Source organism: Rhodococcus sp. JS3073, assembly GCF_026810085.1.
Lineage (GTDB): Bacteria > Actinomycetota > Actinomycetes > Mycobacteriales > Mycobacteriaceae > Rhodococcus_F > Rhodococcus_F wratislaviensis.
This window is the reverse complement of record NZ_CP113951.1, coordinates 1,827,605-1,885,152: the sequence shown is the minus strand read 5'-3', so window position 1 is coordinate 1,885,152 and position 57,548 is coordinate 1,827,605. Positions and strand designations below refer to the sequence as shown.

General features: G+C 68.8%; 48 protein-coding genes (2 of these 48 running past the window's edge). 22 read left to right on the top strand and 26 right to left on the bottom strand.

All coding sequences use genetic code 11. The annotated features are described in order from the left end of the window. A protein-coding gene (locus tag OYT95_RS08835; protein WP_112299587.1) for a CaiB/BaiF CoA transferase family protein crosses the window boundary here: on the bottom strand, window positions 1-425 show its beginning. Its footprint begins 673 nt before the window's first position; only the first 425 of its 1,098 coding nucleotides appear in the window; it begins with the start codon at window positions 423-425; its stop codon lies beyond the left edge, outside the window. 145 nt (window positions 426-570) lie between these two features. Between OYT95_RS08835 and OYT95_RS08830 the strand changes: the two genes are divergently transcribed. After that, window positions 571-948 (top strand): VOC family protein, encoded by a 378-nt coding sequence (locus OYT95_RS08830; protein ID WP_037243649.1) that lies wholly within the window; start codon window positions 571-573, stop codon window positions 946-948. A 6-nt stretch (window positions 949-954) separates the two neighbouring features. Here the strand turns inward: OYT95_RS08830 and OYT95_RS08825 are convergent, their stop codons facing one another. The 4 genes from OYT95_RS08825 to OYT95_RS08810 form a co-directional block, all read right to left on the bottom strand. Continuing rightward, window positions 955-1,860 (bottom strand): SDR family NAD(P)-dependent oxidoreductase, encoded by a 906-nt coding sequence (locus OYT95_RS08825; RefSeq protein WP_112299589.1) that lies wholly within the window; start codon window positions 1,858-1,860, stop codon window positions 955-957. 98 nt (window positions 1,861-1,958) lie between these two features. Continuing rightward, window positions 1,959-3,428 (bottom strand): carboxylesterase/lipase family protein, encoded by a 1,470-nt coding sequence (locus OYT95_RS08820; RefSeq protein WP_268791196.1) that lies wholly within the window; start codon window positions 3,426-3,428, stop codon window positions 1,959-1,961. Then, the gene (locus OYT95_RS08815; protein ID WP_268791195.1) at window positions 3,425-4,954 is read right to left on the bottom strand and encodes a carboxylesterase/lipase family protein; all 1,530 of its coding nucleotides are present in this window, start codon (window positions 4,952-4,954) and stop codon (window positions 3,425-3,427) included. The genes OYT95_RS08820 and OYT95_RS08815 overlap by 4 nt, the downstream gene beginning before the upstream one ends. A 63-nt stretch (window positions 4,955-5,017) precedes the next feature. After that, window positions 5,018-6,451, bottom strand: a complete 1,434-nt coding sequence (locus tag OYT95_RS08810) for a dihydrolipoyl dehydrogenase family protein (RefSeq protein WP_268791194.1) — start codon at window positions 6,449-6,451, stop codon at window positions 5,018-5,020. An 88-nt stretch (window positions 6,452-6,539) separates the two neighbouring features. Between OYT95_RS08810 and OYT95_RS08805 the strand changes: the two genes are divergently transcribed. Both OYT95_RS08805 and OYT95_RS08800 read left to right on the top strand, forming a co-directional pair. Beyond that, window positions 6,540-7,292, top strand: coding sequence for an SDR family oxidoreductase (locus OYT95_RS08805; RefSeq protein WP_268791193.1), 753 nt, complete (start codon window positions 6,540-6,542; stop codon window positions 7,290-7,292). A gap of 9 nt (window positions 7,293-7,301) precedes the next feature. Continuing rightward, window positions 7,302-8,666 (top strand): NAD(P)/FAD-dependent oxidoreductase, encoded by a 1,365-nt coding sequence (locus OYT95_RS08800; protein WP_037243663.1) that lies wholly within the window; start codon window positions 7,302-7,304, stop codon window positions 8,664-8,666. A 2-nt stretch (window positions 8,667-8,668) separates the two neighbouring features. Here the strand turns inward: OYT95_RS08800 and OYT95_RS08795 are convergent, their stop codons facing one another. Beyond that, window positions 8,669-9,928 carry a hypothetical protein gene (locus tag OYT95_RS08795; RefSeq protein ID WP_112299594.1) on the bottom strand — a complete coding sequence of 420 codons (1,260 nt, stop codon included), beginning with the start codon at window positions 9,926-9,928 and terminating at the stop codon, window positions 8,669-8,671. Window positions 9,929-10,032: 104 nt separating this feature from the next. Here OYT95_RS08795 and OYT95_RS08790 point away from each other — a divergent pair, with 104 nt between their 5' ends. Continuing rightward, a complete protein-coding gene (locus OYT95_RS08790) occupies window positions 10,033-10,812 on the top strand; it encodes an FAD:protein FMN transferase (RefSeq protein ID WP_037243665.1) in 780 nt (259 codons plus the stop codon). Between the two features lies 1 nt (window position 10,813). Here OYT95_RS08790 and pgi read toward each other — a convergent pair whose 3' ends face one another. Further along, on the bottom strand, window positions 10,814-12,466 hold the full coding sequence (pgi, locus tag OYT95_RS08785; protein WP_112299595.1) for a glucose-6-phosphate isomerase: 1,653 nt from the start codon (window positions 12,464-12,466) through the stop codon (window positions 10,814-10,816). Between the two features lie 69 nt (window positions 12,467-12,535). Between pgi and OYT95_RS08780 the strand changes: the two genes are divergently transcribed. After that, window positions 12,536-13,990, top strand: a complete 1,455-nt coding sequence (locus OYT95_RS08780) for an NAD-dependent succinate-semialdehyde dehydrogenase (RefSeq protein WP_174233791.1) — start codon at window positions 12,536-12,538, stop codon at window positions 13,988-13,990. Between the two features lie 38 nt (window positions 13,991-14,028). Here the strand turns inward: OYT95_RS08780 and OYT95_RS08775 are convergent, their stop codons facing one another. Further along, window positions 14,029-14,325 carry a chorismate mutase gene (locus OYT95_RS08775; protein ID WP_005238528.1) on the bottom strand — a complete coding sequence of 99 codons (297 nt, stop codon included), beginning with the start codon at window positions 14,323-14,325 and terminating at the stop codon, window positions 14,029-14,031. Window positions 14,326-14,598: 273 nt separating this feature from the next. On the opposite strand from OYT95_RS08775, the gene pcrA reads away from it, so the two are divergent. Beyond that, entirely contained in the window at window positions 14,599-17,085 is a 2,487-nt protein-coding gene (pcrA, locus tag OYT95_RS08770; RefSeq protein ID WP_268791192.1) for a DNA helicase PcrA, read from the top strand. A gap of 75 nt (window positions 17,086-17,160) precedes the next feature. On the opposite strand, the gene OYT95_RS08765 is transcribed toward pcrA, so the two are convergent. Further along, a complete protein-coding gene (locus OYT95_RS08765) occupies window positions 17,161-18,222 on the bottom strand; it encodes a M23 family metallopeptidase (RefSeq protein WP_268791191.1) in 1,062 nt (353 codons plus the stop codon). 230 nt (window positions 18,223-18,452) lie between these two features. Between OYT95_RS08765 and OYT95_RS08760 the strand changes: the two genes are divergently transcribed. From OYT95_RS08760 to sucD, 3 genes are all read left to right on the top strand, one after another. Next, on the top strand, window positions 18,453-20,405 hold the full coding sequence (locus tag OYT95_RS08760; RefSeq protein ID WP_268791190.1) for a hypothetical protein: 1,953 nt from the start codon (window positions 18,453-18,455) through the stop codon (window positions 20,403-20,405). A 169-nt stretch (window positions 20,406-20,574) separates the two neighbouring features. Then, a complete protein-coding gene (sucC, locus tag OYT95_RS08755; protein ID WP_005238541.1) occupies window positions 20,575-21,744 on the top strand; it encodes an ADP-forming succinate--CoA ligase subunit beta in 1,170 nt (389 codons plus the stop codon). Window positions 21,745-21,759: 15 nt separating this feature from the next. Further along, window positions 21,760-22,662, top strand: coding sequence for a succinate--CoA ligase subunit alpha (gene sucD, locus OYT95_RS08750; protein ID WP_005238543.1), 903 nt, complete (start codon window positions 21,760-21,762; stop codon window positions 22,660-22,662). A gap of 60 nt (window positions 22,663-22,722) precedes the next feature. Here the strand turns inward: sucD and OYT95_RS08745 are convergent, their stop codons facing one another. Continuing rightward, window positions 22,723-23,349, bottom strand: coding sequence for an IMPACT family protein (locus tag OYT95_RS08745; RefSeq protein WP_037243675.1), 627 nt, complete (start codon window positions 23,347-23,349; stop codon window positions 22,723-22,725). Between the two features lie 126 nt (window positions 23,350-23,475). On the opposite strand from OYT95_RS08745, the gene OYT95_RS08740 reads away from it, so the two are divergent. The 4 genes from OYT95_RS08740 to purH all read left to right on the top strand — a co-directional run bounded on the left by OYT95_RS08740 (window position 23,476) and on the right by purH (window position 28,461). Beyond that, window positions 23,476-24,543 (top strand): DUF5336 domain-containing protein, encoded by a 1,068-nt coding sequence (locus tag OYT95_RS08740; RefSeq protein WP_268791189.1) that lies wholly within the window; start codon window positions 23,476-23,478, stop codon window positions 24,541-24,543. 111 nt (window positions 24,544-24,654) lie between these two features. Further along, window positions 24,655-26,178 (top strand): cell division protein PerM, encoded by a 1,524-nt coding sequence (locus tag OYT95_RS08735; protein ID WP_442972562.1) that lies wholly within the window; start codon window positions 24,655-24,657, stop codon window positions 26,176-26,178. A 68-nt stretch (window positions 26,179-26,246) separates the two neighbouring features. Then, window positions 26,247-26,912, top strand: a complete 666-nt coding sequence (gene purN / locus OYT95_RS08730; RefSeq protein ID WP_037243678.1) for a phosphoribosylglycinamide formyltransferase — start codon at window positions 26,247-26,249, stop codon at window positions 26,910-26,912. After that, window positions 26,905-28,461: a bifunctional phosphoribosylaminoimidazolecarboxamide formyltransferase/IMP cyclohydrolase gene (gene purH / locus OYT95_RS08725; RefSeq protein WP_005238563.1), complete on the top strand. Its 1,557-nt coding sequence runs from the start codon at window positions 26,905-26,907 to the stop codon at window positions 28,459-28,461. The genes purN and purH overlap by 8 nt, the downstream gene beginning before the upstream one ends. 55 nt (window positions 28,462-28,516) lie before the next feature. Here purH and OYT95_RS08720 read toward each other — a convergent pair whose 3' ends face one another. Further along, window positions 28,517-28,750, bottom strand: coding sequence for a hypothetical protein (locus tag OYT95_RS08720; RefSeq protein WP_005238564.1), 234 nt, complete (start codon window positions 28,748-28,750; stop codon window positions 28,517-28,519). Window positions 28,751-29,296: 546 nt separating this feature from the next. Here OYT95_RS08720 and OYT95_RS08715 point away from each other — a divergent pair. Continuing rightward, window positions 29,297-30,388: an N-acetylmuramoyl-L-alanine amidase gene (locus OYT95_RS08715; protein ID WP_037243682.1), complete on the top strand. Its 1,092-nt coding sequence runs from the start codon at window positions 29,297-29,299 to the stop codon at window positions 30,386-30,388. On the opposite strand, the gene OYT95_RS08710 is transcribed toward OYT95_RS08715, so the two are convergent. Both OYT95_RS08710 and OYT95_RS08705 read right to left on the bottom strand, forming a co-directional pair. Continuing rightward, window positions 30,389-31,354, bottom strand: a complete 966-nt coding sequence (locus tag OYT95_RS08710; RefSeq protein ID WP_128639468.1) for an alpha/beta hydrolase family protein — start codon at window positions 31,352-31,354, stop codon at window positions 30,389-30,391. A 17-nt stretch (window positions 31,355-31,371) separates the two neighbouring features. Beyond that, entirely contained in the window at window positions 31,372-31,944 is a 573-nt protein-coding gene (locus OYT95_RS08705; protein ID WP_011597743.1) for a DUF4126 domain-containing protein, read from the bottom strand. A 163-nt stretch (window positions 31,945-32,107) separates the two neighbouring features. Here OYT95_RS08705 and OYT95_RS08700 point away from each other — a divergent pair, with 163 nt between their 5' ends. Continuing rightward, window positions 32,108-32,419, top strand: a complete 312-nt coding sequence (locus OYT95_RS08700; RefSeq protein WP_037243687.1) for a hypothetical protein — start codon at window positions 32,108-32,110, stop codon at window positions 32,417-32,419. Window positions 32,420-32,427: 8 nt separating this feature from the next. Here the strand turns inward: OYT95_RS08700 and OYT95_RS08695 are convergent, their stop codons facing one another. Further along, window positions 32,428-33,072, bottom strand: coding sequence for a winged helix-turn-helix transcriptional regulator (locus OYT95_RS08695; RefSeq protein ID WP_037243689.1), 645 nt, complete (start codon window positions 33,070-33,072; stop codon window positions 32,428-32,430). A 136-nt stretch (window positions 33,073-33,208) separates the two neighbouring features. Here OYT95_RS08695 and OYT95_RS08690 point away from each other — a divergent pair, with 136 nt between their 5' ends. From OYT95_RS08690 to OYT95_RS08675, 4 genes are all read left to right on the top strand, one after another. After that, window positions 33,209-33,622: a VOC family protein gene (locus OYT95_RS08690; RefSeq protein ID WP_037243691.1), complete on the top strand. Its 414-nt coding sequence runs from the start codon at window positions 33,209-33,211 to the stop codon at window positions 33,620-33,622. Further along, window positions 33,619-34,035 carry a DoxX family protein gene (locus tag OYT95_RS08685; protein WP_037243693.1) on the top strand — a complete coding sequence of 139 codons (417 nt, stop codon included), beginning with the start codon at window positions 33,619-33,621 and terminating at the stop codon, window positions 34,033-34,035. The genes OYT95_RS08690 and OYT95_RS08685 overlap by 4 nt, the downstream gene beginning before the upstream one ends. Window positions 34,036-34,098: 63 nt before the next feature. Then, window positions 34,099-35,484, top strand: a complete 1,386-nt coding sequence (locus OYT95_RS08680) for a sigma 54-interacting transcriptional regulator (RefSeq protein WP_005238585.1) — start codon at window positions 34,099-34,101, stop codon at window positions 35,482-35,484. Further along, the gene (locus OYT95_RS08675; RefSeq protein ID WP_037243695.1) at window positions 35,484-37,457 is read left to right on the top strand and encodes a vWA domain-containing protein; all 1,974 of its coding nucleotides are present in this window, start codon (window positions 35,484-35,486) and stop codon (window positions 37,455-37,457) included. Before OYT95_RS08680 ends, OYT95_RS08675 begins: the two co-directional genes overlap by 1 nt. A 50-nt stretch (window positions 37,458-37,507) precedes the next feature. Here the strand turns inward: OYT95_RS08675 and OYT95_RS08670 are convergent, their stop codons facing one another. Then, window positions 37,508-38,530, bottom strand: a complete 1,023-nt coding sequence (locus OYT95_RS08670) for an agmatine deiminase family protein (RefSeq protein ID WP_037243697.1) — start codon at window positions 38,528-38,530, stop codon at window positions 37,508-37,510. After that, window positions 38,530-39,510 carry a nitrilase-related carbon-nitrogen hydrolase gene (locus OYT95_RS08665; protein WP_037243699.1) on the bottom strand — a complete coding sequence of 327 codons (981 nt, stop codon included), beginning with the start codon at window positions 39,508-39,510 and terminating at the stop codon, window positions 38,530-38,532. Before OYT95_RS08665 ends, OYT95_RS08670 begins: the two co-directional genes overlap by 1 nt. Window positions 39,511-39,671: 161 nt before the next feature. Here OYT95_RS08665 and OYT95_RS08660 point away from each other — a divergent pair, with 161 nt between their 5' ends. Beyond that, window positions 39,672-40,283: a TetR/AcrR family transcriptional regulator gene (locus tag OYT95_RS08660; protein ID WP_005238594.1), complete on the top strand. Its 612-nt coding sequence runs from the start codon at window positions 39,672-39,674 to the stop codon at window positions 40,281-40,283. Here OYT95_RS08660 and OYT95_RS08655 read toward each other — a convergent pair. From OYT95_RS08655 to OYT95_RS08620, 8 genes are all read right to left on the bottom strand, one after another. Continuing rightward, window positions 40,243-41,823, bottom strand: coding sequence for an APC family permease (locus OYT95_RS08655; RefSeq protein WP_037243701.1), 1,581 nt, complete (start codon window positions 41,821-41,823; stop codon window positions 40,243-40,245). The genes OYT95_RS08660 and OYT95_RS08655 overlap by 41 nt on opposite strands. 55 nt (window positions 41,824-41,878) lie before the next feature. Then, window positions 41,879-42,769, bottom strand: a complete 891-nt coding sequence (locus tag OYT95_RS08650; RefSeq protein ID WP_112300791.1) for a universal stress protein — start codon at window positions 42,767-42,769, stop codon at window positions 41,879-41,881. Window positions 42,770-42,803: 34 nt separating this feature from the next. Further along, complete coding sequence (locus OYT95_RS08645) at window positions 42,804-44,258, bottom strand: NAD-dependent succinate-semialdehyde dehydrogenase (protein WP_037243705.1); 1,455 nt, start codon at window positions 44,256-44,258, stop codon at window positions 42,804-42,806. Further along, on the bottom strand, window positions 44,251-46,212 hold the full coding sequence (locus tag OYT95_RS08640) for a primary-amine oxidase (RefSeq protein WP_268791187.1): 1,962 nt from the start codon (window positions 46,210-46,212) through the stop codon (window positions 44,251-44,253). Before OYT95_RS08640 ends, OYT95_RS08645 begins: the two co-directional genes overlap by 8 nt. 81 nt (window positions 46,213-46,293) lie before the next feature. Beyond that, window positions 46,294-47,634, bottom strand: coding sequence for a 4-aminobutyrate--2-oxoglutarate transaminase (gabT, locus tag OYT95_RS08635; protein WP_037243709.1), 1,341 nt, complete (start codon window positions 47,632-47,634; stop codon window positions 46,294-46,296). A gap of 51 nt (window positions 47,635-47,685) precedes the next feature. Further along, the gene (locus OYT95_RS08630) at window positions 47,686-49,116 is read right to left on the bottom strand and encodes a gamma-aminobutyraldehyde dehydrogenase (RefSeq protein WP_037243711.1); all 1,431 of its coding nucleotides are present in this window, start codon (window positions 49,114-49,116) and stop codon (window positions 47,686-47,688) included. A gap of 201 nt (window positions 49,117-49,317) precedes the next feature. Then, the gene (locus OYT95_RS08625; RefSeq protein WP_268791186.1) at window positions 49,318-50,991 is read right to left on the bottom strand and encodes an amidohydrolase; all 1,674 of its coding nucleotides are present in this window, start codon (window positions 50,989-50,991) and stop codon (window positions 49,318-49,320) included. Beyond that, entirely contained in the window at window positions 50,991-52,421 is a 1,431-nt protein-coding gene (locus tag OYT95_RS08620) for an APC family permease (RefSeq protein WP_268791185.1), read from the bottom strand. The genes OYT95_RS08625 and OYT95_RS08620 overlap by 1 nt, the downstream gene beginning before the upstream one ends. A gap of 101 nt (window positions 52,422-52,522) precedes the next feature. On the opposite strand from OYT95_RS08620, the gene OYT95_RS08615 reads away from it, so the two are divergent. Then, window positions 52,523-53,146: a TetR/AcrR family transcriptional regulator gene (locus tag OYT95_RS08615; RefSeq protein ID WP_174233837.1), complete on the top strand. Its 624-nt coding sequence runs from the start codon at window positions 52,523-52,525 to the stop codon at window positions 53,144-53,146. Window positions 53,147-53,155: 9 nt separating this feature from the next. Here the strand turns inward: OYT95_RS08615 and OYT95_RS08610 are convergent, their stop codons facing one another. After that, window positions 53,156-54,805, bottom strand: a complete 1,650-nt coding sequence (locus OYT95_RS08610) for an amidohydrolase (protein WP_268791184.1) — start codon at window positions 54,803-54,805, stop codon at window positions 53,156-53,158. 17 nt (window positions 54,806-54,822) lie between these two features. Beyond that, on the bottom strand, window positions 54,823-56,061 hold the full coding sequence (locus OYT95_RS08605; RefSeq protein ID WP_268791183.1) for an MFS transporter: 1,239 nt from the start codon (window positions 56,059-56,061) through the stop codon (window positions 54,823-54,825). Window positions 56,062-56,349: 288 nt separating this feature from the next. Between OYT95_RS08605 and OYT95_RS08600 the strand changes: the two genes are divergently transcribed. Continuing rightward, on the top strand, window positions 56,350-57,548 hold the 5' portion of the coding sequence (locus tag OYT95_RS08600; RefSeq protein WP_268791182.1) for a PucR family transcriptional regulator. Its footprint extends 328 nt past the window's final position; only the first 1,199 of its 1,527 coding nucleotides appear in the window; it begins with the start codon at window positions 56,350-56,352; the stop codon falls past the right edge of the window.

The following is a 57,548-nucleotide window of genomic DNA, read 5'->3' as shown; positions in this document are numbered from 1 at the left end:
GTCAGCGAGATGTAGTTGATGTCGTGTCCGGCGGCGCTGGCCAGCGGACCCTCCTGGCCCCAGCCCGTCATCCGTCCGTACACGAGACGCTCGTTGCGCCCGAGGCAGACGTCGGGGCCCAGGCCCATGCGCTCGGTGACACCGGGACGGAAGCCCTCGATCACGACGTCCGCCCGCTCGATCAGCCCGAGGACCTTCTCGACCTGCTCGGGGTCCTTCAGATTGGCCTCGACGACGCGACGACCACGCTGGATCTGGTCGTACGGGCCGTCGGGCGGAATTACTCCGGGACGCTGGACGCACACCACGTCGGCGCCGAGATCGGCCAGGAGTGTGGCGGCGTGCGGGCCCGGTCCGAGGCCTGCGAATTCGACGACGCGAATGCCCGCGAGGGGGCCCTTCTTCTCTGTAACTGGAGCAGACACGCGAGTTCCTCATTCCGGTGCGAGACGACCTGTCGAATCGACGTTAACTTGCGCCCCTCCGTCCGTGTGCCCCGGGTCACGGGATACCGCCGTGGGTGACCCCGCGCTCTTGCCTGCCCACGGGTGCGCGGGGCACAGTTGATTCATGAGTCTTCAGGGTGAGCTCGTGAGTTTCGTGGCCAGCACCGATCTGGACGTCTCGGAGATGTTCTACGTGGAGACCCTGGGGCTGACGCTCGTCTCACGGGACGAGTTCGCATTGGCCCTCGATTGCAACGGGTCACTGCTCCGGGTCACGCTGGTGCAGGCGAAGGCCGACACGGGGTACACGGTGCTGGGGTGGAAGGTCGCCGATCTGAACAAGGTCGTCGAATCGCTGCGCAGCAAGGGCATCGAGTTCACCGAGTATCCGGGGATGGATCAGGACGAGCACGCGGCCTGGCGCGCCCCGGACGGCATCCGCGTCGCGTGGTTCCGGGATCCGCACGGCAACGTGCTGTCGCTCTTCGAGGATCCGAACTGACCGGCGTCAGGGGCGGGCCGCACCGCGGTCGGCGAGCAGTGCCTCGGTAGCGGCCCACAACCGCGCGGCGAGGTCGGCGTCGCGTGCGTCCTTGCTCGGGTGAACCACCTTGCAGCCCTTGACGTATGCGCCGGTGAACTTGCCGGTCTCGGTCGCGGTGGCGGTCCAGACCACCGTTTCCGCCCCCTTCTGCACCTCGGCCATGAACGGCGTCAGAAGCGTCCCCACCACCTGGTAGCCGAACGGCAGACCCCGGCCGAGGGTGGTGCCGCGGACGAATCCGGGATCGGCGCAATTGACGACCAGCCTCGCCGGATCGGACCGGCGCGCCAACTCGCGGGTGAACAGGGTCAGGGCGAGTTTGGAATTGTTGTACGCACGCTGGCCGTGGAACGTGTCCTTCGTGCCGTCGAGGTCGTCGAAGTCGAGGTGCCCGCCGCGATGACCGGACGAACTGATGTTCACGATGCGTGCCGGATGCCGGTACCCGGCGGCGTCGGCGGTCGACGCCCGCGCCATCGCCGCAGCCAGCGTCGTCGCCAGCACGAACGGCGCGAGGTAGTTCACGGCGAACGTCTCTTCGATGCCGTCGACCGTCAGCTGCCGATGGCCCACGTCGATGCCTGCGTCGTTCACCAGCACATCGATCCGCGGGAACCGGTGCAGCAGTTCCTCGGACAGCTTGCGTACCCGGTCGAGCGAGGACAGGTCGGCGAGCGCCGAGTTCAACCGGTCGCGGTCGGTGCTCTCGGACAGTTCGGCGATCGCCGCGTCGATCTTGTCCTGGTCCCGGCCGACCAGAACGACGGTGGCGCCGCGGCGTGCGAGTTGGCGGCAGGTCTCCAGGCCGAGCCCCGAGGTGGCACCGGTGACCACCATGGTGCGGCCTGCGAGATCGTTCGACTCGGTCATCCTCGCCTCCCGAATGCAGGTCCCTACGAGAGTAGGGCAACCGGGTGGGTCGCACCGTGGAACGAAAACACCGCGAATCCGCCCGCGACGGCCGCCGACTAGCGCCGGTGCTCGTACCCCAGCCAGGCGCGTCGACGTTCACCGAGCGGATCGTTCTCCACTCGGCTCGTGTCGTCGATGATGAGCGTCTCCCGGCGCTCCGGCGAGTACCGGGGCCAGCCGGGTGCGGGGGTCCCGTGCCGGGCGAAATGCAGCCAGTGCGACTGGACGGTGTCGGTGACGGCCCGCAACCCGCGGCGACCCCCGAGTGCGGTGAGCAGCCGCGCCCACGGCCCGGTCAACCCGAACACCGCGTACATCTCCGTCGCGTGGGTCGCGCCCAACCCCAGGACATGGAGCAACCGGGGTGCGAAGTCGTACCGGTAGCTGTAGGTCGGTGCGACGGTCGTGTGGCCCTGCGCGCACAGGACGGACGGTTCCCAGAACGTCACGTCGCCGCCGAGGTCCGCGGCCGCACGCCGACGGGGATAGCCGGGGTAGGCGGCGATGGCCCGTTCCTTCACCGACGCGTCCACGTGCGAGAACATCTTGTCGATCCGGGTGGGATCGGTGGGCAGGATGTTCAGGAACCGGGGAAAGACCCTGCCCTCGTGGCGGTTCGTGCCGATGATGAGCGGAACCGGGTGCCCGGAACCGGAAGCGAAACAGTCGAGCGGGTGCGTGGGAAGGAAGAAACCGTCGACGACGGGCGCGAACGCGCGGGTTCCGGGTTCCTCGTCGGCCCCCCGGTGCGCCAGTGTCGTCCCCGCTTCGACGAAGTCGGTCGGGTCGGCGGTCTCGAGCCATGTCGCGGCCTCGGAGAGCGGGACCCCGGCGATCTCGAGGAATTCGCGCGACCACCGCGCCGCACGCTCGGGGTGGTATGCGGACGCCACCGGAGGGCTCTCCGCGATGGCTCGCGCGAACAGGCCTTTCGCGGCGGGGGTGGTCATGAGTGTGGTGACGGCGTTGGCGCCGGCGGATTCGCCGAAGATGGTGACGTTGTCGGGGTCGCCGCCGAATTCGGCGATGTTGCGTTGCACCCATTCGAGTGCGGCGACTTGGTCGCGGAGTCCGAGATTGGAGTCGAAAGGTCGTTCGGGGGTGGAGAACTGGGTGAAGTCGAGGTAGCCGAGCGATCCGAGGCGGTAGTTGATCGAGACGTACACGATGTCGCCGCGGCGGACCAGCGACTCGCCGCCGTAGAGCGACGAGGACGAGGACCCGCCCGAGTAGGCGCCGCCGTGGATGAACACCATCACGGGTCGCGGCGTTCCGGGGGCGGACCCGGGTGCCAGCACGTTCAGGGTGAGACAGTCCTCGTCGGTCCCACCACCCTGCGGGGCGGGGGACCCGAAGTGGAAGGCCCGCCGGACACCCGACCACGGCTCGACCGGGTGCGGGGCCCGCAACCGCAGAGGCCCGACGGGGGGCGCGGCGTAGGGGATACCCCGCCAGGCAGCCAGGTCGTCGTCGATCCGGCGCCCTCCGACGGCGCCGGCTTCGGTGTGGACCTCGAGAACGCTCACAGGCCCTGCCCGTGATAACCCTGGTACCCCTCCCAGGCCAGCCTGCGCTCCCGGCGCGGATCGTCCTGAACGGTGGTGACGGTGTCGAACACGAGTGTTGCCCTCCTGTCGGTGTCGTACTTCGGCCACGACGCCAACGGTGTTCCCTGCGAAGCGAAGTGCAGCCAGTGCCGCTGCACGGTGTCCGTCACGTCCTTCAGCCCGCGACGACCACCCGGCAGGGTGAGGCCGCGGCCGATCAGGGTGTCGGCGATGTCGAACACCGCGAACAACTCGAACCCGTGTGTGGCGTCCAGTCCGAGCCATTTCATGGCGCGCGGAGCGAAGTCGAAACGATAGCTGAAGGTGGGGGCGTACGCGGAGTGGGCCTCGGCCAGTTCGATCGACGGCATCCAGAACGTGAGATCGCCGCCCAGGTCGACGGCCGCGTCCGGCGCCGGGTAGCCGGGATACGCGGCGGTCACGCGGGCCTCGGCGCCGGGGTCGGTGAGTGCGAACATCCGCCCGATCCGGTCGGGGTCGGTCGGCAGCCCGTCCAGGAGTTTCGGGAACAGGGTGCCCTCGCGGGCGTTGGTGCCGATGATCAGCGGAACCCGGTGCGCCGAGCCGTCGGCGAACGCGTCGAGCGGCGGCGTCGGCAGGAAGTCGCCGTCGATCACGGGTCCGAACGGGTGCAGTCCCGGCGTCTCCGACAGCACCTTCGCGCCGAGACGATTTCCGGCCCGGCCCAGTGCGCCGACCGGTGACGAGGCGAGCGCCTCTGCGGCAGTGTCCGGTTCGGCCCCGAGCAGCGTCACGTAGTCGGACGCCCACTGGGCCGCGCGGTCGGCGGTGGTGACGAGTCCTGGGGCGGAACTCTCCGAGATCGCCCGCGCGAAAAGGCCTTTCGCGGCGGGGGTGGTCATGAGTGTGGTGACGGCGTTGGCGCCGGCGGATTCGCCGAAGACGGTGACGTTGTCGGGGTCGCCGCCGAATTCGGCGATGTTGCGTTGCACCCATTCGAGTGCGGCGACTTGGTCGCGGAGTCCGAGATTGGAGTCGAAAGGTCGTTCGGGGGTGGAGAACTGGGTGAAGTCGAGGTAGCCGAGCGATCCGAGGCGGTAGTTGATGGACACGTACACGATGTCGCCGCGGCGGACCAGCGACTGGCCGCCGTAGAGCGCGGTGGCCGACATACCCAGCGTGTAGGCGCCGCCGTGGATGAAGACCATCACCGGCCGTGCCCCGGACGTACCGGGCGTGGCGAGCACGTTGAGCGTCAGGCAGTTCTCGCTGCTCGGCTGATACTTGCCCGGCCGGAGTGCGGTGAACTTCTTGTGCTGCACGGCGGCGTCGCCGAATTCGGTGGCGTCGAACTCGCCGGACCACGGCGTGACCGGCTGGGGCGCGCGCAACCGCAGCGGCCCGACCGGGGGAGCCGCGTAGGGAATTCCGCGCCACGCGACCAGGTCGCCGACGCGCCGGCCACGGACCACCCCTGCGGTCGTCCTCACCAGCGTGTCGGTTGCGAGAGTGTCTGACGCCATGTCGGAAACTATACGGAGACCGACGGAGGGGCCTTCTCCTCCGCCGCCTGTGGTCCGTCCGGCTCAGCGCCGCGCCTCCAGCAGTCGCAGCCACACTTCGCTCACGGTCGGGTACGACGGGACCGCGTGCCACAGCGCGTCGAGTGGCACCTTCCCGACCACCGCGATGGTGGCGGCATGGATGAGCTCACCGACATCCGTGCCCGCGAACGTCGCCCCGACCAGGGTGTCGGTGGCCCGGTCGACCACGAGCTTGGCGTGACCGCTGAAATCGTCGCGGGCCAGTGACGAGCCGGCGACGGCGATGTCGACCTCCACGGTCTCGACGTCGACGCCGGCGTCCCGCGCCTCCTTCTCGGTGATCCCGACGGCCGAGACCTCCGGATCGGCGAACACCACCTGAGGAACCTGGCCGTGGTCGGCGGTCGCCCGGAATCGGGACCCCTCCAGCGGCCTGCCCTCGGCGCGGGCGGCGATCACGTCGCCGCAGACGCGGCCCTGGTACTTGCCCATGTGGGTGAGCAACGCGCGGCCGTTGGCGTCGCCCACGGCGTACAACCAGTCGTCCGCCGTCGTCAGGTGGTCGTCGGTGGTGAGGTATCCGTGGGAGTTCAGCAGTCGCGCGTCCAGGCCGAGCGCCGACGTCGCCGGTGTGCGCCCGGTCGCGACGACGATCTCGTCGACGACGAGCGGATCCTGTCCCGCCACGTCCAGGGTCACCGGGCCGCCATGGATGCGGCCGATCCCCGTGTCCCGGGCGTCGGCCCGCTCGACGCCGCGAAGGTCCGCGCCGAACAGGATCCGGGCACCCTTCTTCTCCAGCGAGCGGGCCACCCGCTCACCGGCGAACGGTTCGTTCTTCGGGAGCAGTGCCCGGCCGCGCACCACCATCGTCAGTTCCTCGACGCCGAGGTCCAGCAGCCACGTCGCGCTCTCGCATGCCACGACGCCGCCGCCGATCACGGCGACCCGGCGCGGAATCTCCCTCAGGTTGGTGGCGTCCCGCGAGATCCACGGCAACGCCGCCCGCAGGCCCGGGGTGTCGGGGACCGCGGCGGTCGTCCCGGTGGCGACCACGACGGCGTGCCGGGCGCGCAGCTCGCGGGAATCACCGACCGTCACCGTGCGGTCCCCGGTGATGCGTGCGGATCCGCGGATGACGTCGATCCCCTGCGAGTCGGCCCACATCACCTGCGAGGAGTCGTCGTGGTTGCTGGTGAACGAGTCGCGTCGCGCCAACACGGCGTCCACGTCGAGCGGACCGGCCGACACTCCGGGCATGTTGCGCGCCGCCCCGAGAACCTCGCCCGGGCGCAGCAGCGCCTTGCTGGGCATGCAGGCCCAGTAGGAGCATTCACCGCCGACCAGTTCGTGTTCGATCAGTGCCGCGGTGCGGTCGCTGCCCGCGATGGCGTAACTCGCCGCGTTCTCACCCGCGGGACCGCCTCCGATCACGATGACATCGAACTCTTCCGCGCCGCTCCCAGAGTCAGTCATACCTGTAACCGTAAGCCGGTCGGTGCGCGATGTCAGAGGTTCCGGCGGGCCCCTCGCGTTGTTACTCGCGGGTAGATACTGTGGCGGAATGAGACGGCAGAAGATTCTGATCACCGGGGCCAGCTCGGGACTCGGCGAAGAGATGGCTCGTCGGTTCGCGGCACAGAGACGAGACCTCGCGCTGTGCGCGCGCCGCGTCGAACGGCTCGAATCCGTGCGCGACGAATTGCAGGCGGCGCATCCCGGGATCACCGTCGCCGTCCGCGAACTCGACGTCACCGACCACGACGCGGTGATCCGGGTCTTCGGCGAACTGCGTGACGAGCTGGGCGGACTCGACCGCGTCGTCGTCAACGCCGGACTCGGGAAGGGAGCCCGGATCGGAACCGGCCGGGCCGACGCCAATCTCGCCACCGCCCGCACCAACTTCGTCGGCGCCCTGTCGCAGTGCGAGGCGGCTCTCGGGATCTTCCGCGAACAGAACTCCGGGCACCTGGTGCTCGTGTCCTCGATCAGTGCCGATCGGGGTCTGCCCGGCCCGAAGGCGGCGTACTCGGCGAGCAAGGCGGGAGTGTCGGCCCTCGGCGAGGCGCTGACCGCGGAGCTGGCGAAGAGTCCGATCGTGGTGACCACGCTGCTGCCCGGGTACATCGCCACCGACATGTCGGGCAAGGCCGGCGACAGTGCCAAGATGACGGCCACCCTCGACGAGGGCGTCGATGCAATGGTCGCGGCCATCGAGAAGGAGACGAACCGCGCTGCGCTACCCGGAATCACATGGCGAGGAATCGACCTCGCATTGAGATTCCTTCCTCATGCATGGACATCCCGGTTCGTGTAGGACTGACCTATGACGACCGCCCAGGAATCCTCGTCCCTCGGCCTGCAGCGTTCGAGGCCGCGTGTCGTCATCGTCGGGGGAGGGTTCGGCGGAATCCACGCCGCCCGGCGGCTCCGCGACGTCGACGTGGACGTCACCCTGCTGGACCGGGGAACCAGCCACCTCTTCCAGCCGCTGCTCTACCAATGCGCGACGGGGTTGCTCTCCGAGGGCGAGATCAGCAGCCCGCTGCGGCACCTGCTGCGCGGCAACCGCAACGTGCACGTCGCCCTCGGGGAGGCACACGCGATCGACGCCGTCAGCAAGGTCCTGACCGCCAGTCGCTTCGACGGATCCACGTTCGACCTGCCCTACGACTACCTGATCGTCGCCGCGGGCATGCGACAGACGTACCACGGGCACGACGAGTACATCCAATGGGCGCCGGGGATGAAGACCCTCGACGACGCGCTCGCCATTCGCCGGAAGCTGATCTGCGCCTTCGAGATGGCCGAATCGCTACCCACCGCGGAGGAGCGCAGGCCGTGGCTGACCTTCGCCGTCGCGGGCGGCGGCCCCACCGGAGTCGAGCTGGCGGGCCAGATCCGGGAACTCGCCGTGCACGCCCTCGCCAACGAGTTCCAGTCCATCGACCCCTGCGAGGCCCGGGTGCTGCTGTTCCACGGCGGCGACCGCGTTCTCCCGTCGTTCAACCGGAAACTGTCCGCGGCGGCGCAGCGGACCCTCGACAAGGTCGGCGTCGAAACGCACCTCGGTGTGCACGTCACCGACGTCTGCGAGACCAGCATCGAGACGACGGCCAAGAACGCGGCCCGCACCAAGAAGCGCTACGGGGCTCGCACGATCCTCTGGACCGCGGGCGTCGAGGCCGTGCCGTTCGCTGCAGCTCTCGCGAATGCGCTGGGCGTGAAGCAGATTCAGGGTGGGCGCATCGCCGTCGAACCCGATCTCACCGTGCCCGGACACCCGAACGTCTGGGTGATCGGCGACCTGATGTCGCTGAACGACCTCCCCGGTGTGGCCGAGGTCGCGATGCAGGGCGGCAGGCATGTCGGTGGGTGCATCGCCCGCACGGTCGCAGGGGGAACGCCCGACCGCAAGCCCTTCAAGTACCGCGACCTCGGGAGCGCGGCGTACATCGCGCGCAGGCACGCGCTGCTCCAGGCCGGCCCGATCCGGATGTCCGGGTTCATGGGCTGGGTCTCGTGGGGTGCCATCCACATCGCGTTTCTCGCCGGATACCGCAACCGGTTCGGCACCCTGCTCAACTGGGCCGTCACGCTGGCATCGCGGACGCGCCGGGAGCGGGCGATCACCTACGGCGATCCGCAGTCGGCGCGTCAGCCCTACGCCGAACCCGCGTCCGAGTCCTGACGTCACCAGCCGCGGGCGGCGAGACCGTGCCGGGCGAGGACCGTCGTCGCCCGCTCCCGGAGTTCGGCGTGGCCCGGACTGTCCAGCGACTCGAGTGCGAGGGTGTAGCGCCCGCCGAACCGGCTGAGATACGCGGACAGCCGGGTGCGGCTGGTCACGACACCCGGATGGACGGCCCGGGTGGCGATGCCGGTGGCGCGGTGACCGCCGATCGAGACGAGGGCGTCGGGTAGCGGCCCGATGTTGGAACACAGCACGTCCCGCTCGCCGGGGTTACCCGTGAGGGCGTGCGCCACCCGGTCGGGGACCAATTGCAGCATCTCCTCCGGGAACCCTGCCGGGCTCGTCATCGCCGGCGCGGAGAACGCCGCTCGGCTCGCCGCCCGCACATCCGCGACGGTGTCCTGCGGGTGGACGTCCACCTCGACCACGGCGACGGAGTTCGCGGTGCCCGACGAGGTGGACGCGCCGCGCAGGTCCATCGGCACACTGATCGTGAGCGGCCGGGATTCACCGTCGCGTCGCGCCAACTCGGCCACCACGCTCAGGAACAGGCTGTTCGGGGTTCCGCCTGCCTGCTCCGCGGCGGCGTCCCACCGCCCGGCGTCCACGTCCAGCACCGCCGCCGCAGGTGAGTGGCGCAGTGTGTCGGGGGACTCTTTGCCACTCACGTGCAGGAAGCGCCGGAGTTCCGCGCGACGGGTCCCGCTCACCACGAGACCGGCGACCGCACGCGCGGTTCCCGTCGTCACGCGGTGGGCGAGCCGGGTGGCGTCCCACATGTCCGCGACAGCGCCTTCCGAACCGGCCGTGTCCGACGGCGGCAGGCCCTGTAGCGCCGCCGCGATGGCGGCCGCCAGCCCGCGCGCGTCCGCGATCACGTGGGAACACACCAGCGACAGCACCGTGCCCCCGTCGGCCGGTCGCGCGCAGGCCAGACGCCAGGCGGGACCGTGCTCGGGGTCCACCGACAGCGAGCCCTGCTCGTCCGCCCACGCGAGGACCGCCCCTGCCTCGATCTCCGCGTACTCGACGGGAAAGGCGTCGCTACTCGGCTCGAACCTGGGCCGCGCGCCGGGAATCCGCGAACGCACCACGCGCCTGCCCAGCGGGCCCCGCGCGAGGTCGGCGCTCAGGGAATCGAGGGTCGAGGCATCCACCCGCCCGTCGGTACGCCACAGTCCCTGCATCACGATCGGCGTTCCCCACCCCCGATGGGTGCGCAGGAACATCTCGTCGACGACGCTCAATCGGGCGCTCACCAGCGAAGTGTACGACCGGTCGAGGTGGTCGCCGCGCGTCGACCTCTGGACAGCCGGCGCATACTGGAAGTGCAGCGCTGTACAGACCGCACACGGAGAACACCATGGTTAGCGTCGAGAAATGGAAGGTGTGGGGTTCCGTCGTGGAGGTCGACGTCACCGAAGGTGCCGCCCTTCCCGAGGCCGCAGCGCTGATCGCGGCCGTCATCGACGAGACCGAATCGGTCTGCGACATCCACCGCGGCGACGCCGAGATCCACGCCGTCAACCTCTCGCAGGGCGCGCCGGTGAAGGTGAGCAGGCGGATGTCGGCACTGCTGCGTTCGGCGCTCTGGGCCGCCCGGATGACGGACGGGGTCGTGAATCCGCTCGCCTCCGAATCGCCCGACGAGGACCTGATCCCCACCGTGCATCCGGAACCGAGCTTCCTCGACGTCCAGATCGACGACGACGTCGTGTTCGCGCCGTGGGGCGCCTCGTTCGACATCACCGACACCGCCAAGGCCGACACGGTGGATCGGGCGGCGGAACTGGTCGCCCGCCAACTCGAGTGCGGGGCCGCCGTGCGCATCGGCGACGTCCTCGCGACGGCCGGGCACTGTCCCGCCGGCGGCTGGCAGATCCCGGTGCCCGGCGACGGCGAGGTCGAACTGGTGAACGGGACGGCGATGGCGACGGCTTTCGCGCCCCCGGCTGCGGAACCACCCACCGCCACCGAATGGGAGACCGTGACGGTGATCGCCGACGACGCACTCTGGGCATACGCGGCCAGCGTCGCCGCCCTCGCCCGCGGCATCGGTGCGATCCGCTGGATCGAACAGCACGAGTTGCGTGCCCGGCTGGTGGACCGCTCGGGCCGGGTCTACACCACCGAGAGCTGGTGAATCAGGCCCGTCCACGCTGACGGCGGTACCAGCGCACCAGGCTGTCCGTCGACGAATCACTCTGCGCGGCCGGTTCATCCGCGGCGGTGAGCACCGGCTGCAGCTCCACGGCCTGCGTCTTGCCGAGCTCGACACCCCACTGGTCGAACGAGTCGATGCCCCACACGACGCCCTCGACGAACACCTGGTGCTCGTACAGGGCGATCAGCTGCCCGATCACCGACGGCGTGAGCTTCGGCGCGAGGATCGTGGTGGACGGCCGGTTGCCGGGCATGACCTTGTGCGGCACCAGATGTTCGGGCGTTCCCTCGGCCGCGATCTCCTCGGCCGTCTTGCCGAACGCCAGGACCTTCGTCTGGGCGAAGAAGTTGCTCATCAGCAGGTCGTGCATGCTGCCGGTGCCGTCCGCCGTGGGCAGGTCGTCCGTGGGTTCGCCGAAACCGATGAAATCGGACGGGACGAGCCGCGTGCCCTGGTGCAGGAGCTGGTAGAAGGCGTGCTGCCCGTTGGTGCCGGGTTCGCCCCAGAAGATCTCACCGGTGGACGTGGGGACGGGGGAGCCGTCGGCGCGCACCGATTTGCCGTTCGATTCCATCGTCAACTGCTGCAGGTAGGCCGGGAACCGCACGAGGTCGTTGGAATACGGCAGCACGGCACGGGATTCGGCGCCGAAGAAGTTCGAGTACCAGAGTCCGATCAGGCCGAGCAGGACCGGCGCGTTCTCCTCGAGCGGCGCCGTCCGGAAGTGTTCGTCCACGGCGTGGAAGCCGGCAAGGAACTCCGCGAAACGTTCCTTGCCGATCGCCGCCATCACCGACAGCCCGATGGCGGAATCGACCGAGTACCGGCCACCCACCCAATCCCAGAATCCGAACATGTTCGCCGTGTCGATACCGAACTCCGCCACCCGATCCGCGTGCGTCGAGACGGCGACGAAATGCTTTGCGACCGCTTCGTTTCCGAGGCCGAGGCCGCCGAGAAGCCAGCGCCGCGCCGCGGTCGCGTTGGTGAGCGTCTCGAGCGTCGAGAACGTCTTGGACGCCACGATGAACAGGGTGGTGGCCGGGTCGAGGCCGTGCAGGCTGCGCACCAGGTCGGCGGGATCGACGTTGGAGATGAACCGGACACTGATGCCGGCGTCGGCGTAGTGCCGCAGCGCGCGGTACACCATCACCGGACCCAGATCCGATCCGCCGATACCGATGTTGACGACGGTCTTGATTCGCTCGCCCGTCGCGCCGCGCCATTCACCGGAGCGCACCCGGTCCGTGAAGTCGCCCATGCGATCGAGGACTTCGTGGACGTCGGCCACGACGTCCTGCCCGTCGACGACGAGAGACGCGTCGGCGGGCAGCCTCAGCGCGGTGTGGAGGACGGCGCGGTCCTCGGACGTGTTGATGTGCTCGCCCGCGAACATCGCGTCCCGGCGGGCCTCCAGGTCGGCGCTGCGCGCCAGCTCCAGGAGCAACCCGATCGTGTCGCGGTCGATGCGGTGCTTGCTGTAGTCGATGTACAGGTCGCCGGCCGAGACGGTGAGTTCCTGCCCGCGCGCCGGGTCCTTCTCGAAGAGCTCTCGAAGATGGACGGACTGAATTTGAGCGTGATGATCACGCAATTTCTGCCAGGCAGCGGTTCCGGTGATGTCTGAGCTCACGAGATTTGAGCTTAATGCCCGCGCGTCGAAACTTCCGTGCGAACTTCGGTGCGGCGCATGATGGACGTCATGGATGCTGTCGAACTCATGCGAACCGTTCCCACAACCCTCTTCCTCGGCGGCGAGAAGCGCGACGCCGAGAACGGCGCCACGTTCACCGTTTTCGACCCCGCCACCGGTGACGCCCTCACCGAGGTGGCGGACGCCAGCCCCGCCGACGCGATGAAAGCGCTCGACGCCGCGGTCGCGGTGCAGCGGGAGTGGGCGGCGACCCCGGCACGCGAGCGTGGGGAACTGCTCCGCGCGGTATTCGAGAAGATCACGGCCAGGGCCGACGACTTCGCACTGCTGATGACGCTGGAGATGGGCAAGGCGCTGCCGGAGAGCGCGGCGGAGGTCAAGTACGGCGCCGAGTTCTTCCGGTGGTTCAGCGAGGAAGCCGTGCGTATCGGCGGCCGCTACACACCGGCACCCGCGGGGAACGGGCGCATCCTGGTGACCAAGCAGCCCGTCGGGCCGTGTCTGGCGATCACACCGTGGAACTTCCCGCTCGCGATGGGCACCCGCAAGATCGGACCCGCCCTGGCCGCCGGCTGCACGATGATCGTCAAACCCGCGTCCGAGACTCCGTTGACGATGCTGCTCTTGGCCGAGGTGATGGCCGACGCGGGGCTTCCGAAGGGCGTGCTGTCCGTGCTGCCGACGTCGAAGTCGGGGGAGGTGACCGGACCGCTGCTCGACGACCCCCGACTGCGGAAGCTGACGTTCACCGGGTCGACCGGGGTGGGACGGATGCTCGTCGAGAAGTCGGCGAAGGGGCTGCTGCGCACGTCCATGGAACTCGGCGGGAACGCACCCTTCGTGGTGTTCGACGACGCGGACGTGGACAAGGCGGTGGCGGGCGCCGTCCTCGCCAAGATGCGCAACGGCGGCGAGGCCTGCACCGCGGCCAACCGCTTCCACGTCGCGAACAGTGTGCGGGAGGAGTTCACGGCGAAACTCGTCGACAAGCTGTCCTCGTACACACTCGGGCCCGGCACGGATTCCGACACGACGCTCGGTCCGCTGATCAACGCGGATCAGCTCGAGAAGGTCGGGGAACTGGTGCAGGACGCTGTCGGCGCGGGCGCCCGGGTGCGGCTCGGCGGGGTCGCCCCGGAAGGTCCCGGCTACTTCTACCCGGCGACGGTGCTGGACGAGATCCCCGCGCAGGCGCGGATCCTGAAGGAGGAGGTGTTCGGACCGGTGGTCGCGATCGCCGGGTTCGACACCGAGGAGGAGGGGATCGCGGCGGCCAACGACACGGAGTTCGGCCTGGCGTCGTACATCTTCACCCGCGATCTGGACCGTGCACTCCGGGTGGCCGACGCCCTCGAATCGGGCATGGTCGGCATCAACCGCGGGGTCATCTCGGACACCGCTGCCCCCTTCGGCGGCGTCAAAGCGTCAGGCTTCGGGCGCGAAGGGGGCAGTGAAGGCATCGAGGAGTACCTGGAGACCAAGTACGTGGCACTCGAACCGTAACGACCGCCGTCGGGGGATGGGCAGGCCGCTTCGGGAAATCAGTGACCGAGGCGGCCGCGCCCGAGGCGCAGCAGCAGCATGGCGAGGGTGTGGCCTTCCTGGCCGAGTTCGTTGAACCGCTCGAGCACCTTCATCTCACGGCTGTGGACGAGGCGGGGACCGCCGGACGCCATCCGGGTGCGCCCGATGAGCTGCGAGACCTCCGCGCGGCGCTTGATGGCGGCGAGAATCTCGGCGTCGAGCTTGTCGATCTCCTGGCGGAGAACCTCGATCTCGGCCTCGCTGGTGGGAACAGCGGTTTCCTTGGCGGCTGATGCGACGGTCTGAGTGCTCATTGGTTCGTCTCCCTCTTGTCAGAACTTGGATCGTTGTTTTGGCTCGAGTCGTTACCGATCCAGGCTCGTTTGACGAAAAAAGCCCCGGATCCGGTGCGGACCTCGGGGCTCGTGAGCTGTTCAGTTCACGGGCACCGGAGGCCGGTACCCGTAAAAAAATCGCCACAGGGGGCGCGACGGCGGACTGAACATGTGTACCAGTTTGCCATGGCGGCACCGCGCAGGCCAAGCCGCTGTGACGCTGTCGGTACACGCCGGTAAGTTTGATAGTTGATGAACACTATCTCCGGCACCGCTTCTCCCCTGAGCGTCGAGTCGACTCCGCACACCGCCGCACCGGCGCGCGCGGGGTCGGATGCGCTCCTCCAGGGCCTCAACCCACCGCAACGGGAAGCGGTCGTGCACGCCGGTTCTCCGCTGTTGATCGTCGCGGGTGCGGGCTCGGGCAAGACGGCTGTGCTCACCCGCCGCATCGCATATCTGCTGGCCGAGCGGGGGGTGATGCCCGGTCAGATCCTGGCCATCACGTTCACCAACAAGGCCGCCGCGGAGATGCGGGAGCGCGTCGCCCACCTCGTCGGCCCCAGGGCCAACAGCATGTGGGTGTCCACGTTCCACTCGAGCTGCGTGCGGATCCTGCGGGCCCAGGCGGCGCTGCTGCCCGGCCTCAACTCGAACTTCTCCATCTACGACGCGGACGATTCGCGGCGACTGCTGACGATGATCGCCAAGGATTTGAACATCGACACCAAGCGCTATTCGGCGCGGTTGCTCGCCACCCACATCTCGAATCTCAAGAACGAGCTCGTCGATCCGGAGCAGGCGAGCGCCGACGCCGACAAGGACCCGGCCGAACTGCCGCGGCTGATCGCCAGGGTGTACGGGCACTACCAGCAGCGGCTGCGTTCGGCGAACGCGCTGGACTTCGACGACCTGATCGGCGAGACGGTCGCGATGCTGCAGGCGTTCCCCCAGGTGGCCGAGTACTACCGCCGGCGGTTCCGTCATGTGCTGGTCGACGAGTACCAGGACACGAACCACGCCCAGTACATGCTGGTGCGTGAACTGGTCGGTGGAACCGCGGACGGCGAGGACGCAGACCACCGGGTCGCCCCGGCCGAACTGTGCGTGGTGGGTGACGCGGATCAGTCGATCTACGCATTCCGCGGCGCCACGATCCGCAACATCGAGGAATTCGAGCGCGACTACCCGGACGCCCGCACCATCCTGCTGGAGCAGAATTACCGCTCCACCCAGAACATCCTGTCGGCGGCCAACTCGGTGATCTCGAAGAACACCGGACGGCGTGAGAAGCGGCTGTGGACCGATTCGGGCGAGGGTGAGCTCATCACCGGTTACGTCGCGGACAACGAGCACGACGAGGCGTCGTTCGTGGCGTCCGAGATCGACAAGCTCGTCGATTCCGGCGACGCCAAGTTCGGTGACGTCGCCGTGTTCTACCGCACCAACAACTCCTCCCGTGCCCTGGAGGAGATCTTCATCCGGCTCGGCGTTCCGTACAAGGTCGTCGGCGGAGTGCGGTTCTACGAGCGCAAGGAGGTCCGTGACATCGTCGCGTATCTCCGCGTCCTCGCGAACGAGGACGACACCGTCAGCCTTCGCCGGATCCTCAACACACCCCGCCGCGGCATCGGCGACCGCGCCGAGGCATGTGTGGCCGTCCACTCCGAGCAACGGGGCATCAGCTTCGCCGAGGCACTGCGGGACGGTGGCGAGGGCCGGGTACCGCTGCTGAACACCCGTTCCCAGAAGGCCATTGCGTCGTTCCTCGAGCTCATGGACGGGCTGCGGGTGCTGCTTCCGCCGGAGACCACTGCGGACGACATCGTCCCCGACCAGCTCGGCGACATCGGCGACGTCGTCGAGGCGGTCCTGGAGCGGACGGGGTACCGCGCCGAACTCGCGGCGAGCAGCGACCCTCAGGACGGGGCGCGCCTGGACAACCTCAACGAACTCGTGAGCGTGGCGCGTGAGTTCAGCTCCGACGCGCGGAACGCTGCCGGCCTCGTGGAACCGCCGGAGGACGGCGACGTCGACGCCCGGGACGGCGAACCCGACCCCGGTTCCCTCGCCGCCTTCCTCGAACGGGTCTCCCTGGTCGCGGACTCCGATCAGCTGCCCGACAACGACGAGGGCGTCGTCACGCTGATGACGCTGCACACCGCGAAGGGGCTCGAGTTCCCCGTCGTGTTCGTCACCGGGTGGGAAGACGGTCAGTTCCCGCACATGCGGGCCCTCGGCGATCCGACGGAACTGTCGGAGGAGCGTCGGCTCGCGTACGTGGGCATCACCCGTGCCCGGCAGCGGCTGTATCTGACGCGGGCCGTCATGCGGTCGGCGTGGGGCCAGCCCATCCAGAACCCGGAGTCGCGGTTCCTGCAGGAGATCCCGTCGGACCTCGTGCACTGGCGCCGTGAGGACCCGGGCACCGGTATCGGTTCCGGTGGTGCGATCGGCGGTGGCCGTGCGCGTGGAGGGGGGTACGGCGGTCAGGGCTTCGGCGGCGGTTCCGGTTACGGCGGCGGGTCGGCGGGAACGCCGAGCTTCGGTGCCGCCCGCTCGCGCAACAACAACCTGGTGCTCACGGTCGGCGACCGTGTCAGTCACGACAAGTACGGCCTGGGCACGGTCCTCGAGACCAAGGGCGCCGGGCCGACCGCGACGGTCACCATCGACTTCGGTAGCGCGGGCAAGGTCCGGCTGATGCTGATCGGTGGCGTCCCGATGGTCAAGCTGTAGCAATCACGAAACGACTGCGGCGCATGCAATGCATGCGCCGCAGTCGTGTGTTCGGGTGGTGCCGAGAGGTTTCGGTCAGTCCATCTCGGGGCCGAGGCTGATGCCGCGGGAGGCCAGCCAAGGCAGGGGATCGATCTTGTTCTCGCCGGCGAGGTGGACCTCGAAGTGCAGGTGCGGGCCGGTGGAGAAGCCGCGGTTGCCGACGGTCGCGATCTGGTCGCCCGCCATGACCTTCTGGCCGACGGTGACGGTGGAGGTGTTGATGTGGCCGTAGACGGTGATGGTGCCGTCGGCGTGCTTGAGGCGGACCCACATGCCGAACCCGGAAGCCGGACCCGAGTCGATGACCTCGCCGTCGGCGACGGCGACGATGGGGGTGCCGATGGGGGCGGCGATGTCGACGCCCGCGTGCAGGGTGCCCCAGCGGCTTCCGAAGTTGGAGGTGAACGTTCCCACGGCGGGGAGGACGAACAGGGGGCGGCGGGCGGCGGCTTCGCGGGCGGCGCGCTCTTCGCTGAACCGCTGTCCCTTGGCGAGCAGGTTGCTGAACTGCGACAGGTCGGTCGGGTTCGCGATGTTGAGGACCTGCGGGGCGTTCGAATCGGACGCGGCGGTGTCGGCGACCGTGGAGAACTGGGCGGCCTGCGGCTCGGCGGTGGTTCCGATGGTGCTCGACTCGTCACTGGCGAGGGCGACCTCGGAGTGGTCGGAGGAGCTGGACGATCCGCTGGTGACGGCGGCCTGGCCTGCGGCGACTACGGCGCCCGCTGCGACTGCGAGGACTGCGGCGCGGCCTTTGAGAGCTGAGGGGGGAGTCGGGATGCGGTGGGCTCCGCGGCGGGAGTGGGAGGGTGCGCCCTCGAAGGACTCGGAACCGCTGCGGGGGGTGAAGCCGGGAATCTCGGACTCGGTGTCGACGGTCTCGAAGCCGGTGCCGGCGTCGACGCTGTCGGGGGTGGAGCGTGGGGACTGCGAATTGCGGAAGAGCATGCGTGAAATCTCAGAACTATCGGTCTCGGGATAACGCTCGACCGACCTCGAGGGGTACGTGGGCGCGACTTCGTCGTTGTGACCCCGCAACTCGTCATCGTGGTGACTCACAAAACGGCTGGCCGTGAACTGGCTGCGATGGTGCATACGCCCGTCCCCCTCCTGCTCGTGACCTGCCTGTGACTTAGACCTTGGCGACGGTAACGAAACGGTTGCGATGCGCGCAACCTGTAACGCGGAGGAACGGCTACATGTGACGGGCATCACAAACTGAGCTGGGGAAACGTCGAACCCACTTTTCGTCTCGGTTCAATCTCGCCCCTGTCCACGCGTGTCACAACCCCGGGGAGACAGGGGGTTAGCGCTAGCGTCGGCGTGTGGCGTCATCAACTCGATCCCCGGACGGGCGTAGGGCCGAGCCCGAACGCATTCCTTCGTCCGGCGGCACCGGTCTGACGGCCGCCGACGAGCCCGATCCCGCCCGTGCGCGCCGGGGATGCGTTCTTGCGGTCGTCCTGGGACTCGTCGGGGGTCTCGGGGTGGCGTCGGCACCCGTCCTGCACGCCGTTCGTTCGGTCGACGGGGTGGCAGCGCCGTCCGCGATCGCCGCGGCCGCGCTGTGGGCTGCCGTCTTCGCCGTCGCGGCACCCATTCTCGCCGTGCCCGCGGTTCTCGCGCGCCGCACCGCGGTGGCGGGTGCGCTGCTGGCCGGAGCCGGTGCGGTGTCCGTCGGCGCCGCCGTGCTCGACACGCAGCTGTGGACGGACGCCATCGACGCCAACCGACTCGAACTGTTCCGGCCCGAGACGGCGGCCGAGCTCGCCGCCGGGTCCGGCGCGTACGCGGTCCTCGCCGGACACGTCCTGATCGCCTTCGCGGGCCTACTCGGCATGGTCGCGGTCCACCGGGAGTCGCTGATGGACGGTTACGGCGACGCACGCAGCTCCGAACAGGTCGGACGGGCGACGGGTGCCCGTGTCGGGTTCCTCCCGTCCGCGGTGGCGGTGGTCGCCGCCGTCGTGCTCGTCGGCGCGCTGTTCGCTCCCGCATTCGTGTCCGAGGATCCGGTCATCCTCGTCCCGACGGTCGTGGAGTCGGATCTCGCCGCGTCCGCAGGTGCCGGGCTGCTGGCGGCGGCCGTTCTGATCGTGGTCGCCTCCGCACTGGCGTCCATCTCGCCACCCGTCGCGTCCGGTGCGCTCGTCGGGGCCGGCCTGGCCGCGCTCGGCGTGGTCGGGACGCGCCTCGTGGCCGGGCTCGCCGCGGGCGAACGGATCCAGCCCGGTCCCGGCGCGGTGTGGGGGACCGTCGCCGCCGGTGGCCTCGTCGTCGTCGGCGTCTGCATCCCGATGGTCGACCGGGCTCGCGACAGCAGGATCCTGAAAACCCTCGCCGCCCCGTCGTCGTCCGCGACGGCTGCAGGCGGCCCGGCGAAGAAAGGGGCCGTCACCCCGTCCGCGAAGGGCGTCGCCAAGGCGGCGCTGCGAGCCGAGGCCGCCGTGGCCCGCGCCCGGATCGCCCGCTGGCACGTCGCCGCCGGGATCACCGGAATCGTCACCGCCCTGCTGGCCGCCGCCGGGGCCCTGCTCCCCGTCCTCGACATCCCGGCCGACGCCGTGCGCCCCGACATCTACGCCACCCGGGTCGTGCTCGTCGCCGCCCTCGTCCTCGTCGTCGGCTGCGTCTGGCTGCTGCTGTCCGAGTTCGCCTCCACCGTCCGACCCGCGGTCGGGGTGCTGTGGGTGACGATCCCGTTCTCCGTCGCCTCGGTGTCGCAGTCCGTCGTGCTCGCCACCGACGTGCCCGGAATCGGCGCCGGAATCGGTGCGGCGCTGCTGTGGTGCTCGGCCGTCGCCGCCGGCGTCACCGGCGTGCTGACGTGGTTCGCCGGTTCGGCGGAACGTGAGGAGATCGACACGTCCGAGGAGCCGTCCACTTCGATCGCGGTCCTCGCGGTCGGGGGTCTCGGGGCGGTCGCCGCGTTCGCCGGACTGGGGCTGCCGCTCTTCCACGGGACCGACGTGCGCGGCGACGACTACGCGCCCGCGTCGTTCGCGGAGTTCCCCTGGAACCTCGACGTGTGGGGGCGCGTCCTCCTGGGCGTCGCGGTGGTCCTCGCAGTGATCGTCGCCTCACGTGCCCGGCCGGCCCGGGCGGTGGCACTCCTGCTCGGTTCGGCCGTTGCCGTGGGGGTATACCTCCTGTCGTGGCCGCTCACCGCGGCCCGGGTGACCGACCCCTCGATGGGGGCCGGTGTCGTCCCGACAACGGTGGGCATAGTGTTGATTGCGGCTGCCGCGGCCCTCACGACACGCAGCAGAAATCGGTGAGGTCCGCCCCGTTGACAGCGGTGAGGCCCGCCTCAATGCCTGATATCGCGTGATGTGGACCACATAGCAGACACGCGGGCGCAGACCGGGCCCGGCAACTGGTTAAAGTCCAAAACAGACCCGCTCCTACCCCTCGAGCGGGTGTCAACGCAGACGAGACGGTGAGCAGATGGATCTCTTCGAATACCAGGCGAAGGAACTCTTCGCCAAGCACGAGGTGCCGACTTCGGCTGGGCGTGTTACCGACACGGTCGCCGGCGCACGCGAGATTGCCGAAGAAATCGGCAAGCCCGTGATGGTCAAGGCGCAGGTCAAGGTCGGAGGCCGCGGCAAGGCCGGTGGCGTCAAGTACTCCGCCGACGCCGATGCCGCCCAGGCCAACGCCGAGGCGATCCTGGGCCTCGACATCAAGGGTCATGTCGTCAAGAAGCTGCTGGTCGCAGAGGCGAGTGACATCGCCGAGGAGTACTACATCTCCTTCCTGCTCGACCGCACCAACCGCACCTACCTGGCCATGTGCTCGGTCGAGGGTGGCGTCGAGATCGAGGTCACCGCCGAGGAGAATCCCGACGCTCTCGCGAAGATCCCCGTGGACGCCGTCAAGGGTGTCGACCTCGCGTTCGCGCGCAGCATCGCCGAGGCAGGAAAGCTGCCCGCCGAGGTGCTCGACGCAGCGGCCGTGACGATCCAGAAGCTGTGGGAGGTCTTCATCAACGAAGACGCTCTCCTCGTCGAGGTCAACCCGCTCGTCCGCACGCCGGACGACCAGATCCTCGCGCTCGACGGCAAGGTCACGCTCGACGAGAACGCTGCGTTCCGTCAGCCCGGCCACGAGGCGTTCGAGGACAAGGACGCCACGGACCCGCTCGAGCTCAAGGCCAAGGAAAACGACCTCAACTACGTCAAGCTCGACGGTGAGGTCGGCATCATCGGTAACGGCGCAGGCCTGGTCATGTCGACCCTGGACGTCGTCGCCTACGCAGGTGAGAAGCACGGTGGCGTGAAGCCGGCCAACTTCCTCGACATCGGTGGCGGCGCCTCCGCAGAGGTCATGGCGAACGGCCTGGACGTCATCCTGAACGACGCGCAGGTCAAGAGCGTGTTCGTGAACGTTTTCGGTGGCATCACCGCGTGTGACGCGGTCGCCAACGGCATCGTCGGCGCCCTGAAGACGCTGGGTGACGAGGCCAACAAGCCGCTGGTCGTCCGCCTGGACGGCAACAACGTCGAAGAGGGTCGTCGTATCCTCGCCGAGGCCGCCCACCCGCTGGTCACGGTCGTCGGAACCATGGACGAGGCTGCCGACAAGGCTGCCGAGCTGGCCTTCGCCGCAAAGTAAAGGGACTCAAAAAACATGGCTATCTTCCTGACCAAGGACTCCAAGGTCATCGTCCAGGGCATCACCGGCGGCGAGGGCACCAAGCACACCGCGCTGATGCTCAAGGCCGGCACCCAGGTCGTCGGCGGTGTCAACGCCCGTAAGGCCGGCACCACCGTCACCCACGACGGCGGCGTCGAGCTGCCCGTCTTCGGCACCGTCGCCGAAGCCATCGAGAAGACCGGCGCGGACGTCTCCATCGCGTTCGTTCCCCCGGCCTTCGCCAAGGACGCCATCGTCGAGGCCATCGACGCGGAGATCCCGCTGCTCGTGGTCATCACCGAGGGCATCCCGGTGCAGGACTCGGCGTACGCCTGGGCGTACAACGTCTCCAAGGGCAACAAGACCCGCATCATCGGACCCAACTGCCCCGGCATCATCACTCCCGGCGAGTCGCTGGTCGGCATCACCCCGGCGAACATCGCGGGCACCGGCCCGATCGGCCTCGTGTCCAAGTCCGGCACGCTGACCTACCAGATGATGTTCGAGCTGCGTGACTTCGGCTTCTCGACCGCCATCGGCATCGGCGGCGACCCGGTCATCGGCACCACCCACATCGACGCCATCGAGGCGTTCGAGAAGGACCCCGAGACCAAGGTCATCGTGATGATCGGTGAGATCGGTGGCGACGCCGAGGAGCGTGCCGCCGACTACATCAAGGCGAACGTCACCAAGCCGGTCGTCGGTTACGTCGCGGGCTTCACCGCTCCCGAGGGCAAGACCATGGGCCACGCAGGCGCCATCGTCTCCGGTTCCTCGGGCACCGCGCAGGCCAAGAAGGACGCCCTCGAAGCGGCCGGCGTGAAGGTCGGCAAGACGCCGTCCGAGACCGCTGCGCTCGCTCGCGAGATCCTGCAGAGCCTGACCGTCCAGGCCTAGGCCCTTCGCGCCCGTGCGCCTTTTTGGTAGTTCCCGCTACCAGAAAGGCGCACGGGCCGTTCAGGCATCGACCCACATCTCCCCGGCCGGATCGAGTGTCCCCGTCCCCGACGTGACGGCAGCGACCAGATCGGCCAACTCCGCCGAGTCCCTCGCCGCGAGGGTGAGGACCGCGGATTCCCCGTATGTCGTGTCCACCACGACGACGCCCCGCACACGCAACTCCGACTCGACGCGTCCCGCCTCGGCGTGGCCCACGGCGAGGGTGTGCAGGTGGCGCAGTTCCCTTCGCACGAGCGGTGCGGCATCGACCGCGGTGGCCACCGCGCCGGAATAGGCGCGCACCAGTCCGCCCGCACCCAGCTTGATTCCCCCGAAGTACCGGGTCACGACCACCGTGACGTCGACGAGGTCGCGGGCCTTGAGCACCTGCAGCATCGGAATGCCCGCGGTGCCACCGGGTTCGCCGTCGTCGCTCGCACGCTCGACCCGGTCGCTGGGCCCGTTTCCGATGATGTACGCCGAACAGTGATGTCGCGCATCGGGATACGCGCGCCGCTGATCCTGGACGAAAGCCTGCGCCGCCTCGGGGTCCTCGACGCGCCGCAGGGCGGCGATGAAACGTGAGTGCTTCACCTCCGTCTCGAGGGTGAGATCGGCGGTGCGGGGAGCGAGGGTGTACGGCACCGAACCATTGTCTCCTGCGCTGTTCCCGGCGCCGCCGCCCGTGACTGAGCGCAGTGACCGACGGGTATCCGTAGGCTAGCGTCGAAAGAGCGCACGCAGACGACCACTTGTCGACTAGGAGAAGTCATGACGTTCACGCCCGGAGGACCGAGTTACGGTCCGCCCGCGCAACCGACTGCAGGGGGAGAATCGAAAGGCCTGGGCTTCTTCCTTCTGATCGGTGTCGCAGTTCTCGGTGTCCTCAACCTGCTGCTCGGGTTCGCCCCCTACGCCACGTTGGCGCGCGAGTCCGTGAACTCGTTCGAAGCGAACACGGACGGGCTCGGCCTTCTGTTCCTCGGTGGTCTGCTCGCGGCGGCATCCCTTCTTCCGAAGCAGTCCTACGCGGGCGCGGCAGCGGCGGCGTCCGTCGCGGGCTGGGTTGTCGCGTTGTTCGTATTTCTCAACGTCGACGCGGATTCCGGTTGGGGCGCAATCCTGATCCTCGTTCTCGGATTCATCCAGTCGGCCGTGGCCGTCGCGGCGGTGCTGTTCGACATCGGGCTCCTCAAGCAGCCGGCGCCCAAGCCGGCCGCAGCCGCGGGCTTCGGTCAGCCCGGTCAGGCGCCGCAGGGTTACGGCCAAGGCGCCCCGCAGGGCTATGGGCAGGGCCCGCAGCAGTCGTACGGACAGCCGCCGCAGGGCTACGGCCAGAGCGCGCCGCAGGGTTACGGGCAGCCCAGCCAGTCGCAGTCCGGCTACGGCCAGCAGAACCAGCCCGGCTACGGCCAGCAGGGTTACGGCCAGCAGGGTCAGCCCTCGCAGAGCCAGCCCGGCTACGGCCAGGGCTACGGGCAGCACCAACAGCCGGGTTACGGAGCCGCTGCGGGTGCCGGGTCCGCGTCGTACGACGCCCCGACCACCGCCTACCAGCAGCCGCAGTACCAGGGGTACTCGCAGCCGTCGAGTCCGTCGCAGTCCACCGGAACGCCCAGCTCCCAGTACCCGGCCGGGACCAGCTACGGTTCCGCGCAGCACGCGGCGCCTGCGTACGGCTCGCAGTCCGAGTCGACCCCCGTGGAGCGCACGCTGGAGTACGGCGAGCAGCCTCCTACCGAGGCGAAGCAGGCCGAATCCGCCGAGAAGTCCGAATCGGAGGGCTACAGCGCGCCGACCCAGGCGTTCGACACGCGCGCCGACAGGGACGACAAGTAACGGCCCAACCAGCAGGTGGCCTCTGACCGAACGTGGTCGGAGGCCACTTCTGTGCGGCGCGCCTGACCGCTGCCGCGGCGTCGGAGTGCCACTCTCGAGGGGATGAGTTCTTTGGTTGATCGTGCGCAGCGCGTCGCACAGGGTGCACGACGGCGGGCCGTCGGTGACGACGAGCGGCAAGTCCCGCGACAGCGACCCGTGCCCGACGCCGACGAGATGCGGGCGCTGCTCGCGGTCGCGTTCCGGCCCGCGGGCGTCACCGTCGTCCTGTTGTCCGCACTCATCGTCGTCACGCTGGTGGCCGCGAACAGCGACCTCACGGGAACGTTCGGTGCCATCGCGGCGTCGTGGCTGGCGATTCACCAGGTGCCGTTGACGATCGACGGCACCTCGCTCGGTGTCCTCCCGCTGATCCCGACAGCCGGGATGATGTGGGTCGTCGCCCGCGGATGCGCCGCCGTGGTGCATCCGGCGTCCTCGCGGCGGCACGCTCTGCAGGTGATCGGCGCTGCGGTGGCCGGACCGCTGGTGGTGACGGCCATCAGTCTCGCCGTCATCGCGGACGCGTCGGCGGTCATCCCGCTGTCCTCCCCGAACGCGCTCGCCGCGTTCGGGTGGGTGCTGTTCGTACATCTGCTCGCGTCGGTGATCGGGGTGACGGTCGCGATGTGGCCGACGCTCGGTGCGCAGGTTCCGTCGTGGGTCCGGGACGCGGTGCGGCCGGGTCTGCGCGCGTTGACGGCGGCTCTCGGTGCCGGCGCGGTCCTGGTCACGATTTCGCTGCTGATGGAATGGTCGACGGTCGGCTCGCTACTCGAACGCGGCGACGGCGTCGTGGGAATGCTCGGACTGACGATCCTGTCGGTGCTGTACCTGCCGAACGTCGTGGTGGGTGCCGCGGCCGCGGTCATGGGAGGGACCGCGCAGATCGGGGACGTCTCGGTCAGCGTATTCGGGAACGTCGGTGGTGCGCTGCCGCCGTTGCCGCTGCTCGGCGCGGTTCCCGACGGGGTGTCGGGTGGCGCCTGGCCTGCGCTGCTGGTTGTTCCGTTGCTGATCGGTGTGATGCTCGGACGCGACTGCGGACGTCGCGTCGGCGGGCAGGAAGCGCTGTTCACCGTGCTGACCGCCGCCGCGGGTGTGGGCGTGGTGACGGCGGCGCTCGGCCTCGTGTCCGGCGGCAGGCTCGGCGCATTCGGAACGGTCGAGCTGCACTGGTGGGCGTTCGGACTGCTCACGTTCGCGTGGCTCGGACTCGCGGGCGCGGTGACAGCGGTGGTCGTGGCCTGGCATCGGAGCCGGGGCGCCGTCGACGAGGACGACGCCGACACCGAGGACGAGGAGCCGCACCTTCCCGGCGCGGAGGAGGTTCCGGCGATCGCCGCCCCGATCACCGAGGAGCCGGTGGTCGCCGAAGACGTCGCGCCGAGCCGGGTGATCGAAGCCGAACTCGTCGACGACACCGAAGCGCCTGCAGCGCCGGTTGCACCGCAGGACACCGGCGACGAGGCCGAGGTCGTGGTGGACGCCGAGGTCGAGGAAGACGCGCCGACGGACGAACCCGAGGGGTCCGGAGACGCCGCCGAGAGCCCGGAAGCCGACCTGCCCCGAGGGCCCGCAACCCCCAGCGACTAGGCTCTTGGTCGGTCGACGATGCGACCGCCCCCATTTTCGCCCGTCTTTCGATTCACCCGGCCTTTCGATTGTTCAGGAGTAGAGCGCTGACTTCCTCGCGTGACCACCTGAGGCCCACGACCGGTTCGCCGGCGCGGATCGTCGTACTCGCCTCCGGTGCGGGAACCCTCCTGCGGTCGCTGATCGACGCAACACACACGGACGGGTATCCCGCCGAGATCGTCGCCGTCGGCGTCGACCGCGACTGTGACGCGACCACCCACGCGAAGGCGGCGGGCATTCCCCACTTCCGGGTGAGCCTGCGCGACCACGCCGACCGTGCCGCCTGGGACGTCGCGCTGACCGAGGCCGTCGCGTCCCACCAGCCGTCACTCGTCGTCTCGGCGGGTTTCATGAAGATCCTCGGTCCCGCCTTCCTGGACCGTTTCGGCGGTCGCATCATCAACACGCATCCCGCGTTGCTGCCCGCATTCCCCGGCGCACACGCGGTCCCGGATGCCCTGGCCTACGGCGTGAAGGTGTCGGGATCGACCGTCCACCTCGTGGACGCGGGTGTCGACACCGGCCCGATCCTGGCGCAGGAACCCGTGCCGGTGCTCGACGGCGACGACGAGTCGACCCTGCACGAGCGCATCAAGACTGTGGAGCGACGGTTGTTGGCGGACGTCATCGCCGCTGTCGCCACCCGTGGAGTTGTTTCCGATGGACGAAAGGCCGTGATCCCCAGTGAGTGAACGCAAGGCAGTACGCCGAGCGCTCGTCAGCGTCTACGACAAGACCGGTCTGGTCGAACTGGCTACGGGCCTGCACAAGGCAGGCGTCGAGCTGGTGTCGACAGGGTCGACTGCAGCGAAGATCGCCGACGCCGGCATCCCGGTCACCCCCGTCGAGGCGCTGACGGGCTTCCCAGAATGCCTCGAGGGCCGGGTCAAGACCCTGCATCCGCGGGTGCACGCCGGCGTCCTCGCCGACACTCGGAAGCCGGAGCACCTCGCGCAGCTCGAGGAACTCGGCATCGAGGCGTTTCAGCTGGTGGTCGTGAACCTGTACCCGTTCACGCAGACCGTCGCGTCGGGTGCGACTCCCGACGAGTGCGTCGAGCAGATCGACATCGGCGGGCCGTCCATGGTGCGCGCCGCCGCGAAGAACCACCCGTCGGTCGCGGTCGTGGTGGATCCCGCCCGCTACGACGACGTGCTCACCGCCGTCGCCGACGGCGGTTTCACGCTGCCCGAGCGCACCGCCCTCGCCGCGCAGGCGTTCCAGCACACCGCGTCGTACGACGTCGCGGTCGCCAGCTGGATGACGTCCACGCTGGTCGAACCCGGTGATTCGCAGTTCCCCGAGTGGGCAGGCGCCACCTGGGACCGCTCGGCAGTGCTGCGGTACGGCGAGAACCCGCACCAGGCCGCAGCCCTCTACGTGAACCCCGCCGCCCCGGCCGGTCTGGCCCAGGCGGAGCAGTTGCACGGCAAGGAAATGTCGTACAACAACTACACCGACGGCGACGCAGCCTGGCGTGCGGCGTTCGACTTCAGCGAGCCGGCTGTTGCGATCATCAAGCACGCGAACCCGTGTGGCATCGCGGTCGGAGCCGACATCGCCGAGGCGCACCGCAAGGCGCACGCCTGCGACCCGGTCAGCGCGTACGGCGGAGTCATCGCCGCGAACCGCGAGATCACCGTCGAGATGGCCGAGCAGGTCGCCGAGATCTTCACCGAGGTGATCATCGCCCCGTCCTACGCGGACGGTGCGCTCGGAGTGCTGCAGCGCAAGAAGAACATCCGCGTCCTCCTCGCCGAGGCGCCCACTGCCACGGGAATCGAACTGCGTCCCGTGTCCGGTGGAGCGCTCCTCCAGGAGCGCGACGTGCTCGACGCCGAGGGCGACGACCCGGCCAACTGGACTCTGGCCGTCGGCGACGCCGCCGACGAGCAGACCCTGAAGGATCTCGAGTTCGCGTGGCGGGCGTGCCGTTCGGTGAAATCCAACGCGATCCTGCTCGCCTCCGACGGTGCGTCGGTCGGCGTCGGCATGGGCCAGGTCAACCGTGTCGACTCCGCGCACCTCGCGGTGCAGCGGGCCGGTGACCGGGTGGTCGGGTCGGTGGGCGCGTCGGACGCGTTCTTCCCGTTCCCCGACGGACTGCAGGTGCTCGCGAACGCCGGCGTCAAGGCAGTCGTGCAGCCGGGTGGTTCCGTCCGCGACAACGAGGTGATCGATGCGGCCAAGGAAGCCGGCATCACCATGTACCTGACGGGTGCGCGGCACTTCGCGCACTAGCGTTCGGCAACTCTCGAACGGGTCTCGGCATCATGCCGGGGCCCGTTCTGCGTCGTCAGGCGGCTGCGGCCCCGTGTGCTCGGCCCGTGCCCTGGAGTTCGCGAGGCGAACCGGTGATGACAACGCGGGCGGCGCCGCGGCTGCGGACCTCGCTGATCAGCTCACCCAGGCCTGCCTCGTGGGCGGCGTCGCAGTGCGACAGGTCGAGGGTGACGGCGTAACCGGTGAGGTCGTCCGGCAGATCGAGATACGGGGGAGAGGTGGACAGTTGGTTGATGCGAAGTTTCATGTGGTGCTCCTGAAAGTGAAAGGTAAAAGAAAAGGCACCCGAGGGGTTTGCCCTGGGTGCCCGAGAATGACTTGGTGTGAGTCTCAACATTCTCGGGGTGCGCCGAACTTGGTGATGTGCTTGTCGGCGGAGCAGCGACGCCATGCGGGTACGGACGCGAAGAGCGCGTGAAGTTGCATCATGGCCGTACCTTTCTGCGTGTCGTTGCTGGTTGGTAGATGACCGTACAGCACCGGTTGAGGGTTTGCACTTCCATTATCCGGCCACCGCGCAGGAATGCGGGGTTGAGCTGCGACTCTTGGCTCAGAGTTGCCGCCCCGTTCACATCCGCGTAGGGATTCGTCAGATGCGCGGGCAAGTGCATCGGAGTTTCGCCAATCGGTGCGCGTCTGTCGAATCCCACACTTTGGTCACAGGTTGCTTTCGATCCGGCCTCGAGCCGCACGCACCTGCGGTGCAGCTGATTCACTCGGGGCTGATGTGACTCGAGTGGCACCTGTGGAAGGAGAGTGGCGCCCGGACTGCGACGGTGCGCCCATTCCCGTTATGAACCGATTTGCGATCAAGGCCGGCCTCGGCGCCTGCGTCCTGGGTGCGTCCGTGCTCATCCCTGCTCAGGTGTCGGCGGAACCCGCGGCGACGGCGACCGGCACCGAACTGTCCGGCATGACGGTGTTCCTCGACCCCGGACATCAGGGTTCCAGCGAGGGCCACGACCTCGCGCAGCAGGTGAACGACGGCCGGGGCAACACCAAGGACTGCCAGACGAGCGGCATGACGTCGCTGGGTGGGGTGCCCGAGCACACCATCAACTGGAATGTGTCCCAGTTGGTGAAGAGCAGCCTCGAGAGTCTCGGCGCGAAGGTCGTCCTGAGCCGTCAGGACGACACCGGCTGGGGCGGATGCGTCGACGAAAGAGCGCGTGCGGCAAGCGAATCGAACGCCGACGTGGCGGTGAGCATTCACGCGGACTCGACGGCGCAGGGCGAGGACGCGAGCAAGCACGGGTTCCACATGATCATCCCGTCGCTGCCCATCCCCGACGAGAAGGCCGACGCGGCGCAGTCCGGCGGCGGGCTCGAGGCGTCGAAGATGATGCGCGACGCCTACAAATCCGACGGCTTCGTTCCCGCGAACTACGCCGGCGTGAACGACGGCCTCCAGACCCGCGCCGATGTGGCCGGGCCCGCGCTGACTCAGGTGCCGCTGGTGTTCGTCGAGATGGGCAACGGGTCCAACAAGGAGGACTCCGCCCAGCTGGAGAGTACCGACGGCCAGTTGAAGCACGCGATCACCATCACGACGGGCATCGTCACCTACCTGCTGACGGGGTCGGAGTCGGCGCCTGCCGAGGAACTGGCGGCAGCGCCGGCGGCCACCACGGAACCCGAGGCGAGCGAGGACAGCGCGTCGTCGACCACCACCACGACCCCGAAGGCGACCACTCCGAAGGCGACCCCGAAGTCGACGGCACCCGATTCGGCGCAGTTCTCCGAGTTGATGGAGATGCTCGCGCCGCTGCTCGAGGTCGAGGGACTCGACGGGCTGCAGGATCTCGTCAACGACAAGAATCTGGGCCTCGTGTCCGATCTGGCGAGCACGCTGATGTCCGTGATCACCGGGGCGGGCGGGAACTGATCACAGTGCGGCGATCCACCTGCCGAACGGTTCGGTGAACTCCGCCGAGTAGGGGAGCGGTTCCACGTAATCCGGTCCGGTTGAGGGGCGGTCGCCGACGTCCTTGAGGACGTGATTGGCGTTCGTCATCCGCACCGGCGTCAGTGCGGTGTGCGCGAGGGCGTCGTTCAGGCCGTCGACGTCCGCGAGCTGTACCTGAATGTCCTTGGCGGAGCAGCTGGTGAGGACGGGGAAGCCGGCGGGCAACCGGGCGGCCAGCGCGCGCGGGTCGAGAGCGTCCTCCTCCGCGAGGGCCTTCGCGTTGGCATGGACCAGCCCGGCGTTCTGCAGGGGTTCCGGAAGGTCGTCGGGGATCGTGCCCGACGTGCGGAGTGATTCGACGGTGTCCGCGAGTGCGAGCCGGAGTTCGTCGGCCAGTTCCACCGGCAGCTGGCCGGTGCCGACGACGGCGTCGAGCTGACCGTGGATCTGCGTCGTGAGCAGATCGAGGAGCCGGACACTCAGCGGTTCGAGCAGTCCGACCGCGCGCACGCGCGACTCGTCTTCCGCGGTGGCGAGCGCGAGGGCGACGAGTCCGCCGTCGCTGTGACCGATGACGATCAGCTTCGACGGGTCGACCCCGGGTTGGGCGGCCAGGAAGTCGAGGCCCGCGGAGGCGGCGTCGACGAACGTGGTGAAGCCGAGACCGCCGACCTCTTCCACCTCGTACGGGCCGAGGGCGGTCTCGCCGCTGCCGATCTTGTCGTAGCGCAGGCTCGAGATGCCGTGCTGTTCGAGCACGTCGGCGAGGTGGCGGAGCGTTCCGATGTCACCGGGGAGGAGGGCGCTGTCGCCGTTGCGATCGGTGGGACCACTGCCGGCGAGCAGCAGCGCGGCGGGCGCCGACCCGTTCGCGTGGTCGGGGGTGCGCAGGCTGCCGTAGTACGTGACGGCACCGCTGTCGAACGTGATCTCGGTGTCAGGCATGGGGACTGTCTACCAGTTCACGTCGCGCGGAGTCGCCGCACCCGTTGCACCCCGCGCCACGCGAACCACAGCAGGAACGCGAGCAGTGGAATGACGAGCAGCGGAAGCAGCAGGGCGATCAGGGAGGTGACGAACGAGACGACGTCCTCGATCACCGACACCACGGGATTGGCCAGGCCGCCGGTGGAGGCCGTGCTCACCGCACGGGTGCCGGTCTGCGCGGTGCTGAACGCCAGAGCCGTGGGCGCGCCGATGACGATTCCGGCGATCGCGGCAGTCGACGGGTCCACGTCCGCGAAGGCCGCCCAGGTCGCGATGACGCCCGCCACGGGGCCGGTGACGTTGCCGATCACGGACAGCACGTTGTCGACGAACGGGATGAGATCGGCGGTCAGCTCCACCACTGTCGCGATCGACAGCGCCACCAGCGCCCCGGTCGAACCGAGCCACCGCATCGACTCGTTCAGGGTCACCCCGAGCACCTCGAAGTGCACCGCGGCGCTGAGCATCAGCAACGGCAGGAACGTGCGCAGTCCCGAAGCGGCGGCGAGGCCGAGGCCGAGCAGTCCGGGCAGAACCCAGGTCTCCATGCACGGAGTGTAGAAGCTCGGCGATCACGGCAGGCGGGCATCGCGGCCGAGATCTCAGAGAAGCATCACAGAACTCACACAATCGACGATTAGCGTCTGCATCACCAGTTGTTCCAACGGATTACGTCCGAGACGAACCCCGACTCCAGGAAGGTGCCGCATCATGAACGTCGTCCAGCTGACCACCGGTGATTTCGTCGCCGCCATGTTCTCCCTCGACTTCGTCGACGGCGGATTCCGCCGGGAGGCCGTCGAGCGGATTCACCGGGGAGCGATCGACGAGTGGGTGTCTGCGCTCACCGGGTCGGGTCTGTTCTCGAACCGCGCGGTCACGGACGTCGTCCGGGCATGGCGCGACGATCCGCGAGTCCTGCTCGATTCCCTTCTGGCGGAGGCTGATCCGGTGACGTTCGAGCGCTACCGTTCCGCCTGGTACGAGTTGGACGCCGCGACCGCGTACGGTGCCGCCGCGTAGGCAGACCCTCAGGGGATGCTGAAGACCTCGGCGAACGTGGCGAGCAGCGCCGGATCGCCGGTGACGGACACGCTGCCGAGGGCGATGGCGTCCTCCGGGGTGATCTCGCGTGCCATCAGCGCCTTCACCGCCGGCCCGGTCTCGATCACGAGATCGGGCCGGTCGGCCGCGCCCTCGACGACCTCGAGTTCTCCGCGGTCGATGCGGGCGGACAGCACGATCGGCCCGAGCCGCAGTTCGTAGGTGACGGTGACGTCCCGCGCGACGTCGGGGTGGAACGTCGACCGCAGGGCCATCACCATCGAGTCGACGGTTACCGCGTCGTCCGGGTCGGCTTCGCCGAGAGTGCGGGCGCCCCACCGGCCCAGCGACTTCACGGCGTCCTCCAGTGCGTTGCCGTAATCGGTGAGTTCGTAGACCACGGCGTTCGACGGACGGGGCAGCGCGCGGCGCGCGATCACGTCGGCGTCCTCGAGTTCCTTCAGGCGGGCCGACAGGATGTTGGACGGGATGCCCGGCAAGCCGTGCTTGAGGTCGGTATAGCGCCGCGGTCCGACGAGCAGATCTCGGACGATGAGCAGTGCCCAGCGTTGTCCCACGATGTCCAGGGCATGCGCGAGTCCGCAGTACTGCCCGTATGCCTGTCGTGCCATGGTTTCAACTATAGACCGAAGTTGTCTATTGACATCAATAGGTTTCTTTTTGCAACATTGGTACGTGATCTGCTCCACAAGGTCGCACGGCTCGTCACCCGAAAACACTCAGCTCCACCGAAGGAAAGAGAATTCGATGTCGACCATGATCTTCGTGAACCTCCCCGTGAAGGACCTCGGCACGTCGACGGCCTTCTACGAGGCGCTCGGCTACCAGCGGAACCCGCAATTCTCCGACGAGAACGCGTCGTCGATCGTGATCAGCGAGCAGATCCACGTCATGCTGCTGACCGAGAAGTTCTTCTCCACCTTCACCAAGAAGGCCGTCGCGGACGCCACCACGACCACCGAATCCATCATCTGCATCTCCGCCGACAGCCGTGAGGCCGTCGACGCGCTGGCCGACACGGCGCTCGCGTCGGGCGGATCCTTCTCCAACGATCCGATGGACGAGGGATTCATGTACGGCCGCAGCTTCCAGGACCCGGACGGTCACCTCTGGGAGATCATGTGGATGGATGTCGATGCGGCGCAGGGGCAGGAGTCGTGAGCACCGCGACCACTTCCGTGACGGCGGAATCGGGAACCGCGCGCAGGGTGGGCTGGGTCCTCAGCGGCCTCGTCGGCGCCTTCCTCCTCTTCGACGCGGTCGGCAAGCTCCTGAAGATCGGACCGGTCGAGGACTCCGCCGCCGAACTGGGACTGCCGGTGCACATCATCGTGCCGATCGGCGTGGTGCTGCTCCTCTGCACGGTGCTCTACCTGGTGCCGCGAACGGCCCCGCTCGGTGCGGTGCTGCTGACCGGCTACCTCGGTGGGGCGGTACTCACCAACTGGCGCGTCGAGAAGCCGTTGTTCAGCACGGTGCTGTTCGCGGTGTACGTCGGAATCGCGGTCTGGGCGGGTCTGTACCTGCGCGACCGCAAGGTCCGCGAACTGCTCCCGCTGCGCCGCGAGGGCTGACCCGGGCGGGTCGGCACGCATTAACCGCGTGCCGATTCGCTCGAACCCTCGTAGCGTGGAGTGGTGACGTCATCGGAACACAGACCTTCCACCGTCGGCGAGCTCCGCGAGTCGGGCCACATTCAACGCACCGTCAAGGAAGAGATCCGCGAGAATCTGCTCGCGGCCCTACGCGACGGTCGTGATCCGTGGCCCGGCATCGTCGGTTTCGAGGAGACGGTGGAACCACAGCTCGAACGGGCTCTCATCGCGGGTCACGACGTGGTGTTGCTCGGCGAACGTGGTCAGGGCAAGACCCGCCTCCTCCGCACCCTCAACCTGCTCCTCGACGAATGGACCCCGGTGATCGCCGGTTCCGAACTCGGGGAGCATCCCTATGAGCCCATCACCCCGGCGTCGATTCGCCGGGCGCAGGAACTGGGCGACAGCCTCCCCGTCGCGTGGCGGCACCGCAGCGAGCGGTATTCGGAGAAACTCGCGACCCCCGACACGTCGGTGGCGGACCTCGTCGGCGACGTGGATCCGGTCAAGGTCGCGGAAGGCCGGAGTCTCGGCGACCCGGAAACCATTCACTTCGGGCTCGTTCCCCGCGCGCACCGGGGCATCGTCGCCATCAACGAACTCCCCGACCTCGCCGAACGCATCCAGGTGTCGCTGCTCAACGTCATGGAGGAACGCGACATCCAGGTTCGCGGGTACACCCTCCGGCTCCCGCTGGACGTCCTGATGGTGGCCAGCGCGAACCCGGAGGACTACACGAACCGCGGTCGCATCATCACCCCGCTGAAGGACCGGTTCGGCGCCGAGATCCGGACGCACTACCCGACCCGGCTCGACGACGAAGTCGCGGTCATCCTGCAGGAAGCGCATCTCACCGCGGAGGTGCCCGAGTACCTCCTCGAGATCCTGGCCCGGTTCACCCGTCTGCTCCGCGAGTCGACGTCGGTCGATCAGAGGTCGGGTGTGTCCGCCCGCTTCGCGGTGGCAGGCGCCGAAACCGTCAGTGCCGCTGCGGTGCATCGCGGCGCCGTGCTCGGTGAGGCCGACCCGGTCGCGCGGCCGGTCGACCTCGAGACCGTCGTCGACGTCCTGCGAGGCAAGGTGGAATTCGAATCCGGTGAGGAAGGGCGTGAAATCGAGGTCCTGGAGCACCTGCTCCGGCGAGCGACGGCCGACACGGTCCGCACCCGCCTCGGCGGCATCGACCTGGCGGAACTCGTGGACGCGGTCGAACAGGGCGACCCGGTGGTGACCGGCGAGCGGATCACGGCGAAGGCCCTGCTGAACGAGCTGCCCGAACTCGAGGTCCTCGACGAGCTGGCCGAGCGTCTGGGCGCGGAGTCCGACGGCGAGCGGGCCGCGGCCGCCGAGTTCGCCCTCGAAGGGCTGTACCTGGCGCGGCGGATCTCGAAGAACCCCGACATCAACGGGCAGACGGTGTATTCGTAATGTCCCGCAAGGCGGAGCGCGGACCGCACAACGCGCGGTACGGGCCGTACGAGGGCGGTGATCCGCTGGCACCGCCGGTGGACCTGCGTGAGGCCCTGGCCGCGATCGGTGACGACGTGTTCGCGGGAACGTCCCCGCGGCAGGCGCTGCGCGAGATGCTCCGGCGCGGCAACCGGGACATGCGCGGCCTGGACGAGCTTGCGGCCGAGGCGAATCGGCGTCGCCGTGAACTGCTGAAGCGGAACAACCTGAACGGCACACTCGAAGAGGTCCGGGAACTCCTCGACCGCGCGGTGCTCGAGGAACGCAAGACGCTGGCCCGCGCGCTCGACGACGACGCCCGCTTCTCGGAGATGCGCCTCGAGGAACTGCCGCCGTCCACCGCGCAGGCCGTGCAGGAACTCGCCGACTACGACTGGCGCAGTTCGGAAGCCCGCGAGGACTACGAGAAGATCCGGGACCTCCTGGGCCGCGAAATGCTGGACCAGCGGTTCGCCGGCATGAAACAGGCCCTCGAGGGTGCCACGGAAGAAGACCGCGAACGCATCCGGGAGATGCTCGCCGACCTCAACGACCTGCTCGACAAGCATTCGCGCGGCGAGGACACGCAGGAACAGTTCGACGAGTTCATGGACAAGCACGGAGAGTACTTCCCCGAGAACCCGCAGAACGTCGAGGAGCTGCTCGATTCGCTGGCGCAGCGGGCGGCGGCGGCGCAGCGCCTGCGGAACTCGCTGTCGCAGGAGCAGCGCGACGAACTGGATGCGCTGGCGCAGCAGGCGTTCGGCGATCCATCGCTGATCGGACAGCTGGACCGTCTGGACCAGCATCTGCAGGCGGCGCGGCCGGGTGAGGACTGGCAGGGCGCGCAGCGGTTCCGCGGCGACGACGGCATGGGCCTGGGCGAGGGCACCGGGGCGTTGCAGGACATCGCGGAACTCGAGTCGCTCGCGGAGCAACTGTCGCAGCAGTACGCGGGCGCACAACTCGACGACATCGACGCGGACACTCTGGCCCGGCAACTGGGCGACGAGGCGGCAGCCGATGCGCAGACCCTCGCCGAACTCGAGAAGGCCCTGCGCGATCAGGGCTTTTTCGACCGCGGGGCGGACGGCCAGTGGCGCCTGTCGCCCAAGGCGATGCGCCAACTCGGTCAGACGGCTCTGCGGGACGTGGCGCAGCAGCTGTCTTCGCGTGGCGGGCAACGGGAGACGCGCCGCGCCGGGGCGATGGGGGAGCCGACGGGTGCGTCCCGCGAGTGGGCGTTCGGCGACACCGAGCCGTGGGACGTCACGCGCACGATCACCAATGCCGTGCTGCGGGCGGCATCCGATCCGGTCGAGCGCGGTCGTGTCCCGGTCCGGTTGTCCGTGTCGGACGTGGAGGTGATGGAGACCGAGCAACGGTCGCAGGCGGCGGTCGCGTTGCTGGTCGACACGTCGTTCTCGATGGTGATGGAGGGCAGGTGGGTGCCCATGAAACGCACCGCCCTCGCCCTGAACCACTTGGTGAGCACCCGGTTCCGCAGCGACGAACTGCAGCTCATCTCGTTCGGCAGGCACGCGCAGGTGCTGACACCGTCGGAGCTGGCCGGCCTGGACGGCGCATGGGACCAGGGCACCAATCTGCACCACGCGCTGCTGCTGGCGGCCCGGCATCTGCGCAGGCACCCCAACGCCCAGCCGGTGGTCCTGATCGTCACCGACGGTGAGCCGACGGCCCACCTGGAGCCGGACGGCTTCGCGTACTTCGACTACCCGCCGAGCGCCCGGACCCTCGGTCTGACGGTCCGGGAACTCGACACCCTCGCCCGGCTCGGCGCTCACGTCACGTTCTTCCGGCTCGGTGAGGATCCCGGGCTCGCGCGGGTGGTGGACCGGATGGCCGAGCGGGTCGGCGGACGCGTCGTGGCGCCCGGGCTGGACGGTCTCGGCGCCGCCGTCGTCAGCGACTACATGCGTCGCAGGCGCTAGCCCGTGAGTACTTGTCAACCGCCCGCGGTTAATAAGTACTCACGGGTGCGTCAGCGCACGGCGGGCTGGTGCTGGGTGATGCAGTGGATTCCGCCGCCGCGCGCGAACAGTGGGCGGGCGTCGACCGACACGACCGTGCGTCCGGGGTAGGCGGCCGACAGGATCGCGACCGCTTCCTCGTCCGCGGGATCGTCGAAGCTGCATGCGATGACGCCGCCGTTGACGACGAAATGGTTGATGTAGCTGTAGTCGACGAAGCCCTCGTCGTCGCGCAGGACCGTCGGCGCGGGGACGGTGATGATCTCCCACGACTCCCCGCGGGCGTCCGTGGTCTGCTTCAGCACGTCGATGACGGCCTTGCTGACCTCGAAGTCGGGGTGTTCGGGGTTGCGCTGGTCGTGCACCAGGACGACGCCGGGTGACGGGATGGCGGCGACGATGTCGACGTGCCCGCGCGTGCCGTACGTGTCCTGGTCCCGTGTCAGTCCGCGTGGCAGCCAGATCACCTTGGTGGCACCGATCGTCCGGGCGAGCTCGGCCTCGATGTCGGCTTTCGACAGTTCCGGGTTGCGGCCGGGGTCGAGTTGCACGGTCTCGGTCACCAGCACGGTGCCGAGGCCGTCGACCTGGATGCCGCCGCCCTCGTTGACGATCGGCGAGTCGACGAGTTCGGCCCCCGACCGCTCGACCACCAGTGCGCCGATCTTCGAGTCCTTGTCCCACTGAGCCCAGTCCTGGCCGCCCCAGCCGTTGAAGATCCAGTCGACGCCGCCGAGGCGTCCGTCCTCGGACAGCACGAAGGTGGGTCCGATGTCGCGCATCCAGGCGTCGTTCAGCGGCGCCTCGACGATGTCGATGTCGGCGGAGAGGTACTCCTCGGCCGCCGACACCTGACCGGGATCGACGACGACGGTGACGGGCTCGAACCGGGCCACGGCGTGTGCCACCTCGGCCCACGTGGTGCGGGCCTCGTGGTGCTCCTCGGGGGTGTCGCCCAGGGAGTAGCCCTCACTGGGGTAGGCCATCCAGGTGCGTTCGTGCAGTTCGCCTTCCGCGGGCATGCGCCAGGTCATCAGGCCCTCCCGAACGGGGAGGCGTGATCGACCGGCTCGGTGAGGACGCCGTACGTGTCGGGGCGCCGGGTCGCCAGGAACGGGAACAGGGCCAACCAGTCCTCGCGCTGCTGGAGGTCGAGGTCGGCGACCAGTACCGCGGATTCGTCGCGTGGGGCCTGCGCGAGGATCCGGCCGTAGGGATCGGAGATGAACGACGAGCCGTAGAACGTGATGAGGCCTTCGCTGCCGTGGCGGTTGGGGACCACCATGAACGTGCCGTTCGCGATGCCGTTGCCGACGATCACCTGCTGCCACAGCGGCTGGGTGTCGAACTGCGGGTGGTCGGGCTCCGAGCCGATCGCGGTGGGGTACACCAGGATCTCGGCGCCGCCGAGGGAGTAGGCACGGGCGACCTCGGGGAACCACTCGTCCCAGCACGTCGGCAGTCCGAGCTTCGCGCCGCCGAGTGCCTCGGCAGTGTGGACGGGGTACGGATCGGTTGCGGGACCGCCGCGGAAGTAGGTGTCCTCGTAGTAGCCGGCGGTCACGGGGATGTGCAGCTTGCGGGTGCGGGCGAGCAGTTCACCGGAGGGGGCGACGAGGATGGCCGTGTTGAAACCGAGCCCGTCCTCGTACTGCACACCGTCCTCGGTGTCGTTCCGCTCGTACAGCGACGCGTGGACGAGGACGCCGTGTTCCGCGGCGGCCTTGGCGGCGAAAGTGAACGTGGGGCCGGTGAGGAGGTCCTCGGCGGTACGTCCCGGGTTGTCGCCACCGGGAGTCGACGCCGGGTAGCGGCTCAGCGTGAGTTCGGGGAGGAACACCACGCGCGCCCCGAGTTTCGCTGCCTCGGCAATGCCCTCGTCGAGTTCGGCCCGCAGATCCTGATCGTTCTCGTGCCAGCGGTGCTGGACGAGGCCGACGCGGAGCGGGGTGCGTCCGGTCTCGCGCGTCCTCGACAGGGACTCGGGAGGGGTGAGGGCGGTAATCGTCAACATTGTGTTTCCTCGGATGTTCGGTTCGGCGAGCGCCTAAAACGAATTGGATTCGTTAAGTATGGTGGGTGAATGCTCGGCGATCAAGGGGTGGGACGTGACGATTTCGATTCCTTCGGTATCGACCCTGGTCGCCGTGACGCACACCGACCAGGAGGGCACCCATGCCACGGCCATCACAGCGACTGCTGTCGCCGGAGATCATCACCGAAGCTGCCATGCGCATGGTGGACCTCACCGGTGATTTCACGATGCCGGGTCTCGCCGAACGGCTGAAGGTACGGCCCTCCTCGCTGTACAACCACGTGTCCGGGAGGGCGGAGATCATCGAACTGATGCGTGCCCGCATGATGGCGGGCATCGTGGTGGCGGACCCCGACGGCAAGTGGAGCGAGACGGTGGCCGGGCTGGCGCGCGAGTATCGGCGCAACTACGCCGAGCATCCTCGGCTGATTCCTCTGTTCACCGCGCACACAGTGCAGTCCGGTGTGGCGTTCGGGCTGTACAACGCGCTGGCGCAGGCATTCTCGGACGGTGGCTTCACACCCGAGGAGATCCTGCACGCCATCACGACGGTGGACAGCTTCGTGCTGGGGTCGGCGCTGGACCTCGCCGCCCCCGAAGTGGTCTGGGCGACCGCGCCGGAGGCGAACGAGGCCATGCTGGCCGCCCTCGCCACGTCCGGGCCGAACCCCGGACGGGCGGATGCAGCATTCGAGTTCGGGCTGCGGACGCTTATCGCGGGCTTGGTGGCGCAGGCTCCGATCGAGCCGTGAGATCGCCCTCGTCCCGCAACGCGGACGTGTCGCGGTTGAGGGTCTCACCCCGGAAGAAGGCGGGACTGCGGAAGCGCATGACCATCATCAGCACTGCGCCGAGCAGAAGGATGCCGAAGCCGAGGTAGAAGACGAGCCCGATGCCGCCGATGGACGCACCGCTCGCGTTCTCCGGGTCCATGCTCTCGTCGATCGAGATGACGAACACGGCCAGCAGCATCAGCCCTCCGAGCAGCGGGAACGCGAACCGGAAGACGGCGTTGCGCACGCTCGTGAACAACCTGTCCCGGAAGTACCAGACGCAGGCGAACGCAGTGATGCCGTAGTACCAGCAGATCATGATGCCCAGCGCGGCGATCGTGTCGAGCAGCGTGCGCTCGGACAGGAACGTGACGACGGTATAGAAGACCGCGGTCACCACGCCTGCGACGACGGTCGCGTAGGAGGGCACCAGGAATCGCGGCGACACCTCGGCAAGTTTCTTCGGGAACGCGCCGTAGGCGCCCATGGCCAGCATCGTGCGCGCCGCGGGCAGGAACGTGGTCTGCAGGCTCGCGACCGAGGAGACGAACACGGCGAGGAACAGCAGCATGCCGCCCCAGTTGCCGAGAACCGGATCGGCGAGGGCACCGAAGACGTTCTCGGAGTTGTCCGGGTTGCCGAGGCCGAGACCGTCCTCGCCGACGCCGGCGTACATCATCGCCGCGACCGACACGAGCAGGTACGTCAGCAGAATCGTCGCGACGCACAGCAGTCCGGCGCGACCGGGGGTCTTCTTCGGGTTCTTCGATTCCTCGCCGAGGGTCAGGCAGGTGTCCCAGCCCCAGAACGCGAAGATCGAACCCGTCAGGCCGATCACGAACGCGCCGAGCGCCAGTCCCGTGAACGGGTTGAACCAGCTCAGGTCGAACGAGAGCCCGGCGGGGGCGTCCCCGTTGCCGACGTGAACCAGCGCCACCACCGCGAAGGCGATGAGCAGCACCATCTGGAAGCCGACGAGCGCGACCTGCAGGCGCTCGCTGGTGGTGATGCCGCGGCTGGCGATCCAGGTGGCCAGCGCGATGAACACGAGTGTCGTCCCGACGTTCACGAATTTGTTGCCGGGGAGATCGGCGATGCTCGGGGCGTCGAACAGTTTCGCGATGAACAGATAGAAGAACTGGACCGCGATCGCCGCGAGGTTCGAGAGCACGATGATCGTGGCGATCACCATGCCCCAGCCGCACATCCAGCCGACGTACGGACCGAACGCCTTGGTCGACCACGTGAACGACGCGCCGCAGTCGGGTGATTCGGAGTTGAGCTCACGGTAGGCGTAGGCCGTGAGGAACATGGGGATGAAGCCGGCGATGAAGATGGCGGGCATCTTCAACCCGACCGCCGCGACGATCAGTCCGATGCTGGCCGTCAGCGTGTAACCCGGTGCCACGGAGGAGATCCCGAGGATCGCCCCGGAGAAGGTCCCGACAGCGCCGGTGGCCAGCCCCTTGGCGCTCACGGCGCCGTCGGCCGACGCCGGTGCGCCTTCGCTGTTCGTCATGTCTGAACCTCCGGTCGGGAACGAGCGTGGATCCGGGGCGGGTGTCGCGGACGGTTTACTCACTGTTTTGGAACTCCTGCTTGGGGACGACCACCATGGGCACCGGCAGGACGCGGAGCATCTTGGCCGCGGTGGATCCCAGGAACAGTCGATGAGGTTGGGCGAGCCGGCTGGAGCCGACCATCACGAGGTCGCCGTCCTGCCAGTCGAGTTTGCGGACCGCCGATTCCACGGAGGATCCGTCGGCGATCGTGACGGACACGGGAAAGTCTTCGGGAAGAGCGGATTTCGCCACTTCGAGGGTGCTCTGGGCGTGGGCGACGGCCCGGTCGCGGATGTCGTCGGGGGTGTCCCGGTGATCGCGGAGGTCGTTCTGCGGGTCGAGTGCGACGAGCGAGACGAGGCGGAGCGGGGTCTTCATCCGCTCGCACGTCCGCACCGCCGTCCGCAGCAACACGTCGGCCCCGGTCCGGGTCCCGAGCGCGCAGGTGACCTCGCGGATCTTCTTCGCGGAGGAGTGCCGCGCCCCGCGAGGTGCGAGGGCCAGCGGAACGTGCGCCGAGTGCAGCAGTTCCGTCGAGACGGAGCCGACGGAGTGCCGCCCCAGCAGGCCGTCCCCGGCGGCGCCGACGACGATCGCCTGCGCCCCCAGCCGGGACACCTCGTCGATGAGACCCTGCGCGAACGATTCGTGGAAGCTCAGGTGGACGTCCACGTCGATGTCGCTCGGCACCGACGACTTCGCCTCGTCCAGCCAGCGCTGGGCGCGGGAGGCGAGGATGTCGTCGTAGCCGGTTTCTGCCGGAACTCTCGCCGGGACCGTCCGGTCCGGCGGGAGCACCATGCAGATGTCGAGCTGTGCGCCGAGACTGCGGGCGAGCTGCGCCCCGAGGGCCAGACCGTCCTCCCCGCTGGGGGTGGCGAGATATCCAACGACCAAACGCATGGTGACGGTTCCGATCTGTCTCGGGGCGGGTGGTTTACGCGAAGCCGACGTACTTGGTCTCGAGGTACTCCTCGATGCCTTCGGTGCCGCCTTCGCTGCCGAGTCCGGACTGCTTGACTCCACCGAACGGTGCGGCGACGTCGGAGATCACTCCGCGGTTGACGCCGACCATGCCGCTCTCGAGCTTGTCGGCGACGCGGAACGCACGGTCGACGTTCTGCGTGTAGATGTACGCGGCGAGACCGTATTCGGTGTCGTTCGCGGCGGCGACGCCCTCGGCCTCGGTGTCGAAACCGGTGATCGCGGCGACGGGTCCGAAGATCTCCTCGCGGACGATGCGCGCGTTCGCGGGCACCTCGTCGAGGACGGTGGGCTGGAAGAAGTACCCGGGACCGTCGACGGACTTGCCGCCGGTGCGGACCCGGGCGCCCGCGGCGACGGCGTCGTCGACGAGGGACGCCACGTTGCGGCGCTGCTTCTCGTTGACGAGGGGACCGACGTTGGTGCCGTCTTCGCTGCCCGGTCCGACGGTGAGCGCGGCGATCCGGTCGGTGAGCTTGGTGGTGAATTCCTCGCGCACCGAGTTGGCCACGATCAGGCGGTTGGCGGCGGTGCAGGCCTCGCCGCCGTTGCGCATCTTCGCGGCCATCGCGCCCTCGACGGCGGCGTCGATGTCGGCGTCGTCGAACACCACGAACGGGGCGTTGCCGCCGAGTTCCATCGACGTGCGCAGAACCTGCTGGGCGGACTGCTCGATGAGGATCTTGCCGACCCGGGTGGATCCGGTGAACGTCACCTTCCGCAGCCGCGGATCCGCGAGCAGCGGTTCGGTGACGGCGGCGGCGTTCGATGCGGGCAGCACCGACAGCACACCGGCGGGCAGGCCTGCCTCGGCGAAGATCTCGGCGAGCAGCAGCATGGTGAGCGGGGTGTCCTCGGCGGGCTTGACGATGATCGTGCAGCCGGCGGCGAGCGCGGGGCCGATCTTGCGGGTGCCCATCGCGAGCGGGAAGTTCCACGGCGTGACGGCCAGGGTGGGTCCGACCGGAACCTTGGTGACCATGATCCGTCCACTGCCCGACGGTGAGGTGGTGTAGCGGCCCTGGATGCGGACGGCTTCCTCGCTGAACCAGCGCAGGAACTCGGCGCCGTAGTTCACCTCGCCGCGGCTCTCCGGCAGGGCCTTGCCCATCTCCATCGTCATCAGCAACGCGAGGTCGTCGGTGCGCTCGATGACCTTCTCCCACGCCGAGCGCAGGATGATCGACCGCTGCCGCGGCGCGGTCGCCGCCCAGTCCTCCTGGACCGCCGCGGCGGAGTCCAGTGCGCGCATCGCGTCCTTGCCGCCGGCGTCGGCGACGTCGGCGATGAGGGTTCCTGTGGCCGGGTCGTAGACCGGGAACGTGCCGCCGTCGATCGGGTCGGTCTGGGCGCCGTCGATCCACAGACCGGTGGGCAGGGTGGCGCGGAGCCGTTCGAAATCAGTCATCGGAGTCCTCGTGGTGGGAATGGTGGTGATCGCACGCCTCCGGGGTGGGGGCGACGTCGAGGGCGGGGTTGCGGTCGAAGAATCCGACCGGCTTCAGCCAGAAGGACACGGTGTCCGCAGGCATGATCGGCCAGTCCTCCGGCCGGGGAATGTGGTGGATGCCGAACGTGTACCAGAGCACCACGTCGGTGTTCTCGATCGGCCGGTTCGCCTCGGTCCAGGCGGGAAGCCCGTGATCGACCTTGCTCTGGTTCACGAATTCCCCGGCGGGCCAGCGCTCGTCGGGTGAATTGGGTGTCACCCAGACGGTGTGGCCGATCGCGCCGGTGCGCTGGAAGATCGGCGACGCCGGGTCGAACATCGACGGGATCGCGCCGCCGGGAACGAGCTTGTAGGCGGGGGCGGTGCCGAGCCCGGTGGTCGTGTTGTCGTTGACCACCTTCCACGCCCGCTGGCTCTGCCAGTCGAAGTCCTGCCGGCCTTCGAGTTCGGTGCGCAGCGGGGTGTTCTTCTGCCGCAGCGCGAGACCCAGGGGGTTGTCCGGGCCCATCGGCACCACCTCGGTCTCGGTCGCGTACACCGTGTTCTCGGTGCCGTCCACGTCGAGATCGAGGCGGGCGACCAGGAAGTGCTGGTGGAACGGCGCGTACGTGCGGTTGTCGACGAGCGTCCCACTGGGGTGCTCCCCGCCTTCGGGGAAGTGGCTGACCACCATGATCCCGGTGGCCCGGACCTCGCACTCGATGTTGCCGTCCTGGTAGAACCGCCAGTAGACGAGATATTCGTAGTTCGCGACCGTCACGTGTGTCGACACCGTCAGCCGCCGCATGCGGCGCACCTCGGCGCCCGCATCGTGGTCGACGTGCTTCCAGAGGACGGCGTTGTCCTCCTCGTGGATACAGATCGCGTTCTCGATCGTGAACGGCACACCGTGGCTGTCGTGGAGTACTGCGTCGAGATACCGGATCTCACCCAGGCAGTCGCAGCCCAGGGTGAGCGAGGTGGTCATGAACCCGATGCCCCACTCGCCGATGTCGAAGGCGGTGCGGCGGTAGTGATCGGTGCTGGTGTCGCGGTACGGCACCGCCATCTCCGCGAACGACATCCGGTTCGCGATCGAGCGCACCCGGCCGTTGTCGTTGTAGGTCACCGCGTGCAGGGTCATGCCCTCGCGGTAGTTGAACCCCACCCGCAGCGACCAGTTCTGCCACTCGAGCTTGTTGCCCTCGAGCGTGAACGACGGTCCCTCCGGCTGGACGATGTCCAACGGCTTCAACGGCGGCCGGGTGCTCGCGGCGCGGATCCGGTCCGGGATGTGCCGGGGCACGTACTCGCCCATGACCTCGGGACGTTCGACGCTGAACGTGTCCTCGATCTCGAGCAGTTCCATCTTGTTGACGTCGATCACGCAGTGGAAACCGTTGACCGGGCCCGCATACGGGTTGGCGCCCTCGGCCGCCCGGACCCAGGTGTCCGACCAGCCGAGCCGGCGCCCCTTGTACTTCTCCGGGGTCACCGCGTCGCCGTACGTCCAGACGTCCATGAACACCAGGCTCATGTCCGTGATCCCGCGCTTCGCGAGCGCCGCGATCACGTCCGGGTGCCCGCGGAGGAAGGCGTCCGACTCTTCCCATTCGTCCACCGTGAAATTCGCCTGGACGTCCGGGATGTGTTCCCAGGAGACCACGTTGTCTCCCGTGAGCGAGACGAGCGCCTTGTAGGTGTCTCCGCTGCCGCGGTCGAAGCACACGACGACGGCCCGGCGGTCCGGGACGGTGCCGGACGTATCGAACGCCGACACCTCGGCCTTGGCCGGTTCGGCCAGTTCGATCGACGCGAACCGCCAGCCGTCCCCGACCCCGTGTTCCCGGGCGAGGACGGCCGCGGCCTGCGCGAATTCGTCCGCCCCCAACGGGTCCAGAGGATGGAACGTGCCGGTGGTCGTCCGGGTCATGGTGTCTCCTCTGGTCGTGGGGTGGGCATTTCGTGCTCGTGCGCCTTTTCGGTCGCAATGACTACCGAAAAGGCGCACGGGTCAGACGAGCGAGCGCACGATCTGCTCGATGACGGTGAGGGCGTCGTCGAGCAGGTCGTCGCTGATCACCAGCGGCGGAAGCAGTCGGATGACGTTTCCGTAGGTACCGCACGTCAGCAGAATGACACCTTGTTCGAGCGCATGTGCGGCAATCGCCTTCGTCAGTTCGGCGTCCGGCTCGTCGGTGCCGGGCTTGACGAACTCCATCGCGAGCATCGCGCCGCGCCCGCGCACGTCACCGATGACGCCGACGTCGGCGGCCAGGGCCTTCAGCCGCGGCAGGGCCAGGTCGCCGATGTGCTGTGCGCGAGCGGGCAGGTCGAACTTCCGCATGCTGTCGATCGCGGCGAGCGCAGCGGCACACGCGACGGGGTTGCCGCCGTACGTGCCACCCAGACCGCCGGGGTGCACCTTGTCGAGGAGGTCGGCGCGGCCCGTGATCGCGGACAGCGGCATGCCGCCCGCCATGCCCTTGGCCATCGTGATGATGTCCGGGACGATCTCCTCGTGCTCGCACGCGAACCAGGCGCCGGTGCGGGAGAACCCGGTCTGCACCTCGTCGGCGATGAACACGACGCCGTTGGCGCGGGCCCAGTTCACCAGGGTGGGGAGGAATCCCTCGGCGGGAACGATGAATCCGCCCTCGCCCTGGATCGGCTCGATGATGATCGCCGCGAGTGAATCGGCGCCGATCTGCTTCTCCATCTGGCTGATGGCGCGCTGGGCGGCCTGCTCGCCGGTCAGTCCGTCCTGGTCCCGGTAGGGGTAGGACATGGGGAGCCGGTACACCTCGGGAGCGAACGGACCGAAGTGGGCCTTGTAGGGCATCGACTTGGCGGTGAGGGCCATCGTCAGGTTCGTACGACCGTGGTAGGCGTGGTCGAACGCGACGACGGCGTCGCGGCCGGTGGCGAGGCGAGCAACCTTGATCGCGTTCTCCACCGCCTCGGCGCCCGAGTTGAACAGGACGGTGCGCTTCTCGTGGTCGCCGGGGGTGAGGGCGGCGAGTTCCTCCGCCACGCGGACGTAGCCCTCGTACGGGGTGACCATGAAACAGGTGTGGGTGAAGTGCCCGACCTGCTCCCGGACCGCCTCGGCGACGGCCGGATCGGACGCGCCCACGCTGGTGACCGCGATGCCCGAGCCGAGGTCGATCAGGGAGTTGCCGTCGACGTCGACGACCACACCACCGTCGGCATCCGCCGCGTACACGGGGACGCTGGAGCCGACGCCCGCGGCCACGGTGGCGCGGCGACGTGCGGTGAGGGCCGCCGACTTCGGGCCGGGGAGCTCGGTGACCAGGGCGCGCTTCTGCGGCAGCCGGTACTGGATGTCGTTCATGATGGTGCAGTCCTCAGGGTCGTGACGTGGATGGGTAGGGGGTGGGCGACGTCAGTCGTTGGAGCTCATGACGTGCTTGATGCGGGTGTAGTCCTCGACGCCGTAGCCGGAGAGGTCCTTGCCGTAGCCGGAGTACTTGAATCCGCCGTGCGGCATCTCGGCGACGAGCGGGATGTGGCAGTTGATCCACACGGCACCGAAATCGAGTGCGGCCGAGAGCCGTTGCGTGACGCCGTGATCGTTCGTCCACACACTCGACGCCAGACCGTACCGGACGTCGTTGGCGAGGGTGACGGCCTCCTTCTCGTCGGAGAAGCTCTGCACGGTGAGGATGGGACCGAACGTCTCCTCCTGCACGATGTCGTCGCGCTGGTCGACGCCGGTGATCACGGTGGGTTCGAAGAAGAATCCCTGCTCTCCCGAACGCTTTCCGCCGGTGACGATCTTGGCCGAGGTGGGGAGCGCGGCGATCTTGGAAGTGACCGCGTTGAAGTGGTTGACGTTGTTGAGCGGGCCGTAGAACGTGTCCGGGTCGTCCGGGAGGCCGGGCTTGAGCGTCTCGGCCTTGCGGACGAGCGCGTCGACGAGCTGGTCGTGGATGGACTCGTGGACGAGGACGCGGGTGGCGGCGGTGCAGTCCTGGCCGCCGTTGAAGAAGGCGGCCTCGGCGATGCCACTGGCGGTCTTCTCGATGTCGACGTCACCGAAGACGATCGCAGGGGCCTTGCCGCCCAGCTCGAGGTGGGCGCGCTTGAGCTGGCGTGCGGCCGAGACGGCGACAGCGATGCCCGCCCGAACGGATCCGGTGATCGACACCAGTCCGAGGGCCGGATTCTCCACGAGGGTGGCGCCGGTCTCACCGTTGCCGAGGACGACGTTGAAGACGCCGTCCGGCAGGATCCCCTTGGTCAGCCGAGCCAGGACGAGCGTGCTGTTCGGGGTGGTGTCGCTGGGCTTGAGCACGATCGTGTTGCCTGCCGCGAGCGCGGGGCCGATCTTCCACAGCGCCATCATGAACGGGTAGTTCCACGGGGTGACCTGACCGACGACGCCGATCGGCTCGCGGCGCACGTACGACGTGAAGCCGTCCATGTACTCGCCGGCGGCCTTGCCTTCGAGCATGCGGGCCGCGCCCGCGAAGAAGCGGAGCTGGTCGGCGCCCACCTTGATCTCTTCGTCGGCGATGACCTGCTTGGGCTGCCCGGTGTTGCGGCATTCGGCCTCGACGAGTTCGTCGCTGTGCGCCTCGATCGCGTCGGCGAGCTTCAGCAACGCGGTCTGCCGCACGCTCGGAGTGGTCTTGCCCCACGAGACGAAGGCCCGCTCGGCAGCCTCGACGGCGGCATCCACGTCGGCCTTGGTGGAGACGGGCGCACGCCCGACGACGCTCTCGTCCACGGGGCTGATCAAGTCCAGCGTCTCCGTCGCGGATGAGGCGACGAACTCACCGTTGATGTAGTTCTCGAGTACGTCGATCGACATTCGTACCGGTTCCTCTCGTGGGGTCGAAACTCGTGGGGTCGAAACTCGTGGGCCGGAACGGACCGTCGGTCGAACGGTCCGGCCGTGTCCCGCAGTTGCAGAACATCTGAAAACAAGTGTGCGCTGCCTCACAAGCCGAGGGCAGCTGACAAAATGGTGAAAGACGCGCCCCCCGCCGCGCCGAGTTGTCCACTCCGGAGGTCACCCGTGCGAGCAGGTGTGCCCGGCGGCGCCGGAGCCTGCGAACGGCACGTCCGCGCCGGCGCTCACGGAGTCGGCGTCGTGCACGACAGCGCCGCCGACGAGGGTGAGATCGGCCCGCTGGTCCAGCAGTTGCCCGGGCTCGAGCCTGTAGAGGTCCGCCGACCAGACGACCAGGTCGGCGCGGGCACCCGGACGGATCACTCCGAGCTCGTCCTCGGCGTGCCACGCCCACGCGCCGCCGCGGGTGTACGCCCGCAACGCCGAATCCAGGTCCATCCGCTCGCGCGGCGTCCAATCGGTCCGGCCGTCCAGACCGGAGCGGGTGAGGGCTGAGTACAGGCCGACGAGCGGATCCATCTCCCCGACCTGCCAGTCGCTGGAGAACGCCAGCGCCGCCCCCGACTCGGCGAGCGAACGGAAACGCCACGCCCGGTCCCACCGGTCCTCGCCGACGTTCTCCATCCACGTTCCCGCGACGAGGTCGGGCGAGCAGTGCCGCGGCTGCATCGCCGCGACCACGCCGAGTTCCCGGAACCGGGGAAGGTCCTCGGGATGGAGGCATTCGACGTGGACGATGCCGTGCCGTCGGTCGGCCGTGCCGTTCACGCGGCCGGCGTGCTCGATCGAGTCGAGCGCCAGCCGGATCCCCCAGTCGCCGGTCGCGTGGGTGTGCGTCTGGAAGCCGAGGCGGTCGAGTTCGGTGAGCATCGCGGTGAACTCGTGCGGCGGCAGGCTGGGCGCGCCGCGGTGCCCCGGCCGGTTCGCGTAGTCGGAGAGCATGGCGGCGGTGTGCGGTTCGATCACGTCGTCGGCGTACAGCTTCACCGGTCCGAGCCGCAGCATGTCGTCGACGGGTGCGCTGTCGACGGCCTCCCGCAGGTCCCGGCGGAACTCGGCGTCCGCGCCGACGGGGTGGAACAGGGCGGTGATCACCCGCGAGTTCATCCGTCCCTCGGCGCGGGCCCGGTACATCAGATCGAGTTCGGCCAGCGGGACCTGCGGTTCGACGACGGTGGTGATGCCGCTCGCGGTCGCCATCTCCAGACTGGACGTGATGCGCCGATAGCGGCGGTCGGGGGAGTACATCGGGATGTCGCGCTGCAGACCGGCCAGACCGGCCCGCGTCATCGCGCTGGTGTAGAAGTCCGTCACCCAGCCGGTGGGCAGGCCGTGGTCGTCGAATTCCGGTCGTCCCCAGGGGATCTGGGTGCCGCGGTCGATTCCGAGCACCCGCAGCGCGGCGTCGTTCAGCCACACCGAGTGCTGATCGTAGGTCGTGATGAAGACCGGGCGGTCCGTGAGGCCGCGGAGGTCGGCGGCGTTCGGGCGGCGCCCGGTCACCACGGAGTAGACGGCGTTCTCGGCGCAGATCCAGTCGAGGTCGGGGCGGGTGGCCGCGTGCGCGCCGATCCGTCGCCGAACCTCGGTGAGGTCCTGTGCGCCTTCGAGGCTCACGGCGTCGGGATCGAATCCGAGGAGCAGATGGTTGTGGCTGTCGATGATGCCGGGGGTGACCAGTCGGCCCCGCAGGTCGATGGTGCACACGGCGACGGGGGCGTCCGCGGCGGCCCCGACGTACCGGATCAGGCCGTCCTCGATGCCGACGGCCTCGGCCCGGCAGGTGGGGTCGAACGTGCGCACGACGCCGTTGGTCAGAAGCAGGTCGAGCATCAGCAGTTCTCCTCGGGGGCGGCGTTCAGCAACAGCAGGTGGGTGTTCTTGCGTGGTCGCAGGTACAGGGCGTAATAGACGAATCCGGCGGCGACGAGTCCGAGGGAGATGCCGAGGCTGAGCCACTGCTCCGGGTCGAGCAGCGTGACGACGAAGACGAGGCCGAGTGCGGCGATGCAGACTCCCGGGGCCAGCGGCCACAACGGCATGCGGTAGCCGGTTCGGGTTGCTCCGCCGCGGCGGTGGTTGATCGCGGCCAGTGCGATGAACAGGTACGTGAACGTCAGGGTCGACCCGGTGGCGGTGAGCAGGACGTCCAGCGGGACGAAGCACGCGGCGAACGCGATGGCGCCCATCACGACGGTGGCGAGGACGGGGACGCGGCCCTTGGTGCTGACGGTCTGCAGCGGTGCGGCGACGGTCTCGGGGAGGGCGCGATCGCGGGCGGCGGCGTAGAGAAGCCGGCCTGCCTGCAGGGTGATCGCGATGATCGCGTTGATCACGGCGAGGGCGATCGAGAGCAGGACCACCATGGCGACGGCGTGACCGGCGCGTTCGGTGAGGAACGCCTCGACGGGAAGGCTGGAACCGAAGAGTTCGGTTTGCGAGCGTGCGCCCACCAGGATCGCGATCAGCGGGACGAGTTCGGTGGCGACGGTGATGGCGGCGCTCCAGATCACGGCCTTCGCGATCGAGCGGGCGGCGTTCTTGGTCTCCTCGGCGAAGTAGACGGCGCCGCCGTACCCGTTGTACGCGAAGATTCCCTGGGTGACGGCCAGCATCAGTCCCGAGATTGCCAGCGGTGCGAGGTTGCCGGTGCCGGGATCGAGAACCTCCGGGCTGAGGAGGCTGGTCAGCGGACGTTCCATGTGGACGAACCCGAGGACGGTGAGCAGAGCCAGCGCCGCCATTTCCACGCCCAGGAAGACCCCGGTGAGCCACGCGTTCGTGCGGATGTCGAAACATGCGGTCACGGTGGTGATCACGACCACGGCGAGTGCGGTCTGCTGCGGGGACAGGCCGTGGATCGCGACGCCCAGGTAGTCGGCGACCCCGAGGGCGAAGACCGCGATGATCAGCGGCAGGGAGATGAGGCTGATGAAGAACGTGGCGATGCCGAAGGCCGGTCCGAGTGCTCGCGACACGAGCGAGTAGTCACCGCCGGCAACGGGATACGCGGAGGCGAGTTCGGCGTAGCAGAAGGCGATGAGAATGCTGACGATGCCGGCGATGAGGAAGGCCCAGAACACGCCGGTGCCGAACAGGGCGAGCGCCGAGCCGCCGAGGATGAAGACGCTCGACGCCGGCGAGATCGACGACAGGGTGATCAGGATGTTTCCGCCGACGCCGATGCTCCGGGAGAGCGAGGCCTCGTAGGTGCCGGGTGCGGCGGGGGGAGTGGCGGTGGGTGGCCGGGCGGTCTGGTCCATGAGCTGTCCGTTCGGGGTGGTGAGGTGCGAAAGAGTTTTTTGACATATCCGTCAAACAACTAGGCCGAGTGTCACAGATCACGTCGGCTAGTGTCAACGGCATGGCACGACCGAACACTCAGAAGCAGCGGCGTTCCGAGCTCATCGAGGCGACGCTGCAGGCGGGATCCGCGCACGGGCTCAGGTCGCTGTCCCTGACCGATGTCGCGAAGCGCGCGGGGCTGACGCGCGGCGCGCTCCTCTACTACTTCGACGATCTGGATTCGCTTCTCGTCGAGGCGCACCGGGCAGGCACCGAGCGCTACTGCGACCTGCGCGACGAGGCGGTGGCCGCGCAGACGTCGTACGCCGCCAAGCTGCGGACGGCCATCGACGCCGGGCTGCCGAGCGGTCCCGACGACACCCTGATGCGATTGCTCTACGAATTCGACTTCATGACAGGCACTTCGGCGCTGCACGACGAACTGGTGCAGAAGATGTACCTGCGGCAGCTCGCGACGTACCGCGCCATCCTCGGTGACGGGCACAGTTCGGGGCAGTTCGCCGTGCGCGGCGACATCGACCAGGCGGCAATGAATCTGGTTGCCCTCGAAGACGCGTACGGCCTGCACATCGTCGGCGGAAACAGTCTCATCACCGTCGATGCCGCGCGCACGGCGATGCTGGGGTTCTGCGAGCAGATCGGCTGCGGCGTCACGGAAGACGCCGCAGCCGAACGGGACTGACCGGGAAGGCTACGCAGGGTGGCTGCCCGCCACCTCCACCTCGTGACGCACCGCGCCGGCCACCACGGTCAGCTGCACCCGCGCGGTGAGGAGGGAATCGGCGCCGGCGGTGAACGGATCCCCGTCGAGGACGACGAAGTCGGCGGCCTTGCCCGCGACGAGTTGACCGGTGAGGTCGTCCCAGCGGCACGAGTAGGCGGCGTCGCGGGTGGCGTGCGCGAGCGCGTCCGCCATCGGCAGGGCGTACTGGGGCAGGTTCGGCGCGAGCGCCGGATCGATCGCGGACTTGCGCGTCGTCGCGATGTACATGTTGGGCAGCGGAGGATGCGGCGCTGTGGGGGCGTCGGACCCCAGCGCGAGGACGGCGCCCGCGGCGGTCATCTCGGGCCACGGGAACGCCCGCTCGACCCGATGGTCGCCCAGCATCGCCCGCCAGTTGTCCTGGATCGCCGGGTCGGCATGGACCGGCTGCATCGATGCGACGATGCCGAGGCGAGCCAGCCGCTGCACGTTGTCCTTCGTGATCGTCTCCAGGTGCTCCATCCGGTGCCGACGCGGGCGAATCCCGTTGGCGGCGATCGCCTGTTCGAGCGCGGCGAGCGCGATCTCCGACGCCTCGTCGCCGATGGCGTGCAGGGCCACCTGCAGGCCGGCGGCATCCGCCGCGACGACCACCGGTGCCAGCGAGGCGAGGTCCCAGATCGGTTCGGCGTTCGTGCCGTCCGAGTACGGCTCCTTCATCGCCGCGGTACAGCTGTCGATGACGCCGTCGATGATGATCTTGATCCCGGCCATCCGCAGCCACGGACCCTGCAGGCGTCTCTGGTGCTCCACCGCCTCGTGCACCTGGCGGACGTTCTCCTCGTCCGAGTCGGTGCGTTCGATCAGCCAGTGCCCGGCCACCCGGAGCGGCAGCGTGCCCCCGCCCGCGGCCAGTGCGCGCTCGAGAGCCTCGACTTCGTCCGCGCCGAGCGCCATGTCGACCGCCCCGGTGACGCCGTCCGCGAGATACTGCTCGAACGCTGCCGCGAGGGCGACGTCCCGCTCGGTGTCGCTGACCAGCTTCGCGAGGGTGGGCCACACGATCTGGGTCACCGCCGTCTCGTAGAGCATGCCGGTGGCCTCGCCGGTGACGGGATCGCGCTCGATCCGGCCACCGATCGGGTCCGGGGTGTCCGCGTCGATCCCGAGTTCGCAGAGCGCGGCCGTGTTCACCCACGCCGAGTGCACATCGTTGGAATCGAGGTACACGGGTCGGTCGGCCTCGGCCGCGTCGATCATCTGCCGTGTCGGCGCCTGCCCCTCGAGTGCGGGAAACAGCCAGCTGCGTCCCAGGAGCCGGGGTGCGTCCGGGTTCTCGGCGGCGAACCGGCGGAGACGGTCCTGGATGTCGTTCAGATCCGCGGCGCTCTGCAGGTCCACCTTCTGGAGGGCCTGGCCCATCATCAGCAGGTGGGTGTGGGCGTCGATGAAGCCGGGCAGGACGAAGGCTCCGCCGAGTTCGACGACGCGGGCTTCGCCGGACAGCGTGTCGGCGGTGGCGGTGTCGCCGACGTACGTGAGGCGATCGCCCTGGACGATCATCGACTCGGCCCAGGCGGGTTCGGCGGCGGTGAAGATCCGGCCGCCGCGGTAGTGGGTCGTCGTGTCGGTGTTCATGGTGTTCTCTCTTTCCGTCAGACGACGACCGAGGTGGTGTACCGGGCAGTGGGATCCTGTCCGGGTGACGCGGACGCGCGCTCGGTGCGCGTCGACAGGCGGGCGATCGACACGATCGGCACGAGCAGGACGAGGCTGATGCCCGCCAGGACGAACCCGAACGCGACGTAGCCGACTGCGCCGGTCACGAGGGTGCCGAAGAGCGGGGCGAACGCGGACCCCACCAGATACGTCCCGAGGAGCGGGGCGGACCAGCGGCCGGACGAGTCCAGCGCGGCCGCGATGGCCACCACGTAGATGAACGCCGCGGCGTACACCGTGTTCCAGGCGATGATGAGCACCAGATACGTCGTCGAATCGGTGGCGAGGCACGAGCCCAGTTTGAGGGCGGCGCCGAGTACGAGGAGGACGGCGGTGGGGACGGTGCGTCCGAGGCGGGAACCGAGCGCGGTCAGGACGAGGGCGGCGCCGATGCCGCCTGCGGTGGAGAGGCTGAGGGCCAGACCCATCTGCTGTTCCGTCAGGGCGGCGTGTTCGGCGCCCATGATGCCGGACACGGCCCACAGCGAGTCCTCGCCGATCGCCCAGATCGCGAAGAGCACGAGCAGGGTGAATCCGGCGACGGCCAGCTTCTTCTCGGTGACGCCCTCGGGCAACGGGGTCCGGGTGCGCGCGGTGCTCGCCTCGTCGTCCTCGACGGCGGGGGCGGACGGCAACCAGGTGATCGTGAACACCGTCGCCACCGCCAGCACCGCGACGATTCCGAAGGCATTGGTCATGTGCAGGCCGAGGATCGGGATCAGTGCCAGGATCCCGGTGACCGCGGTGCGGTTGACGAGCCCGTTGATCCCGGACACCCGGTTCGGATTGTTCAGCGCGGCCAGGGCCGCCCCGCCGACCGCGACCGCGCCGCCGGCACCGATCCCGCCGACGATGATCGCGGTGCACGCGATCGGCGCCGAGTGGATTGTGGCGGCGACGGCGAATCCGGCGGCCATCACGACGAGGCTGACGCGGCCGAGCAGGTGGCGCGAGCGCCCCGCCGCCCACCGGGTGGTCGCGAGGCAGACGAGCGCGGTAGCCAGCAGGGAGCCGGTGAGGACGGCGCCCGCGACGGTCTGGGTGATGCCGAGATCGTCGACCATCGCGATGATCATGAGCGGGATCAGATTGGCCGTGATGTAGCCGACGACGAAGACGCTGAACGTGGCGATACCGCGGCCGAGTGTCAGTGGGACGCGGACGGCGGCGGTCACGTGGGATTCCTGGGGTGGGTCAACGACAACTCCGTGTCTCGGGTGGCGGCCCGCGTGAGACGTGGGTCACTTAGCGAATTGGATTCGTTAAGTATGCGGAGGGTGCGCGCCATACGCAAGGGGGCAAACGAACTCAATTCGTTAATGTTGGGTTTCGGCGTTGCCCGAGGTCGACGTCTGACACAATGGAGTAGTCGCTCGGGCCCCGCTGGCCAACTTGTCCAGCGCCATCCCGATTCCGACCGGTCAGGGTGGCACGGACCCGACCGCAACTGCGCAGGAGCCGACATGACCGTTGCCGTTCGCTGGATGTTGTCCCAGCCGGACCTGGCTCTCGAGTTGAAGGGCGGCGCCGCCGGTCTCGGCAACGAGATCACGTTCGCCCACACCACCGAACTGCAAGACCCCTTCCGGTGGCTCTCCGGCGGAGAATTGCTCCTCACCACCGGCATCCGGCTTCCGCTGACCGCCGCCGACCGGGCGCGATACCTGCGCGGCCTCGGTGAAGCCGGGGTGGCCGCGGTCGGGTTCGGCACCGGCCTCTCGCACCCGGAGGTGCCCGAGGACCTGGTGGCCGTCGCCGACGAGATCGGGCTGCCGTTGCTCGAGGTGCCGTTGCCGACACCGTTCGCGGCCGTGGTCAAGCGGGTCATGAACCGACTCGCGGAGCAGGAGTACGAGGCGGTGCTGCGCGCGTCCCGGGCGCAACCGCGGATGACCCGCGCCGTCATCCAGGGCGGCACCGGCGCCACCGTGCGCGAGCTGGCCGTCGCCACGTCGGCCACCGTCCTGCTCCTCGACCTGTCCGGCCGGGTGCTGGAGTCCCATCCGGCGCAGCCCGCGGAGGACGTGCTCGGGGAACTGCGGGAAGTGCTCGAGGCAGGCACCGGCGGAGCGTCGAGCAGTGTGTCGCTGGCACGGTCGGGCGCGTCGATCACGGTGCAGCAGATCAGTGTCGGCAGCACCCCGCACGGACATCTCGCCGTGATCAGTCCCACCGCGCTCAGCCACGTGGACCAGATCCTGCTCGGCCACGCGAACTCGTTGCTCGCCTTGGATTTCGAGAAGCCGGTACGGCTCAGGACCGCACAGAACCGGCTCAATTCGCACGCCCTCGGCCTGCTGCTCACCGAGGACCGCGACCTCGCGCCCGCCTGGTCGCAGATCCGGCACGCCGCGGACGCGGACGGGATGGTCCGCGGACTCACGGTCGTGGCCGAGACACCGGCACTCGCGGAACGGGTGGAGTCGGCGGTCGCGGTCGCCATGAACAAGGCCGGACGGCAACTCTTCTCGCGCCGTCACGCTACGCGGGTCACCGTTCTGCTGCGGGGCACCGACGACGTGGACTTCGCGCGGGCGATGCTGCGCGGACTGCCCGCGCCGGCGCGGAAGGCGATCCGTGCGGGGTTGAGCGGGAGGCGGGAGGTCGCCGGTCTGGTGGCGGCCATCGAACAGTCCCAGCTGGCCGCGTCGGCCGCCGAGGC

What these genes read in the sequence shown, in the direction of transcription:
- OYT95_RS08830 (WP_037243649.1), top strand. Translation starts at nt 571, where the DNA reads ATGAGTCTTCAGGGTGAGCTCGTGAGTTTCGTGGCCAGCACCGATCTG.
- OYT95_RS08825 (WP_112299589.1), bottom strand. Translation starts at nt 1,860, where the DNA reads ATGACCGAGTCGAACGATCTCGCAGGCCGCACCATGGTGGTCACCGGT.
- OYT95_RS08815 (WP_268791195.1), bottom strand. Translation starts at nt 4,954, where the DNA reads ATGGCGTCAGACACTCTCGCAACCGACACGCTGGTGAGGACGACCGCA.
- OYT95_RS08810 (WP_268791194.1), bottom strand. Translation starts at nt 6,451, where the DNA reads ATGACTGACTCTGGGAGCGGCGCGGAAGAGTTCGATGTCATCGTGATC.
- OYT95_RS08805 (WP_268791193.1), top strand. Translation starts at nt 6,540, where the DNA reads ATGAGACGGCAGAAGATTCTGATCACCGGGGCCAGCTCGGGACTCGGC.
- OYT95_RS08800 (WP_037243663.1), top strand. Translation starts at nt 7,302, where the DNA reads ATGACGACCGCCCAGGAATCCTCGTCCCTCGGCCTGCAGCGTTCGAGG.
- OYT95_RS08790 (WP_037243665.1), top strand. Translation starts at nt 10,033, where the DNA reads ATGGTTAGCGTCGAGAAATGGAAGGTGTGGGGTTCCGTCGTGGAGGTC.
- OYT95_RS08780 (WP_174233791.1), top strand. Translation starts at nt 12,536, where the DNA reads ATGGATGCTGTCGAACTCATGCGAACCGTTCCCACAACCCTCTTCCTC.
- OYT95_RS08775 (WP_005238528.1), bottom strand. Translation starts at nt 14,325, where the DNA reads ATGAGCACTCAGACCGTCGCATCAGCCGCCAAGGAAACCGCTGTTCCC.
- pcrA (WP_268791192.1), top strand. Translation starts at nt 14,599, where the DNA reads ATGAACACTATCTCCGGCACCGCTTCTCCCCTGAGCGTCGAGTCGACT.
- OYT95_RS08765 (WP_268791191.1), bottom strand. Translation starts at nt 18,222, where the DNA reads ATGCACCATCGCAGCCAGTTCACGGCCAGCCGTTTTGTGAGTCACCAC.
- sucC (WP_005238541.1), top strand. Translation starts at nt 20,575, where the DNA reads ATGGATCTCTTCGAATACCAGGCGAAGGAACTCTTCGCCAAGCACGAG.
- sucD (WP_005238543.1), top strand. Translation starts at nt 21,760, where the DNA reads ATGGCTATCTTCCTGACCAAGGACTCCAAGGTCATCGTCCAGGGCATC.
- OYT95_RS08740 (WP_268791189.1), top strand. Translation starts at nt 23,476, where the DNA reads ATGACGTTCACGCCCGGAGGACCGAGTTACGGTCCGCCCGCGCAACCG.
- OYT95_RS08720 (WP_005238564.1), bottom strand. Translation starts at nt 28,750, where the DNA reads ATGAAACTTCGCATCAACCAACTGTCCACCTCTCCCCCGTATCTCGAT.
- OYT95_RS08715 (WP_037243682.1), top strand. Translation starts at nt 29,297, where the DNA reads ATGAACCGATTTGCGATCAAGGCCGGCCTCGGCGCCTGCGTCCTGGGT.
- OYT95_RS08710 (WP_128639468.1), bottom strand. Translation starts at nt 31,354, where the DNA reads ATGCCTGACACCGAGATCACGTTCGACAGCGGTGCCGTCACGTACTAC.
- OYT95_RS08705 (WP_011597743.1), bottom strand. Translation starts at nt 31,944, where the DNA reads ATGGAGACCTGGGTTCTGCCCGGACTGCTCGGCCTCGGCCTCGCCGCC.
- OYT95_RS08700 (WP_037243687.1), top strand. Translation starts at nt 32,108, where the DNA reads ATGAACGTCGTCCAGCTGACCACCGGTGATTTCGTCGCCGCCATGTTC.
- OYT95_RS08695 (WP_037243689.1), bottom strand. Translation starts at nt 33,072, where the DNA reads ATGGCACGACAGGCATACGGGCAGTACTGCGGACTCGCGCATGCCCTG.
- OYT95_RS08690 (WP_037243691.1), top strand. Translation starts at nt 33,209, where the DNA reads ATGTCGACCATGATCTTCGTGAACCTCCCCGTGAAGGACCTCGGCACG.
- OYT95_RS08675 (WP_037243695.1), top strand. Translation starts at nt 35,484, where the DNA reads ATGTCCCGCAAGGCGGAGCGCGGACCGCACAACGCGCGGTACGGGCCG.
- OYT95_RS08670 (WP_037243697.1), bottom strand. Translation starts at nt 38,530, where the DNA reads ATGACCTGGCGCATGCCCGCGGAAGGCGAACTGCACGAACGCACCTGG.
- OYT95_RS08665 (WP_037243699.1), bottom strand. Translation starts at nt 39,510, where the DNA reads ATGTTGACGATTACCGCCCTCACCCCTCCCGAGTCCCTGTCGAGGACG.
- OYT95_RS08660 (WP_005238594.1), top strand. Translation starts at nt 39,672, where the DNA reads ATGCCACGGCCATCACAGCGACTGCTGTCGCCGGAGATCATCACCGAA.
- OYT95_RS08655 (WP_037243701.1), bottom strand. Translation starts at nt 41,823, where the DNA reads ATGACGAACAGCGAAGGCGCACCGGCGTCGGCCGACGGCGCCGTGAGC.
- OYT95_RS08650 (WP_112300791.1), bottom strand. Translation starts at nt 42,769, where the DNA reads ATGCGTTTGGTCGTTGGATATCTCGCCACCCCCAGCGGGGAGGACGGT.
- OYT95_RS08645 (WP_037243705.1), bottom strand. Translation starts at nt 44,258, where the DNA reads ATGACTGATTTCGAACGGCTCCGCGCCACCCTGCCCACCGGTCTGTGG.
- OYT95_RS08640 (WP_268791187.1), bottom strand. Translation starts at nt 46,212, where the DNA reads ATGACCCGGACGACCACCGGCACGTTCCATCCTCTGGACCCGTTGGGG.
- gabT (WP_037243709.1), bottom strand. Translation starts at nt 47,634, where the DNA reads ATGAACGACATCCAGTACCGGCTGCCGCAGAAGCGCGCCCTGGTCACC.
- OYT95_RS08630 (WP_037243711.1), bottom strand. Translation starts at nt 49,116, where the DNA reads ATGTCGATCGACGTACTCGAGAACTACATCAACGGTGAGTTCGTCGCC.
- OYT95_RS08625 (WP_268791186.1), bottom strand. Translation starts at nt 50,991, where the DNA reads ATGCTCGACCTGCTTCTGACCAACGGCGTCGTGCGCACGTTCGACCCC.
- OYT95_RS08620 (WP_268791185.1), bottom strand. Translation starts at nt 52,421, where the DNA reads ATGGACCAGACCGCCCGGCCACCCACCGCCACTCCCCCCGCCGCACCC.
- OYT95_RS08615 (WP_174233837.1), top strand. Translation starts at nt 52,523, where the DNA reads ATGGCACGACCGAACACTCAGAAGCAGCGGCGTTCCGAGCTCATCGAG.
- OYT95_RS08610 (WP_268791184.1), bottom strand. Translation starts at nt 54,805, where the DNA reads ATGAACACCGACACGACGACCCACTACCGCGGCGGCCGGATCTTCACC.